The organism is Gardnerella bivia (genome assembly GCF_049262715.1).
Classification (GTDB): Bacteria; Actinomycetota; Actinomycetes; order Actinomycetales; family Bifidobacteriaceae; genus Bifidobacterium; species Bifidobacterium vaginale_A.
Window position 1 is genome coordinate 749,729 of the sequence record NZ_CP058399.1, and the last position, 57,671, is coordinate 807,399.

General features: G+C 39.1%; 37 protein-coding genes and 5 tRNA genes (2 of these 42 running past the window's edge). 31 read left to right on the forward strand and 11 right to left on the reverse strand.

Going from position 1 to position 57,671, the window contains the following annotated elements; translation table 11 throughout:
* On the forward strand, nt 1-364 hold the end of the coding sequence (locus HXT27_RS03060; protein WP_103043244.1) for a hypothetical protein. It extends 1,832 nt beyond the left edge of the window; only the last 364 of its 2,196 coding nucleotides appear in the window; its start codon lies beyond the left edge, outside the window; the stop codon is at nt 362-364.
* Nucleotides 365-507: 143 nt separating this feature from the next.
* Here the strand turns inward: HXT27_RS03060 and HXT27_RS03065 are convergent, their stop codons facing one another.
* Nucleotides 508-2,925 (reverse strand): GH25 family lysozyme, encoded by a 2,418-nt coding sequence (locus tag HXT27_RS03065; protein ID WP_233186083.1) that lies wholly within the window; start codon nt 2,923-2,925, stop codon nt 508-510.
* 174 nt (nt 2,926-3,099) lie between these two features.
* On the opposite strand from HXT27_RS03065, the gene HXT27_RS03070 reads away from it, so the two are divergent.
* Nucleotides 3,100-4,080 carry a glycosyltransferase family 2 protein gene (locus tag HXT27_RS03070; RefSeq protein WP_075523487.1) on the forward strand — a complete coding sequence of 327 codons (981 nt, stop codon included), beginning with the start codon at nt 3,100-3,102 and terminating at the stop codon, nt 4,078-4,080.
* Nucleotides 4,081-4,095: 15 nt separating this feature from the next.
* Nucleotides 4,096-5,805 (forward strand): glycosyltransferase family 39 protein, encoded by a 1,710-nt coding sequence (locus HXT27_RS03075; RefSeq protein WP_103042818.1) that lies wholly within the window; start codon nt 4,096-4,098, stop codon nt 5,803-5,805.
* On the opposite strand, the gene HXT27_RS03080 is transcribed toward HXT27_RS03075, so the two are convergent.
* Complete coding sequence (locus HXT27_RS03080; protein ID WP_103042819.1) at nt 5,740-6,702, reverse strand: DMT family transporter; 963 nt, start codon at nt 6,700-6,702, stop codon at nt 5,740-5,742. The two genes, HXT27_RS03075 and HXT27_RS03080, sit on opposite strands and share 66 nt — an antisense overlap.
* Before the next feature lie 169 nt (nt 6,703-6,871).
* Nucleotides 6,872-8,734, reverse strand: coding sequence for a phosphotransferase (locus tag HXT27_RS03085; RefSeq protein WP_103042820.1), 1,863 nt, complete (start codon nt 8,732-8,734; stop codon nt 6,872-6,874).
* A 276-nt stretch (nt 8,735-9,010) separates the two neighbouring features.
* Here HXT27_RS03085 and HXT27_RS03090 point away from each other — a divergent pair, with 276 nt between their 5' ends.
* A complete protein-coding gene (locus HXT27_RS03090) occupies nt 9,011-10,150 on the forward strand; it encodes a LicD family protein (RefSeq protein WP_103042821.1) in 1,140 nt (379 codons plus the stop codon).
* 119 nt (nt 10,151-10,269) lie between these two features.
* Here the strand turns inward: HXT27_RS03090 and HXT27_RS03095 are convergent, their stop codons facing one another.
* The gene (locus HXT27_RS03095; RefSeq protein ID WP_103042822.1) at nt 10,270-12,582 is read right to left on the reverse strand and encodes a glycosyltransferase family 2 protein; all 2,313 of its coding nucleotides are present in this window, start codon (nt 12,580-12,582) and stop codon (nt 10,270-10,272) included.
* A 174-nt stretch (nt 12,583-12,756) separates the two neighbouring features.
* On the opposite strand from HXT27_RS03095, the gene HXT27_RS03100 reads away from it, so the two are divergent.
* Both HXT27_RS03100 and HXT27_RS03105 read left to right on the forward strand, forming a co-directional pair.
* On the forward strand, nt 12,757-13,602 hold the full coding sequence (locus HXT27_RS03100; RefSeq protein WP_196489639.1) for an ABC transporter permease: 846 nt from the start codon (nt 12,757-12,759) through the stop codon (nt 13,600-13,602).
* A 71-nt stretch (nt 13,603-13,673) separates the two neighbouring features.
* A complete protein-coding gene (locus HXT27_RS03105; protein WP_075523514.1) occupies nt 13,674-14,948 on the forward strand; it encodes an ABC transporter ATP-binding protein in 1,275 nt (424 codons plus the stop codon).
* Between the two features lie 151 nt (nt 14,949-15,099).
* Here HXT27_RS03105 and HXT27_RS03110 read toward each other — a convergent pair whose 3' ends face one another.
* Nucleotides 15,100-17,244, reverse strand: coding sequence for a glycosyltransferase (locus tag HXT27_RS03110; protein WP_103042823.1), 2,145 nt, complete (start codon nt 17,242-17,244; stop codon nt 15,100-15,102).
* Between the two features lie 116 nt (nt 17,245-17,360).
* On the opposite strand from HXT27_RS03110, the gene glf reads away from it, so the two are divergent.
* Nucleotides 17,361-18,572: a UDP-galactopyranose mutase gene (gene glf, locus HXT27_RS03115; protein ID WP_103043247.1), complete on the forward strand. Its 1,212-nt coding sequence runs from the start codon at nt 17,361-17,363 to the stop codon at nt 18,570-18,572.
* A 21-nt stretch (nt 18,573-18,593) separates the two neighbouring features.
* Nucleotides 18,594-19,673 carry a dTDP-glucose 4,6-dehydratase gene (gene rfbB / locus HXT27_RS03120; protein ID WP_196489642.1) on the forward strand — a complete coding sequence of 360 codons (1,080 nt, stop codon included), beginning with the start codon at nt 18,594-18,596 and terminating at the stop codon, nt 19,671-19,673.
* A gap of 80 nt (nt 19,674-19,753) precedes the next feature.
* Here rfbB and HXT27_RS03125 read toward each other — a convergent pair.
* A tRNA-Ser gene (locus HXT27_RS03125) sits at nt 19,754-19,838 on the reverse strand.
* 253 nt (nt 19,839-20,091) lie between these two features.
* Between HXT27_RS03125 and HXT27_RS03130 the strand changes: the two genes are divergently transcribed.
* The 18 genes from HXT27_RS03130 to HXT27_RS03215 all read left to right on the forward strand — a co-directional run bounded on the left by HXT27_RS03130 (nt 20,092) and on the right by HXT27_RS03215 (nt 41,092).
* Nucleotides 20,092-22,464: an ATP-dependent DNA helicase RecG gene (locus HXT27_RS03130; protein ID WP_103042824.1), complete on the forward strand. Its 2,373-nt coding sequence runs from the start codon at nt 20,092-20,094 to the stop codon at nt 22,462-22,464.
* Between the two features lie 97 nt (nt 22,465-22,561).
* A complete protein-coding gene (locus HXT27_RS03135) occupies nt 22,562-23,707 on the forward strand; it encodes a PfkB family carbohydrate kinase (protein WP_075523496.1) in 1,146 nt (381 codons plus the stop codon).
* A 136-nt stretch (nt 23,708-23,843) separates the two neighbouring features.
* Entirely contained in the window at nt 23,844-25,295 is a 1,452-nt protein-coding gene (locus HXT27_RS03140; protein WP_233186111.1) for an MFS transporter, read from the forward strand.
* 27 nt (nt 25,296-25,322) lie between these two features.
* Nucleotides 25,323-25,859 carry a pantetheine-phosphate adenylyltransferase gene (coaD, locus tag HXT27_RS03145; protein WP_103042826.1) on the forward strand — a complete coding sequence of 179 codons (537 nt, stop codon included), beginning with the start codon at nt 25,323-25,325 and terminating at the stop codon, nt 25,857-25,859.
* A gap of 25 nt (nt 25,860-25,884) precedes the next feature.
* Complete coding sequence (locus tag HXT27_RS03150; protein ID WP_369803117.1) at nt 25,885-26,886, forward strand: hypothetical protein; 1,002 nt, start codon at nt 25,885-25,887, stop codon at nt 26,884-26,886.
* Nucleotides 26,886-27,545, forward strand: coding sequence for a YceD family protein (locus HXT27_RS03155; RefSeq protein WP_075523499.1), 660 nt, complete (start codon nt 26,886-26,888; stop codon nt 27,543-27,545). The genes HXT27_RS03150 and HXT27_RS03155 overlap by 1 nt, the downstream gene beginning before the upstream one ends.
* Before the next feature lie 271 nt (nt 27,546-27,816).
* Complete coding sequence (gene rpmF / locus HXT27_RS03160) at nt 27,817-28,011, forward strand: 50S ribosomal protein L32 (RefSeq protein WP_075523500.1); 195 nt, start codon at nt 27,817-27,819, stop codon at nt 28,009-28,011.
* 173 nt (nt 28,012-28,184) lie between these two features.
* Nucleotides 28,185-28,949 (forward strand): ribonuclease III, encoded by a 765-nt coding sequence (rnc, locus tag HXT27_RS03165; protein WP_233186084.1) that lies wholly within the window; start codon nt 28,185-28,187, stop codon nt 28,947-28,949.
* 172 nt (nt 28,950-29,121) lie between these two features.
* Nucleotides 29,122-29,203, forward strand: a tRNA-Tyr gene (locus HXT27_RS03170).
* Nucleotide 29,204: 1 nt separating this feature from the next.
* A tRNA-Thr gene (locus HXT27_RS03175) sits at nt 29,205-29,276 on the forward strand.
* Nucleotides 29,277-29,280: 4 nt separating this feature from the next.
* Nucleotides 29,281-29,354, forward strand: a tRNA-Met gene (locus HXT27_RS03180).
* Nucleotides 29,355-29,404: 50 nt separating this feature from the next.
* Nucleotides 29,405-29,575, forward strand: a complete 171-nt coding sequence (gene rpmG, locus HXT27_RS03185; RefSeq protein WP_004114322.1) for a 50S ribosomal protein L33 — start codon at nt 29,405-29,407, stop codon at nt 29,573-29,575.
* A gap of 205 nt (nt 29,576-29,780) precedes the next feature.
* Nucleotides 29,781-30,083 carry an ACT domain-containing protein gene (locus HXT27_RS03190; protein WP_075523502.1) on the forward strand — a complete coding sequence of 101 codons (303 nt, stop codon included), beginning with the start codon at nt 29,781-29,783 and terminating at the stop codon, nt 30,081-30,083.
* Between the two features lie 30 nt (nt 30,084-30,113).
* A complete protein-coding gene (locus tag HXT27_RS03195) occupies nt 30,114-31,478 on the forward strand; it encodes a PFL family protein (RefSeq protein ID WP_103042827.1) in 1,365 nt (454 codons plus the stop codon).
* Between the two features lie 106 nt (nt 31,479-31,584).
* Nucleotides 31,585-32,298 (forward strand): tRNA (cytidine(34)-2'-O)-methyltransferase, encoded by a 714-nt coding sequence (locus tag HXT27_RS03200; protein ID WP_230955905.1) that lies wholly within the window; start codon nt 31,585-31,587, stop codon nt 32,296-32,298.
* Between the two features lie 57 nt (nt 32,299-32,355).
* The gene (locus tag HXT27_RS03205; protein ID WP_146024445.1) at nt 32,356-33,138 is read left to right on the forward strand and encodes a peptide ABC transporter permease; all 783 of its coding nucleotides are present in this window, start codon (nt 32,356-32,358) and stop codon (nt 33,136-33,138) included.
* A gap of 232 nt (nt 33,139-33,370) precedes the next feature.
* Nucleotides 33,371-37,006: a DNA-directed RNA polymerase subunit beta gene (rpoB, locus tag HXT27_RS03210; RefSeq protein ID WP_103042829.1), complete on the forward strand. Its 3,636-nt coding sequence runs from the start codon at nt 33,371-33,373 to the stop codon at nt 37,004-37,006.
* Nucleotides 37,007-37,069: 63 nt separating this feature from the next.
* The gene (locus HXT27_RS03215; protein WP_103042830.1) at nt 37,070-41,092 is read left to right on the forward strand and encodes a DNA-directed RNA polymerase subunit beta'; all 4,023 of its coding nucleotides are present in this window, start codon (nt 37,070-37,072) and stop codon (nt 41,090-41,092) included.
* A gap of 338 nt (nt 41,093-41,430) precedes the next feature.
* Here HXT27_RS03215 and HXT27_RS03220 read toward each other — a convergent pair whose 3' ends face one another.
* The 3 genes from HXT27_RS03220 to HXT27_RS03230 form a co-directional block, all read right to left on the reverse strand.
* Nucleotides 41,431-43,056: an MDR family MFS transporter gene (locus tag HXT27_RS03220; RefSeq protein WP_233186112.1), complete on the reverse strand. Its 1,626-nt coding sequence runs from the start codon at nt 43,054-43,056 to the stop codon at nt 41,431-41,433.
* A 358-nt stretch (nt 43,057-43,414) separates the two neighbouring features.
* Nucleotides 43,415-44,401, reverse strand: a complete 987-nt coding sequence (locus HXT27_RS03225) for a G5 domain-containing protein (RefSeq protein WP_075523507.1) — start codon at nt 44,399-44,401, stop codon at nt 43,415-43,417.
* Between the two features lie 307 nt (nt 44,402-44,708).
* On the reverse strand, nt 44,709-45,122 hold the full coding sequence (locus HXT27_RS03230) for a thioredoxin family protein (protein WP_103042831.1): 414 nt from the start codon (nt 45,120-45,122) through the stop codon (nt 44,709-44,711).
* A gap of 198 nt (nt 45,123-45,320) precedes the next feature.
* Here HXT27_RS03230 and serS point away from each other — a divergent pair, with 198 nt between their 5' ends.
* From serS to HXT27_RS03250, 4 genes are all read left to right on the forward strand, one after another.
* A complete protein-coding gene (gene serS, locus HXT27_RS03235) occupies nt 45,321-46,607 on the forward strand; it encodes a serine--tRNA ligase (protein WP_075523509.1) in 1,287 nt (428 codons plus the stop codon).
* Nucleotides 46,608-46,738: 131 nt separating this feature from the next.
* A tRNA-Ser gene (locus HXT27_RS03240) sits at nt 46,739-46,823 on the forward strand.
* A 594-nt stretch (nt 46,824-47,417) separates the two neighbouring features.
* Nucleotides 47,418-53,069 carry a Rib/alpha-like domain-containing protein gene (locus tag HXT27_RS03245; protein ID WP_233186085.1) on the forward strand — a complete coding sequence of 1,884 codons (5,652 nt, stop codon included), beginning with the start codon at nt 47,418-47,420 and terminating at the stop codon, nt 53,067-53,069.
* Nucleotides 53,070-53,304: 235 nt separating this feature from the next.
* Entirely contained in the window at nt 53,305-55,047 is a 1,743-nt protein-coding gene (locus tag HXT27_RS03250; RefSeq protein WP_103042832.1) for a SpaH/EbpB family LPXTG-anchored major pilin, read from the forward strand.
* Nucleotides 55,048-55,498: 451 nt separating this feature from the next.
* On the opposite strand, the gene HXT27_RS03255 is transcribed toward HXT27_RS03250, so the two are convergent.
* Nucleotides 55,499-55,624 carry a hypothetical protein gene (locus HXT27_RS03255; protein WP_255408290.1) on the reverse strand — a complete coding sequence of 42 codons (126 nt, stop codon included), beginning with the start codon at nt 55,622-55,624 and terminating at the stop codon, nt 55,499-55,501.
* Between HXT27_RS03255 and HXT27_RS03260 the strand changes: the two genes are divergently transcribed.
* Nucleotides 55,590-56,585, forward strand: a complete 996-nt coding sequence (locus tag HXT27_RS03260; protein WP_233186113.1) for a class C sortase — start codon at nt 55,590-55,592, stop codon at nt 56,583-56,585. The two genes, HXT27_RS03255 and HXT27_RS03260, sit on opposite strands and share 35 nt — an antisense overlap.
* A 10-nt stretch (nt 56,586-56,595) precedes the next feature.
* Here HXT27_RS03260 and HXT27_RS03265 read toward each other — a convergent pair whose 3' ends face one another.
* A protein-coding gene (locus HXT27_RS03265; RefSeq protein ID WP_103042834.1) for a hydroxymethylglutaryl-CoA synthase crosses the window boundary here: on the reverse strand, nt 56,596-57,671 show its 3' portion. It continues 310 nt past the right edge of the window; the window shows 1,076 of its 1,386 coding nt (coding positions 311-1,386); its start codon lies off the right edge, out of view — the gene reads right to left on this strand; it ends in the stop codon at nt 56,596-56,598.

The following is a 57,671-nucleotide window of genomic DNA, read 5'->3' on the forward strand; positions in this document are numbered from 1 at the left end:
TATGACAGTTGTTGGATTAGTAGCATCATTCTTGCTGCTGTATCTTAACTACTGTTTGGGTGGTAATTTGTACCGCTATTATTGCGATTCAATTATTATATTCATTTTGATTGCAATAATGAGTATGCTTCATAGAGTTAAGCCTTATAGCAAAGATCTTGATGTTACTTGTGAAGAAGATTGCGCAATTGCTGAGCAATCGTCTTTGCGTTTGTATGTCCCAGCTGTGTTTTGTGCAGTGGTAACTATGATAATAGTTGGTTTATTAGTATTCAGTAATCATACTGAGCCATCTGCAGATATACAAAACATAAACCCTGATTTATTCCTTAAGTGGAGTGATTTATTTACGATTGGTCGCTGATTTGCTTATTGGCTGAAGTGTATTGATGCGTATTGCATATTGATTTGTTACATTTTACGCGCTAATTGTATATAAAAATGGTCAGCAAACTAGCAAATTAGCTTACTGACCATTAAATTATTTATGTTTTAGTTTACTTATGCTTACCTTGCTTTTAGAACATCATTCTCGCAACGCTGATGCCACCAGCCTCTGCCAACGTAACGCTCATCTTCAATAGGTCCGCCAACTTTATCAAATCCGCCGCGAGCATAATAATCTTTGCGAAGATTGAACATAATCACTAACTTCTTATCTCGGCCGTGAGTCCAAACATCACCATTCTGGCAACGTTGACGCCACCATCCGCCACCCATATCCTCTTCATCAGCAACAGGAGCACCAAGCCAACCAGCACCACGATGTCTGTTGTAAGAGTCACGTAACTCGTACTGAATTACGTACTTAGTGTCTTTTCCTTGCGTCCAAACATCGCCATGTTGGCAATGTTGGCGCCACCATCCGCCGCCCATATTCTCTTCTTCGGCAACGGGGGCGCCTAGACGACCGAATCCGCCGTGATTGTAGTAGGAGTCACGTAACTCAAACTGAATCACAAACTTCTTATCTCGGCCGTGAGTCCAAACATCACCATTCTCGCAACGCTGACGCCACCAATCGCCACCCATATCCTCTTCATCAGCAACAGGAGCACCAATGCGACCGAATCCGCCATGCTTGTAATATGAGTCACGTAACTCGTACTGAATTACGTACTTAGTGTCTTTTCCTTGCGTCCAAACATCGCCATGTTGGCAATGTTGGCGCCACCATCCGCCGCCCATATTCTCTTCTTCGGCAACGGGGGCGCCTAGACGACCGAATCCGCCGTGATTGTAGTAGGAGTCACGTAACTCAAACTGAATTACAAACTTCTTATCTCGGCCGTGAGTCCAAACATCACCATTCTCGCAACGCTGACGCCACCATCCGCCGCCCATATTCTCTTCTTCGGCAACGGGAGCTCCAAGGCGACCGAATCCACCATGCTTGTAATAACAATCGCGCAATTCATATTGCAAAGTAAATTTCTCACCGTATCTACTCCACTTTTCACGCCTACCGTATCTGCTTACGTTCCAGCCATTGTAATCTTGAGCAGGAGAATCATCAACCCTATCAAAATACATCAAAGGCCCACTCGTAATAGGACTTCCATCATCCAATCCGAACGCACTCAAATCAGCATTACCTTCTACACCGTCAACGTGGCCATGAGAAGTGTATTGCCATCCTCTAAGTCTTGTAGACATAGAGAATCCAACACGAGAACTATAACTTGCAACCCAACTTGTACGATCATGAATAAACTTAGAATTCAATTCATTAAGCAAATAGTTCCTATACGAGTAAACACCAAGATTATGGTATCCAGCGTCAATCAATTGATTCCACCATGAAGCCACAATATCTTGATACTCTGAAGGAGAAGTTGGACGAGAGTGACCAGACCAAGTCCAATTTTCCAAATCGTAATACACAGGATAAGTCAAATCATCTGGGCTTACACCCAAACTTCTCAATTTCCTTACTAAATCACGGCCTTCATTAGCTCCATCCTGAGCATCTTGTGCATAAGAATAAAGATAAACTCCGAATGGAATACCAAGACGTTTACAAGCGTCAATATTTCGCTGAGCTTCAGGGTCAACACCATTATCCCATCCATAACCTACTCGAATAATAGCTCCATCAACGCCAGAAGTATAAACTTTATCCCAATCGATAGTTTTTTGATACTTAGAAACATCAATTACAGCTGCAGCATTGCGAGCAAACACAGTTCCGTCAGCTTCCTTGAAAATTGCATTACCAGATGAATCCTTATCCCAATAAGCACCTTCAGAGTTACCGTAAATGTCAACATTATAAACATCGCTTATGTAACGAACTATGCCTGAAGGATTTGTATGAGTAGTATTGAAACCATTCTTTAGAACAGCATTACTAGCTAAAGTACTATTCGTATTTCTTCTAGACTTAAGCAAAGGAGAGCGCAACACAGAATTTTTTACAGAATTTTGCGCAAAATCACTTACAGAATCACGCGCAACATTATTGTTTTTAGAATTCTTAGACTTTTCAGACTTCGCAATAGTTTTACGAAGTTCAGAAACTTTCACAGGCTCAAAATGCTCTCCATTGGTTATATTCAACGGATCAGCAGGATGATCTTTAGTACCAATAATGCGCTTGTCTGTTATAGTCTTTCCAGTTGCTAAAGACTTTAATTTCCCATCTTTAGTAAATGCATATTTCGAAGAAATAACTTCAGCGTCTTCTGGAATAGAAGCGCTTATTTTCTTAGGAAGTTCTACATTATTACTTGTAATAGAAGATGAATTATGCTGATTTAAGTTGGATTCTAAACTAGAAATACCATCAGCATTGCCAACGTTATCAACAGATGTAGTATTAGAAATGCTTGAATTTATTGACTTGTTAGCTCCAATCATATTCATGCTAAAAACAGTAGAAATTGAAACTAAACCTACAAGCACACGTATAATAATCTGTTCCACGAGTCCTCCAGACTTATGCTTTACGTGTTTTTACGCTACTACAGTAGCAACAGCACCATAAAATTGGCGCAAAATCAACAGAAATGTTGTTTTTTATTTCTCTACGTGGCTTTAGATTCTTGTACTAGACTATACTGTTTACTTGTAAATACAGTTTCTGGAGATTGCTAGATTATGAATACTTCGTTAAACGGTGCGCGAGAAAGTATGCCAATTTTGTACATTGTTGTACCTTGTTTTAATGAACAAGAAGGTCTTAGTAAAACTGCAGAAGTTCTTAAAAATAAAATCAATAATCTTGTGTCTTGCGAGCTTATTAGTTCCTCAAGTCGCGTGATTTTTGTAGACGATGGTTCTAAAGATTCAACTTGGAATCTAATCGCCTCATTTAATAGCGAAAATCCTTCGCTTTTTGGCGGTGTTAAGTTAGCTCATAATCGTGGTCATCAAAATGCTTTATATGCAGGTCTTATGTATGCGCGCGAGCAGGGTTGTGATGCTGCTATTTCTATGGATTCAGATTTGCAAGATGATGTTAATGCTGTTGACGAAATGGTTAAGAAATTTGTGCAAGAAGGCTGTGAGATTGTTTATGGCGTTCGTTCTTCACGTAAAAAAGATACTTGGTTTAAGAGAAACACAGCTTTAGCTTTTTATAAGGTTTTTGCTTCAATGGGCGCAGAAGTTGTGCCTAATCATGCTGATTATCGTTTGATGAGTGCTGTTGCTTTAGATGCTCTTTCAGAATATAGCGAAGTGAATTTGTTCTTGCGTGGAATAGTTCCTATGATTGGTTTTAAAACTGGGAAAGTTTATTATGAGCGCGGTGAGCGAACTGCTGGAGTTTCGAAGTATCCTTTGAAAAAGATGATTTCTTTTGCTTTAGAAGGTATAACTTCATTCTCTGTTAAGCCTCTTAAGTTAGTAACTTATATGGGTTCTGTTTCTATTCTTATTGGCTTAGCAATGTTTGTTTATGTAATTGTGTCGCTGTTTTCTAATCATATTGCTGTAGGATGGTCGTCGTTAATGTGTTCAATATGGTTTATTGGCGGTTTTCTTATGATTTCTATGGGTATTCTTGGAAGTTATATTGGCAAAATTTATTTAGAATCTAAACATCGTCCGCGCTACTATATTGAGCAATCTTTATAAAAGGGGTTTAAAATTATGATTGAGCGTTTGCAACATATGAGCGTTATGCTCGGACGCTTTTTTAGTAATGCTGTTGTGTGGTGTTCTGCAATATTTTTCAGCGCTCTAGCTGTTACAAGCTTAATTCTTTCAGCTCATCTTATTCCAGGGCAGTATGAGTTGGAGTTTTGGTGGTTTCAATCTCCTTTTGTGCTAATTATAAGCGTTTTAATATTTGCTTTAATTTATTACGCTCGCCGCAAAAATATTGTTGAGAAGATAAATCTTCGAATTGTTGCAATAGTAGTTTTTGCGTATATGATTATTTCTGGATTTGTTTGGATTCTTATTACTAACGTATGGCCTGAATGGGATTCTGCTTTTTTGTTTACTGCAGCAAAGTATTATTTGGATCCTAATCAAACACCTGTAAATTGTGCTGTTGATACTTCTCAATTGGCTTTTATTATTTGCCCGGGGGGTTATCTAACTAGATTCCCGTTCCAAATGCCTCTTGCTTTTCTTATTAAATTGCTTATTGCAGCTTTTGGTTCTAACGCATATTTTATTTTTGAAGTTTTGAATATTGTGTGCTCTGCTGTTACAGGAGTTCTTATTGCATATTACGCAAATATATTGTTTAAAAATAAGTCTGTAACTTTACTGTCTTTATTGTTGTATGCGCTGTTTTTGCCAATGATTTTTTATACAACATTTGCGTATGGTAATACTCTTTGTTTGCCATTTGTATTTGGAGCACTTATATTACATGCAAAGAATATTCGCACTGGATTATGGTGGCAAGCTATAGCATCTATGCTATGCATGTTTTTTGCAATGCTTTTGAAGTCAACTATGGCTTATTGCCTTCTTGCAATGATAGTTGTTTGGATTATATCCGCTTTGAAATCTAAAAAATTTAAGCATGCTGTTTGCGTGCTGATCGCGCTTGCATGTTTCATGAGCAATAATATTGCTGTTAGTGCTATTTCTGGCTCTTTCAATCAAAACGCTAAAAATGGTCTTCCTTCTACTGTTTGGATTGCAATGGGAACGGATCCTGTAAGAAAGATCGGCCCTAATAATCCTGGTTGGTATAGTGGATATCCTGCTAGTTTTGATGTTAAAACGTATAACAAGGAAAATATTAAGAAGGATTCTACTACGCGATTAGCTAATAATATTAAGCATTTTGTAAATAATCCTTCTGATGCTTTGAGTTTCTTTACTAAAAAACTCGCAAGTGAGTGGTTAGAGCCTACTTATGAATCTTTGCTTGCAAGTAGCTGGAGGTGGAGGGGTACAAGTGGGCAAGCTTTATTGAGTCGCAAGATGAATCGTTATTTGCGTTCTATTTATGAAGGTAAGTTAGGTGTTGTTGTATTTACTTTCTTAGATGCTCTTCAATTTATGCTTGCAGCGTTTGTTGCTGTATTTTTGTGTGTTATGTTGCGTAAGCGTAAGATGCTTTCTAAAAAAGATATTTGTGGACTTGAGTTTGAAAAAGATTCTTCTAATGGTCTTCTTGGAAAGCTTAGTGATATTCCGTGTGAATACTTAACTTCATTCGTTATTGTATGCGGAATGTTAGTTTTGTATCTTATGTGGGAAGCTCAAGCGCAATATATTTTGCCTGCTTATTTGCTTATTATTCCTTATGCTGCTCGTGGATTCGACATGTTATTGTCTTGCTACGAAAATCGTAGTGCACATAATAGTAAAGCAGCATATCCAAGCAATAATTGATGGCATTGTTTGGTAAATTAGCGAAGCTGCGACCATTGCCCATACTGCATATGTGACGTTTGCTGCCATAGCACGAGATGCTCCTACTTGTGCAATTCCGCGATAATAGCTTAAGTATGAGCCTGTTCCTAATAATCCTATTGCGATTATTATAGGTAATGTAGTTAAGTTCAATGATTCGAATACTTTACTTATTTCAATGTGTGATGCAAAGCATAATATTGACGCTATTATTGTGTATGAAATAGCTGATGTTGTTTCTCGAATGTGCAAGATTGTTTCATCGTCTATGCTTTGTTTTCTAGTTGCCCAAGCGCATACAACAGCTTCGCTGCCCCAGCCTATTACGCTTAAAAATGCTCCAGATAAGCCTAATAATACGTTGAGGATATTTGTAGAACTTACAGTGTTTTGAGCATCGTTACAAGAGTAGTATCCAAGTATTCCTACTGCTATAAGAGCTAAGGAGAAAGCTATATATTTTTTTGCGCTTAATCGTTCTCGTAATACGACTGCTGAAAGAACAGCTCCAAAAGCAGGATATAGTGCGGATATTGCTGCAGCGTATCCTGCGCCTATAGTGTTTGATGCTAAAACGTATCCGCTCATTCCAAGAGGGCCGCCAAGTAAAGAACTTACGATAATTATTATGAAAATCTTTGGATTTTTTAATATTTCAAAAGTTTTATGCAATTTTTTTCGTGTGCTTATGTAAATCCACATGAAAATTGCGCATATAATATCGTGAAGTAATGCTCCAATAATTCCTGTTAATATCACAAGTGAAATACTATTTTCGTGTGCATTTGATCCTGCGAGCGTGAACAATGTAGTTAAAACAGCCAAAAGTACAGTGTCAATGCCCCATAAAAGTCCGCTGAGAAATGAATATTTCATAAAAACCTACTTGTGCTATTTGAATGTTTTGTTGATTTTGTTACTTGTTTAGGTTCTATTATTTTATGAGTTTGCTCTGGTTTCTGGTTTTTCTTTTTCTGGTCTTGTTTTCAACTTCTTGACTTATAACCACTCTTTTTATCTAGTTGCAAAGCTTTGATTTTACGCTTTAGTTATTCGTATAAAGTTGCAAAGCTTTAGTGACATATTGTTTTGCGTACTTGTAGTATGTGTACATACAAGTTCCTATATTTTCTCCTTCATCTTCTTTAAGTAACGACCACAAGTGCCAACACCATCCTGCTAATCCTATATAAGCTAGTAAGTGACGTTTTTCTTCCATGCTTGCAGTGTGTGATAAGTATAGTGGAATCGCTTTTTCGATCTCGTTTTCATTAAATGCTTCAGATACGCATAATGTAGCAAAGTCTTGAGCGTAATCAGACATTCCTGCATATTCCCAATCAATTAGATGATAGCGATTCTGCTTGTCTATTAAAATATTTGCCCCTAGTATGTCGTTGTGACAAATACAAATATTCGTATTTTCTTCATTTGTTAGATAATTATGAAGACTTTCTACAATAGTTTCTAAATCGATAATTTCTTGAGGTATCGATGCGTTTCTATCTTTAAGTTCTTTCATGTAACGCTTAGATTCTTCGTAAAAGTCAAATTTACGATTCAATATTTCTCCGCTTTTATGTAAAGCCTGTACTAATTTTAAACATTCTTGTAGTTGATTGTAATCGTGCATATCAGCTGTTTTGCAATCTGGTAAGAATCGTGAAATTTTCCATCCTTCATTTGCGTTTGCGTCAATAAACGTACCGTCTAAGCCGAGTTTTTGGGCTTTCTTCAAAGCTTCTGTTTCTGCTTTTCTGTTAATAAGTATGTCTGTGCCTATTCCAGGATGCCTGTAAACGTATTCATTATTCCCAACTGAAAAATGGCAAGATAAATTAGTAAGACCTTTTTTAAGCGGATAAACATTATGAATATCAGACTTTTTGCAGTTAAGTGTTTTAGTAATATTATCAAAAATTTTACTATCAATATTTTCTAAGAAAAGCGGATCGAATTCTCTTAATTCGTCAATAGAATCAAATTCGTGAATGATTGGAGGATCATATTTTCGTATTTGCATGTCTAATTCATCAATATGCTCAATAAAAATATCTTCCCAAAGTTTTCCTGCTGTTTGCACTAAATCGTATTCTTCATTAAGAATTTGCATGAAGCGCTTAGAAAACTCTTTGTCAAAATATACATGACCAATCATGTACCAAGAGTCGCTACCGCCAATAGTAACTTTCGTAATGCGATTGTGCGCTCCATAAGATATGCACCATTCTTTAGTGTGTCCTGTGTGATATTGAGCTGAATAATAAGCTTTCCAAACGTATTGTTCAAATGGGTTTTTGTCAAAATAATTATCTGATGAACAGATATAAGTGTTAGATAATTGATTTGAAACAGCTTTTATAGAGCTGTTGTTGTTACGCGTGCTATATTCGCTGTTAGTTTTAATTTTTACGTTAAAAGAATCTTCTAAGTAGAAAAATTGTTCTTGTTTATATCCAACTACAACTGTTATATTGTTGATTCCTGCTTCATGTAGTTGTTTGATTTGTCTTTCAATAAGTACTTCTCCGCGTACTTTAATAAGACCTTTAGGCTTTTCATAAGATATTGGTGAGAATCTTGATGAGAAACCTGCAGCCATAATAATCGCATTGTGTACTTTATATGGTTCAAGTGATTGCATTCCTTGTTTTGTGATGTGCAATCCGTTTTTTAGTGCAATAAGATTCTTATTTTTTGCACTTTTAATTGCGCTATTTATACTTCCTAGGGATAATTCAGCGTGTTCTGCAAGATTTCTTTGGCTTATAATTTCATTGTTTTGTGTTGTATTTTTTATGCTTAAAAGTGCTGTAAGCAATTTGAATTCATTATGATTAAGTTGTTCTTCTTGATTTAATTGTCGTGTTTGTTGAGTTTGTTTGGGTTGTTCTTCTTTAATTCGCATAATATCTTCCTCTTTCTAGCAATAAAATAATTATACAATGATTTGTTCAAAATTATCTAGTAAATTTTTTATTTGAACGAGTAGGCTTTTGCGCTCGCATTTGTTTTCGTTTCTTAATATTTACAAACGCATGCATTTTCATATTCAAAAGTCTTAGATCTTCTGCGTAATGCTACGTAATATAAATAAGCAAGTGTTAAGATGTGAAAACGTATTATAATTAGCTGATGTATGTCTTATTGCAAATAATGAGAATAAGGTGAAGGGTGTGAACTTATGGTATCTATATTTCGCAAAGCGATGCGTAAAATTATTGACCATTTACCTTCTTCTAAACGTTCAATAAGAGATTTGAGGCAGCAGGTTAATGATTTAAACTTGAGAGTCGAAAACTTGCAATCTTTGCTAGATGGTAAGTTGCAAAACATTCTTGAAAATCAACGCAATATGCGTATTGATACACTCACGAATCGAGAACATGAATCTTTACTTGCTTGGGCAAATTATCGCCGTGAAAATGAAAATGATTTCGATGCGCATAAGCGCTTCTATTATAATCTTCCTCAAGCAACAGGCTCAGTTAGACTTATACAACGCGGATGCGCTACATTGCTTAGTGAATTTGCGCATTTTTCTAAAGAACATAATTTGAAGTATTGGGCTGATTTCGGTACTTTACTAGGAACTATTCGTCATCGTGGATTTATTCCATGGGATGACGATACTGATTTAGGCATGATGAGAAGTGATGTTGACAAGCTCATAGAATTGCTTAAAACAGATAAGGAATTATCTAAACGTTATCGCGCTGTTCTTGTTTTCGATCCTTATGTTCTATGTAGACAGTTGCGATTGCGTTATGCGAATCCTGAAAATCCAAGTTTTATTGATATTTTCTTCTATGATTACATGCCTAAATATGACGAGCATAATAAACAGAGATTCATTGAAATGCGTAAAGCTTTACAAGATGATTTGCGCTCACAGACTTTTTACGCTAAATGGCTTGAACATGGATATTTAGAAGATGGCTGCGAATTTAGTAGTCAAATAGAAGACGTTTTTACTAAATATCAAAATTTAGCTAAAAGTGAAAATATTATTTCGCGAGAAAGCCCTAACGAAGATTGCAACATTATATATGGATTAGATAACGTTGATGCTGACAAAATATACACTGCGCGATATGACGATGTATTCCCATTGAAGCAATCAGAATTTGAAAAATCTAGTATTTCGATTCCGTGTAAAGCAGAAAAAATTCTGTTTAGTTATTATGGAGATATTTACCAACTTCCATCAGATATGGTTTCTCATTTGCAACACGTTAGCAGAGAACTACTCGAAAACAAGCGTATTGTTGATGCAATCGAGAAAGATATTGCAGCAAATCCTTATAAAAGTGAAGTAGCTTAAAAATCTTTAAGTTAAGCATGTAGGAATTTTAGTTTTAAGCGTACGTGAATATAGATGTAGCGCTTGATTTTCACCAAACGCTACATTTACATTTACATCTATCTATATGTTAAAAATTATTATTTGTTATCTCGCTTCATAAGGCGCATTTTTTTCTGTAATTTAGCAATAAGAGATGGGAAAGCTATCTTCTTTGCTGTTTTTACGATTTTTTCTCCGACTAAGTAACGTGCAGAAGTGCGTATATCGGCAATTTCATGTTTATAATTTTCGCTTGCGCGTTCAAAGTCAAACATGCGCTCTTTAAGCCATAAAATTCTAGAATCTTTATTCAATCGAATCTTCTGGAATTCGTTATATGCTTCTTCATTGTAGAAATATGTAGGTAAATTGTCTTTTTCGCAATTGCTTACAATATTTGCTACAACCTGTAATTTTTCTTCAATGAACTTTTCCAAAGATTCAGGCGTTTGACGCATATGACAATCGCGTATGAAACTTGTCATCAAAGCGTTTGCATAGCCTTGTTCGTATGTTTTGAGCAAACCTTTACTCTCTAGCCATTTACCTGTTTCAATAACGGAATCAACGTCAAGAGGGAATTCATCTATAGAAATATTTTTTTCAATTGAAAGCCAGAAATTTCGTGGAATTTGTTTATTGTGAAGATTCTCGAAACCTTCTGCTGCTCCTACGCTAAATCTTCCATATGCATTTTCATATGCTTTAGCTAAATCGCAATACATAATATTTTGTGCGTCTATTGCTGCTCTAGAGCTGAAAGTCATAAGTGTTGAAGGTTCATCGTTTATTCCAGCTTCTATGTGTGCATGCTTCAAAAATTCAGTTCTCCAAATTTTCTGCCAACCGTAGCTGTAGCAACTATTTATAACAAGATCTGCAATGTCTTTAGGATTATAAGGTCCATAAGACGTATCTTTTACAGTGTTTTCATTGTCGATTGGCTTAATGAAGTTTTCTCTAGAAAGCTCAATGTTTTTCTTAATATCTTGCTTGAATGTGCAATCAATCAAATAATCTGTGTGTAAATTCGTATTATTGAAGAACGCTAAATCTATTGGCTTATTGTTGTCACCCGAGCACTTTTCAATATTCTCTAAAGCTTGATTTAGAACGATTTCATTGATGATATAACTCGATGGCATGAAAATCGTATATTTTCCATTAGCGCGTTCAATTGCTTGCTTAAGAATATCATTTATATTTTCATTATCTTCATGTTGCTGAATAGTGAAACGTTTATTGTTTTCAGTGAATTTTTTAGCAATAGCGATTGTGCTGTCGTTTGAATTATTGTCAACAATAATAAATTCGCAAGGAATATCTTGTATTGATTCGCAAGCTTTTAGTGAGTCAACAATCCAAGAATGAGCGTTATGCGTAAATATTATTATAGAAAGTTGAGGTTTATCTTGTGCTTTTTGTTTCTTTACTTCATATGACGATCCTAAGAAATCCATGTAATAATCCATGAATTTTGGCTGTAAACGGAAAGCCATAAGGAATACTTCTTTTGAATCCATAGAGCTAAAAACTTCATGGATTAGATTACGAATTTCAGGATTTTTATCGTCAAAGCCAAATTCTGTAATAAGCGAGTTTACGTAATCAAATTCTCTAGAATAGAATGCTTGTAAAACTCCTCGTGAAAGTTTTTGTGTGTTAAGGAATTCTCGCATGTCCCGCAATCTGTCGAATGGCAGATGGAAATCTTTTAACAAGCTTGAAGCATTAGGATTAGTTTGCCTGTAGTAGTAGTACTTTCCAGGATTCCAACAAATCTTATTTGCTAGAACTAAAGTTTGAGCAAAGAAAGGATTGTCTGTCCAACCTGCTCCAGGAATTGGCTTAAAGCGTATTACTTTGTTGTCTTTATTATCTCCATTAAGAAAGTCTTTTCTATAAATTGCTGACCATATAGAAGGATGATGATAGAAAGGTTCAGCAAATTCATTCAGATTGAAGATTACTCTATTTTTAGGCATGAAATAGCACAAATTAGGCGTTTCTACAGCGTCTTTATATCCGTCTTTTCCATCGTAAAAAAGCCAATATCCGCCTTTAATAACGTCAATTTTTTCGTGTGAAAGTTGAGTGTTGCTTAATAATCTTTCATACATGTGTGGGTCAATAAAATCATCAGGCTCAATAATGCTAATCCATTCGCCTTTAGCTTTTTCTAAGCCTCTGTTACAAGTAGCTCCGTATCCTTCATTAGATTTTTCGATTACTACGAATCTGCTATCTTTTTGCGCAAAAGATTTCATTATATCTATAGATCCGTCTTTGCTCCCATCAGAGAACATAAGGCATTCCCAATCAGTGAAAGTTTGATTTTGAATAGACTCTAAGCATTGTTGTAAAAATGCTTCAACGTTATATATAGGAACAATAATTGATACTTTTGGCATACACATGATGTTAGCATATGTGCTTTATGTGTAAATTTGTAAATTTATATTTGAGTATTCACTTACAATGTAGTCGCAAGTATTCGTTTGCATTCTAGTTGCGAGTCTTCATTTACAATTGAGTATTCACTTACATTCTAGTTTCAAGCGTTCAATTACAATCTAGCTGATAATATGAGTATCGTGAAAAATCTAATAGATCATTGTCGTAAAAAATACTCTTACGCTAACATTGTTCTTCGCGGTTTAGTGAAAACTGATTTTAAGTTGCGCTATCAAGGATCTTTCTTAGGTGTAGCTTGGTCTGCTTTGAAACCGTTATTGATGTTTTGTGTAATGTATCTTATTTTTGGCAAGTTTTTGCGTATGACTGATGGCACTCCTACTTATCCGGTTGTGCTTCTTTTAGGTATTAGCGCATGGCAATTTGTTCAAGAATCTACGTCTATTGGATTGCGTTCTTTAGTTGATCGTGGTGACTTACTTCGTAAGATTCATTTTCCTAACTACATTGTAGTGGTTTCTGCAACTGTTGGATCTTTAATAAGTTTCTTAATTAACTTAGTAGTCGTACTTATTTTTGCCATATTTGGCGGTGTTCAATTCACATGGAGAGTAGTGTTATTGCCAATTAGTTTGGTTCAGCTTTATATGATTGCTATTGGCATTGCTCTTTTAATGTCTACTATGTATGTGTATTTCCGTGATGTTATGCATATTTGGGAAGTTGTACAGCAGCTACTGTTTTATGGTATGCCTATTATTTATCCGTTAAGCTATGTGATTAACAAAGGCGGTATTTTTGCTGTTCTTGCAAAGCTTGAATTACTAAATCCTATTGCGCAATGTATTCAAGATATGAGGCATAATCTTCTTGCTCCGCAAACGCAGCCTACTGTGTGGAATGAATTTGGCTTCTCCTGGATTTCTTTAATTCCTATTGTTCTAACAGTGCTTATTTTGTGGCTTGGTATTTATGTCTTTAAGAAAAATAGTCGCGCTTTCGTTGAAGTTATGTGATTTATTTAGTTTTAGAAAGTTTTGGAGAAACGCATATTATGAGTCAGTTGAGTGAAAATAATGAAGTTGTTATGAGTGAAAATAATGAAGTTATCACGAGTAAAAATAATGGTAATTCTGACGATGATATAGTTTTATCCGTTAATCATGTGGGTAAATATTTTAAGCTACCAACTGAGCAGGCGACTGGATTAAAACAAGCTTTTATAAATCTTACTAAAGGCATTAAAGGATATAGGATGCAGCACGTGCTTAAAGATATATCTTTTGATGTTCATCGTGGTGAGTTTTTCGGTATTGTTGGTAGAAATGGTGGCGGAAAATCAACGCTATTGAAAATTATTTCGCAAATTTACTATCCAAATACTGGAAGTGTTGAAGTAAAAGGTAAGCTTGTGCCATTTATTGAGCTTGGTGTTGGTTTTAATCCGGAGCTTACTGGACGCGAAAACGTGTATCTTAATGGAGCTTTATTAGGTTTTACTCGCGCGCAAATCGATGAAATGTATGACGATATCGTTGAATTTGCTGAGCTTGAAGATTTTATGGATCAAAAGCTAAAGAATTATTCTTCTGGAATGCAAGTTCGTTTAGCGTTTTCTGTTGCTATTAAAGCGCAAGGAGATATTCTTGTGCTTGATGAAGTTCTAGCAGTAGGGGATGAAGCATTTCAGCGTAAATGCGATGCGTTCTTTAGTGATATTCGAAAAGATCCTACTAAAACAGTTATTTTAGTTACTCATGATATGAATGCTGTTAAGAGATATTGTACTCGAGCGATGATGATTAGCGATGGTGAAGTTTGCGCAATTGGAAATACTGAAACCGTAGCAGATAAATATACTTTAGCAAATATTGAAGCTGAGAGAAAAAAGCAGGAAAAATATAATGAGAAAGCTGCTCATGGGCAGTATCCGCAAGGTTTGAATGAAAAGTGTCCATTATTAAGAACGTATGCTTTAGAAGACAAGATTTATAGAAGCGATGAGGTTTTCCGCTTTGCAGTTGAATATCAATATGATGAGCCTGGAGATTTTTATTTGGCTATTGCTCTACACGATATTCGCAGAGGTGGAATCACTTATGATACTGGTTCGAAAGTTTTGAAGATGGAAAAGCGTGGGCATCAAATTTTGCATTTTGAGATGCCTTTAAACTTGTTTAACAATGGTGAATTTACGTTATTTACATCCTTAAGAACTCCAAGTAAAACTGATGATTCAAGCACAGATTTACTAGCTGTTGCAGTTGACGCAAACGCTTGCACATTTGTGATTCGAGATAGTCGTAATCGTGATTATGCGCTTTTAAGTGACAGAGCTATGACGATTAAGCAAATTTCGTGAGTGTAATATCGCTTGTTTTTAGCTTTTTCGCGCTCGCGTGGTCTTTTGCTTTTGCGTGCATAATATACGCGCATAATATGCGAGAATATGAACGCATAATATGCGAGAATAATATACGATTAAGCTACTCGTTTTTTATAAAAGTAGAGTTTCACTTGTTAGTGTTTCTAAAGATTTTCTCCCATGTATTTACGCTAGCCATATCATAAGAGCGGTACGCTTTAGATAGTTTTTTCCATCGTCTAATCATTTTTAGAGATAAAAATACGTCTTTACGCAACATTTTACGAAATAGCTTGCTATCTCTTTGGAAAAGATTAACTGTATTTCCATCTGGTGATGTAACAATCGCATTATTAACGCCTATGAATGAAGGCCAAGAAACGTCTTGAGCTGGAATTGCTACTTCTGGAATAAAATCTTTACTTTGTTTTTCTTTACTTCGTTTTTCATTAGAGAATAATGCTTGTTTTATCGCTTTAATTTGTAGCTTTCGTAAAGCTTTAGCATTATGTGCAGTGAAAGGTGTTACGTGCTCTCTTAAAACATTATTTCTCAAATTTACATCACTTATTGGCTGAGTGTCTGTAAAGTTTTGTCTTGCTTTTCTTACTTCGTTGAGCTTTGTTGGCATTGTTTCTATTATGTATTGTGGCCCCATGAGAATATCTTGTAATCCCATGTGATGCAAGTGCATAGCTGAATACACGAGTTTCATTCCGCAAGCTAAGTCGCTTCTAAGCATTTCAATCGCAAAACGTAAGCTTGGGCGAGTGCAATGTAAAAGTCCGCAAATCCAACGATTGCGTTGGAAGAAGTATTCTTCCCAAGTTCGCGAAGGATCTTTATCGTGCCAAGCTTGATGCCAAACGGCAACTCCTGGCAAACAAATCGTATGGTATCCGTGTTCAAGTGCTCTAATCGAGTATTCTGTATCGTCAAACTTAATGAAAACTGGAAGTGAAAGTCCGATTTCTTTCATAATTTTAGTCGGAATAAGACTCATCCACCATCCGTTGTAATCAGTGTCAATTCTTTGATGTCTCTCCGGGCAATCTTGCAAAGTGATAGCAGCGAAATCATGATTGTAATCTAAGTTATGGGATGATTTCATCCACACATTATCTCGCGTAAAACGTTCACCTTGAGTGTAAAGTACAGTTCGATTGTCAAGATGAAGCATTCCTCCGCCAATAATTGCAGGTTTTAGCGTATAATCTGCAAATTGCAGCGCGCGAAGAATGCATTCAGTTTCACTAATCGCGTCATCATCAAGTAGCATTGTGTAGCTACTTTTTCCAGCTTTAAGTGTTTCAAACATTCCTCGAGAGAATCCGCCTGATCCTCCTAAATTAGCTTGTTGTATGTATGTGAGTTGATCTTTTAGCTCTTCACGAGTTTTTTCAAAATCAGGTTGATTTTTAACTAAATCAGTGCCTTGATCTGTGCAATAAATTGTGTCAAGACGTTCTCGTAATGCTTTATTTGATGCAATCGCTTTTAATTGATTATGGCAATAAGAAGGGCGATTGAAAGTTGTTATAGCAATAGAGAAAGTGCTGTTTTGCCTGTTTTCGCAGTTTTGTTTGTTTGTGCTGCTTTCATTGTTGCCTTTGTTCCCTTTATTTTGTTTGTTTTCTTTAGGAACGCTCCATGTTGCATTGCTTATATTTAAAGAAGTTGAGTCGTTTGCTTTAGCTTCAAACCAAAAATAGCCTCCATCTGAAACGCCTTGCATAGGTATTTCATAACTAATTTCGGTTTCATTATTAGATTTCAAAGAAAATTCTTTTATAGGATACGTAAGACCTCTGCCAGTAGATTTAATTAAAAGAAGTGAACCTTGACCTTTAACTTTTGCATTAAATTTTACTGTTTTTACATCTGTCCAATGTTGCCAATAACTTGCAGGGAAAGCATTGAAGAAAGTGCATAAAGATACGTGTTTTCCAGCTTTAACACTGAGCGTTTTGCGATCTATAATGTCACAAACATCGTGTGTTTCAACATTAGGTAAATGACTGCTTGTATCTGCTAATAATTTTTTAAGTTCAGATATATTTAATTTAGATAAATTTAGAGATTGCAAATTTATTCTTGGATCAAGCACATTACGTTGTAAATATGAACGATGCCAAGGTATTACGTACAGTGGCATCGTGATTTCTGCGTCTTTTATTGGATAAACTACTCGATTTACTACTTCCCAAAAAGTATTCTCATCTTGCTCATTTTGTTCTTTATTTTCGTATTCTTTTTTATTATCTTTCATATCTGCACGTTCTGCACTAGTCATAGTGACTATTATATATACGCTTAAGCCTATTCTTAAAATGTATTGTGCTTGAATGAATTGAGTTGGATTCATGATTTTGAGTGCCGCTAAGAACTGTACGCATGAAAGGTAATATTATGATGGAATCAGCAGCTTACCCAGATTTAGTTGTTGTTGGAGCAGGTTTATTTGGTTTAACTGTAGCTCAGCAGGCGGCGGAAAAAGCAGGCGCTCGCGTTGAAATTATTGACGTGCGCAATCATATTGGCGGAAACGCTTACTCTTATTTTGATGAGCGTACAGGAATTGAAATTCATAAATATGGAGCGCACCTTTTCCATACAAGTAATAAGCGTGTGTGGGATTATGTGAATCGTTTCACAAGTTTTACTAATTATGTGCATCGCGTGTATGCAACTCACGATGGGGAAGTTTACCCATTGCCAATCAACTTAGGTACAATCAATCAATTCTTCCATGCGCATTACACGCCTGAAGAAGCAAAAGCTTTGATTGAAAGTCAAGCAGGAGAGCTTGCTGGAAAAGATCCTCAGAATTTAAACGATAAAGGCATTAGCTTAATTGGCCGTCCACTTTATGAAGCGTTTATTAAAAATTACACAGCAAAGCAATGGCAGACTGATCCTTCTGAGTTGCCTGCTGGAATTATTAAGCGTTTGCCTGTGCGTTTTAATTATAATAATCGTTATTTTAAGGATACTTGGGAGGGTTTGCCTAAGGACGGTTATACTGCTTGGATGCAACGTATGATTGACAATCCTCTTATTCACGTTTCTCTTGGAGTTGACTTCTTTGATGAATCTCAACCGTTCAATAAGCGTTCTTTGGCTCAAGCTGGAATTCCTGTTGTTTACACAGGTCCAGTGGATCGTTACTTTGACTACAAGCTTGGCGAGTTGAAGTGGCGTACTGTTGATTTTAAGGAAGTTAGGTATAGTGAGGGTGATCATTTTGGTTGCCCTGTTATGAATTATTCAGATTCTGACGTTCCTTTTACTCGCGCGATTGAGTTTAAGAACTTTAATCCTGAGCGTCAAGAAGTTGATGATTCTGCAAGTTTTGTGCCAGGTAAAACTGTTAAGGCTTGTGAAACTGTTGTGTGGCAAGAATATTCTCGTTCTGCAACTCGCGATGATGAGCCATATTACCCTGTGAATACTGATGCAGATAAAGCTTTGTATGCTCGTTATGCTGAGCTTGCTTCTCAAGAGCCTAGAACTGTTTTTGGCGGACGTTTAGGTACTTACAGTTATTACGATATGCACAATGTGATTGATATGGCTTTGCGTGCGTATGAATCTCAAGTTTCACCTCTTTTAGGGAAGTGATTAGTTTTGAGCGCAAGTTTCATGCAAAATGATTCTGTTGATATGCCATTACATTTACTTGTTACTGGCGGTGCTGGTTTTATAGGGTCAAATTTTGTACACTATGTTGCTGAACATTACCCTAGTGTTGCTATTACAGTTTTAGATTCGCTAACTTATGCAGGTAATATTGCGAATTTGTATGAATTGCCTACTGAATTTTTTAATAATAAGTATTCATTCATAAAAGGTGATGTGCGTGATTCTGATTTAGTTGATTCGATTCTAAATCCTTTTGCTCAACATAAAACTGCAACTGGCTTAACTTTGCCAGCAATTGATGCAATTGTTCATTTCGCTTCTGAATCTCATAACGATAACGCAATCGAATGTGCTGATCCGTTTATTACTACGAATGTTTATGGTACGTACGTGTTACTTAATGCTGCTAGGAAATATAACATTCGTTTTCATCACATAAGCACTGATGAGGTATATGGCGGATTGCCAATAGGTAGTGAAATGCGTTTTAATGAGGAAAGCCCATATAATCCGTCTAGTCCGTATGCTGCTTCTAAAGCATCGAGTGATCATTTGGTTCGCGCTTGGTATAAGACTTATGGAGTTAGAGCAACTATATCTAATTGCGGTAATAATTATGGCCCTCGTCAGCATATTGAGAAGTTTATTCCTAGGCAGATTACGAATATTATGAGTGGAATTCCAGCTAAGTTATATGGCAAAGGTGATTCTGTACGTGAGTGGATACATGTTGAAGATCATTGCGATGCGATATGGCGTGTGCTGACTCGTGGAACAATTGGTGAAACATATGTTGTTGGAACTCAATGCGAGCTAAGTAATATTGATATGCTTAAGATTATTTTACGTATTATGGGAGTTCCAGAATCAAATATAGAGTACGTGAATCCGCGGTTAGGTGAAGATAAACGTTATGCTCTTGACTCTAGTAAGATTCGCAGTCAACTTGAATGGGAGCCTAAGCATTCGAGTATAAACATTGGAATACAAGATACAATCAACTGGTATGCTTCACATTTTGATATGTGGAATAGCTATAAAAATATAGTTGAAAATCATTATGCTAAATCTGGGCACTGATTTTAGATGAGTGCTGGGATGTTTCAAGGGTTTTTGGCATGAAAAAAGGGCTTCTAGCGATTGGCTAGAAACCCTAGGCGCGGAGAATACGAGATTCGAACTCGTGAGGCTGTTACACCAACACGCTTTCCAAGCGTGCGCCATAGACCACTAGGCGAATTCTCCAAGTCGAATGCCAATCGAAGTCCGTTCGGCAAACAACTTAAACAGAGTAACACATAGCAAAGATAAAGTAAATACGGTGTGCCGCATTTACTTTTGTTTTAAATAGTTGTGAAAAGTTGCTAAATAGTAGCTAAATAGTCGCGAAATAGTGAATTAAGATTATCGAGTTTTTGTTTTTAGGTTGGTTTGTTTAGCTAGAATCTAATTAGTTATAAGAATACTAAATTAGTTAATTGCGGAAGGCGTAAGTCATATGTCTATAACGCTTGAAACTTCGCTCGCTTCTATTGTGAGCAATAAGCGTCGTATTTCAGCTTTGAAATCATTAGGTGTATTAAATATAAAAGATGCACTTACGTATTACCCTTTTCGCGTTTGCAAACCTATGAAAGTTATGCAGCTTAAAGACATACGCTCTGGAGATTCGTCTGTTTTCGTATGTGTTGTTGATTCTGTTTGCGTTGTGCCGATGAACTCGCGTCATGGATTTCGTTTGGAAGTTAATGTTTGTGAGCCTTTGCAAAATGTTGTGAATGATTTTCAAGATTCCTCAAGCGTATCCTGTGCTTCTCTTATCTATTTTTCGCAAAAGAAACCTTATATTGATTGGATGCTTTCTAAATTCCACAAAGGTGAGAAAATCGTTGTTTGCGGAGTTGCAAGTGAATTTAACAGTAGATTGCAATTCACTCATCCAAATATCATGAACGTTTGTGATGAAAAAGATTGCAATAATAATGATAATAATGATTTGAATAATTCTAATAGCGTGGAATATTGTCTTAAAAAGCTAAGTTCTCCTATGCCTATGTATCACGCTAATTCTCGAATATCTAGTGAGCATATTCACGATGTTATTTTGTTAGCTATGGATTCTATTGAAGAAAATATTCCAGATATAATTCCAGAATCTATGCGAAAAGCACATAATTTATTGCATAGAAAAGATGCTTTTTTTCAAATTCACAATCCACAATCTATTGATGATTTTAAGAAAGCTTTAGAAACTTTAAGATATGAGGAAGCGCTTGTATCTCAAATTGCAATATTATCTTCAAGAAATAGCTCTTATTCTGCTGTAGCTCAAAAATGTGCTTGTAATGATATGCGCAATTCTTTTATAAATTCTCTTCCTTTTGAACTTACAAAAGGTCAGAATGAAGTTATTGGTGAAATACTTAAAGATATGTGTAGCAATAAGCCTATGAGAAGGCTTTTGCAAGGAGAAGTTGGAAGTGGCAAAACAGTAGTTGCTATGAGTGCTATGCTACAGGCGATTGGTTCTTGTAAACAAGCTGTTTTAGTTGCTCCTACTCATGTTTTAGCTTTACAACATGCTGATAATTTGCGGAATATGATTCATAAAGCTGGGCTTCCTGTTAAGTTAATTGTTGTTACAGGAGGCATGAAACTTAGTGAGCGTCGTAAAGCTTTGGCAAGTGTTGCTAGTGGTGAGCCGGCAATTATAGTTGCAACTCACGCTGCTTTTTCTTCTAGTTTTAATCCAACTAATTTAGCTTTGGTTGTTATTGATGAGCAACATAGATTTGGAGTTGAACAACGTAATTCGCTTATGCGGTCTTTTGGTAGTGAATCTACTGTTCCTCCTACTGTTCCTCATCTGTTAGTTATGACTGCTACTCCTATTCCTAGATCTGCTGCTATGACATGGTTTGGAGATTTAGATGCATCGTATCTTACGCAATTGCCTGCAGAGCGCAAACCTATTCGAACTATTATCGTGAAAGAAAGCGATTCTCATACTATGGCTGCTATGTTCAAGCACATTCGATCTAGGATTGATTGTGGTGAGCGAGCGTATATAGTATGTCCTCATATTGAAGATTCGGAGATTGATTCTGAGATTGATTCTAAGATTGGCTCTAAGTTTAGCTTGGAGATTGGCTCTGAGATTGATTCTAAATCTAAATCTATAAGTAATCTTGCTGACGATAACAAAGCTTTTGATAATGAGTCTTTTATAGAAGAGGACGAGAATATTGAGTCTAAACAAGTAAGAAAGCTGCATACTGTTACAAATATTCTTAAAAGATTATCGTCTATTGAGCAATTTAATAACATTCGTTTGATTGCGCTTACTGGTAGAAATAGTGATGAAGAAAAGCAAGAAATAATGCGTAAATTTATTTCAGGTGTTGCTCCAATATTGGTTTCTACTACTGTAATTGAAGTTGGTGTTGATGTGAAGAATGCTACTTGCATGGTGATTTTTGACGCGGATCGTTTTGGTCTAGCTCAGCTTCATCAATTGCGTGGAAGAATTGGACGTAGTAATTTGCAATCATGGGCTTTTCTTGTATCTTGCGCTGAAGATGGTAGTTTAGCTAGTAAGCGTTTGCAGGTAGTTGAAAATTCGTGCGATGGAGCAGTTATAGCGCAAGAAGATTTGCGATTGCGAAATGTTGGCGATGTGCTGGGAGATAGGCAATCTGGAGGAAAATCTAGTCTTAAATTATTGCGTGTTATACAAGACGCATCGATTATTGAATCCGCTAGAAAAGACGCTAGTGAGCTGATTGCAAATGAGTCTGAGCTTAATGAAATGCAATATTTGCGTGGTGCTGTATTGGACTTTACTCGAATTGGATCGATTATTAGTAATTGATTTTTAGATTTAATTATTGTGTGATTTGACTATTGTGAATATCCTAGAAAGTAGTGGTTATTAGTTCTAGTTGTAGTCGTATAGAGACGAGGCAATGATGACTGAGAGAGAACAACAAATATTGGCTTGGATTCAACAAAATCCAATGATTAGTCAGCAAGAACTTGCTAATCTTGCAGGAATTACGCGCTCCGGTGTTGCAGCGCATATTTCTAATTTAATACGTAAAGGTTATCTTCGTGGTAAAGGATACATTGTTACTCCTCCTAGTTACGTGACAGTAATTGGCGGAATTAGCATGGATGTTTTGGGTGTTGCTCGCGGAGATTTAATGGATTACACCTCTAACGAAGCTCGTGTGCGTTATATGTTAGGCGGAGTCGGAAGAAATATAGCAGTTGCGCTTGAAAGATTGAATGTGCGAACTAGCATGGTTTCTGTTTATGGTGGAGATCATAATGGTGAGCTTTTTAAGATAGATGCTTCTGCTAACGGTTTAGATATTGGATATTCAAAGCAATTGTCTGATTTAATGACAGCATCTTATATGTATGTGGGAGATGCTTCTGGTCAACGTTTGCTTGCTCTTGACGATATGAGTATTTATAATCACATGACTCCGGACTTTTTGCGCGAGAGATTCTCGATTATTGAGAATGCAGATATGGTTATTATGGATACGAATATTCCGCAAAAATCTTTGGAATGGGTATGTGATCATTATAATCGCCCTATTATTGTCAGAGCTATAACAGATGCAAAAGCTCCGCGTGTGCTTTCTAGGCTTAATCGTATAGATACCTTAGTGCTTGATACAGCTGAATCTCAGGCTCTTACAGGAATTAGTGCAATTGATGAGCGTTCTGCTGTGCGCTGTGCAACAGTGTTGTTGAAGCGAGGAGTCAAGCATGTGTTCGTTAATGTTGGGCGTGAAGGTGTTGCTTACGGTAATTGCGAAGATGTTGTTTTCTATCCTGTTTCAGTTAAGCGCGTTCAGCGAATGATGCTTACGCATGATGGTGGACGTGGTGGAGTAAAAGCAGTTGGAAACGATAACGGATCTAGCGATACTGCTACTGCTGCTTTAATTTACGCACGTTATGCTGGTTTTGACGATAAGAAAGCTAGTAGATTTGCTGTTGCTGCTGCTGTGCTGAATACTGAATCTATGGAAGCTGTTCACGAATCCTTAGATGCTGATTTAGTGTTGTCTTATATGGAAAAGATTCATGAGCGCGCGTGATGCAGAAAATGGCGTAAAGCGTGATTCTAAGCGTGATGCAGAAAATGGTGTAAACCATAATTTTGCGAGAGCTGTAAAAGAAAGTAATTCAGAACATCCTGTAAAAGAAAGTAAGAATTATTCTATTATTGCTTTAATGATTGCATTATTTGTGTCAATCTTTTCTTTTCAGCTTAATATTTCTATGCTTTCTCCAGCTCTTGCTTCTATGGAATACGAATTACATATTTCACAAGTGCAAGTTGGATTGATACAAACTGTATTTTTCACGTCAGCTGCATTATTTTCGTTATTTTTGCCGCGACTTGCAGATCATATTGGTCGTAAAAAAGTATTGCTTGGTATTCTTACAGCAACAGTTATAGGAAGTTTTATATCTGCTATTACTTCGAATATTGTGATTCTTTCTATTGGACGCATTATGCAAGGTTCTTCTGGACCTATGATGCCATTGTGTTTAATTATGCTTCGAGAGCGTGTTAAAGATGGTAAGCGTTATGCGCGTTTGATGGCTATTCTCACTTCTGTAAATGGTGGTATTGCTGGAATAGATGCTTTAGTTGGCGGGTGGATGTCAAGCGCGTGTGGATTTAGATCGATTTTTTGGATTATGGCGCTTATTGCAGTTTTCGCTGTGTTTTTAGTTATATGTACAACAGAAGAATCTAAGGCTGTCAATAATGCGAAAATGGATTGGTTTGGCGTTATTACATTATCAATTGCATTTTTATCAATGTATATTGCGATTGACGAATCACAAAAACTTCTAAATGCGCGCTTTTGGATTATATCTTTGCTTGTATGTGTTTCAATAGTATTTTTCATAATTTTTTGGCAAATCGAAAAACATATTAGTAATCCTATGGTTTCAACGAATTATATGAAACATAGGCGTACTTGGGGATTGTTAAGCACTACGTTATTGACGATGACTGGTGTTTTTGCAATTATGAATGGCGTTGTTCTTAAGTTTGCTCAAGATAAAATATCTGGAATAGGACTTTCAGAAGCTTTAGTTCCATTTGTGACTCTTACTCCGTATGCGATTGTTGGATTTTTATGCGGTCCTATTTCTGGTTTTTTGGCATCTAAATATGGTTATAGACGTGTTTTGCGCTCTGGTATTTTAGTAAGCATAATAGGATTATTATGTGGAATATTTGTTATGAAAAATCCTAGTATTCCAGGGTTGGTGGCTTTGTCTGTGTTACTTGGAATAAGTTATGCAGGAGTAGCCAATATTATGCTGAATGGGTTGGGAATTGTGTTATCTCCTAAGGATAATCCTGGGTATTTGCCTGGCATGAATGCTGGAGCTTTTAATCTTGGAGCAGGTTTAAGTTTCGCAATTATTTATGCGATTATGGGAATGTTTAACGTTAATATAACGCAATTGTCTATTCAATCTTCATCTTCTATTTCTGCAAGTGCGTCATCTAATGCTGCTTCAAATGCAGTGCAAAATGTAATAACTGTTGTAAAATCAGTTCCGTCATGTTCAAGTTATGTGTCTTCTATGATTGTTGGCGCTGTATTACTTGTTGGAGCAATATTGTGTTCGTTGTGGATTCCAAAATCTGAAGATTAGTGACATGGTCGGTGATAATCTAAACATATGACTATAGCAGTGTGCCCCGGTTCTTATGACCCAGTTACAGCTGGACATTTAGATGTGATACAACGTTGTACCAAGCTTTTTGATGAAGTTCATGTGCTTGTTGCTGTTAATTCGGCAAAAACTCCTATGTTTACGGAGAGTGAACGAGTTCAGATTATTTGCGATGCTGTAAAGAATATTACTAAGAATAATGAGGATTGTAGGGATAATATTCAGAATCGTAAAAGTAGTGTTGGGAATTTAGTTGTTGCATCAACTGACGGTCTTGTTACGGATTATTGTAAGAAAGTTGGTGCTACAGTAATTGTTAAAGGTTTGCGTCAGAATGGCGATTATGAGGCAGAGCTTGGAATGGCGCTTGTTAATCGAAAACTTGCTGGCATAGAAACTATGTTTCTTCCTGCGGATCCGGTTTTAGAGCATGTTTCTAGTTCTGTTGTTAAAGATGTTGCGCGTCATGGAGGCGATGTTACAGGCATGGTTCCAGATAACGTAATACCTTTATTGCAGAAGTTGTTTGCAGAGAAAATTTGAGAAGAACAGACAGGAGTTTGAAATTATGAGTGAAGATGATAATACTGAAGCGCAAACAGTTGTAACTGGTGAAAATAGCGAAATTCAGGACGATACTATGGAGCGCAAGGTTTCTGGTAATCTTGAGCAAAATCTTCCTAATCTTGAGCAAAATCTTCCTTTGAATCCTGCAATAAACCCAGATGATTCTTTGACAGATTCTATTTCAGCTGTTTCTAAAGATAATTCTGATTCCGCTAATGATGCAAATAATACTGAATCTAGTGAGGATTCTGAAGCCTCTTCATCTGCTGAGGATTCTTATGAAAAATCATCTGTAAAGCCTTTATTCCCTATGCCTGATTTGCGTGAGCGTGATGATTATAGCGCTGCAGATTTTGACAGTGAAGAAGATGGGAATTCAGATCATATTGATGTAAAAATAAGTGATGAAGCTCGTTCAAAAAGTCGTGCTGAATTTACTACTGTTTACGACATTATAGATGTGATGGAAGATACTCTTTCTGAATCAAAAGGTGTTCTATTTTCTCCTGGAATGGTGAAGATTAGTCGTGAAGATTTTGAGGATCATCTTTCTCGTTTGAAGGATATGCTACCTGTACAGTTAGAGCGTGCTTCTGCGCTAATGCGTGAAGCAGAACGCCGTTTGCGCACTGCTCAGGCTCAAGCTAATTCGATTGTTGCAACTGCACAATCTCAGTCTGCACAGCTTATTTCAGATGCTGAAGAACGTGCTCAATACCTAGCTGGTCAAGAAAATGTGACTGCTATAGCTCGCCGTAAAGCTGCTAATATTTTGGAAGTTGCTCAAGCTAAGTCAGATAAGCTTACTCATGGAGCAGATCAATATTGTGCAACTGTTATGGAAGGCTTGAAACAACAATTAGATAAGCTTGAGCAAGATGTTCAAGCAGGACAGCGAGTTTTAGAGGAGCGCTGTCGTGGTGCTGCTCATCTTCAAGATGAAATTAGCGCTCAAGCTCGTCTTGATGATTCTGGCGATGATTATGATGAAAGGAATAACTAATGACATCGCATCCCTCTCAATCCTTGTGGGCTATACCTGTTGCACAAATGGGTGCTCGTGCTGGTCATAGTATGCATATTGATCGCGCATTTCCTGCTCCAGAGGGTATAGGCGATTGTGTTATTGGTGTAAAGCCTGGAAGTGATGTTCAAGTTACAGGAGATTTTGATTCTGTTGTAGATGGGCTTATGTTCCAGGGTAGTATTACTGCGACTGTTCATGCAGAATGTACGCGTTGCTTAATGCCTTTAAAGCGCGATTGGAAAGTTGATGTTTGCGTGTTCTTTCCATATAAAGATATTACAGAAGTTCAATCTTCTAAGCTAAATTCTACGAGAAAAAATGGTGTTAAGGATTCTAAGAGTTCCAATAAGAATAGCATTGAAGATGATTCACAAATATGGGAAGATAACGATGATTCTGGATGCTCGTATCCATTGGTTGCTGGCGGAGATTTTGCAGATATTGAGGCATTGATTCGAGATACTATGGTAAGCGAATTGCCTTTGCAACCTTTGTGTGAGCCTGATTGCTTAGGATTATGTTCTCAATGTGGTGAAAATTTGAATGAACATCCAGAGCATCATCATGATGTTAGTGATATTCGTTTTGCTGCTTTAGAAGGATTGAAAGAGCAATTAGAAAATAAGGATAAGTAAGCAGAAAGCACGCGAAAGCGAGAAAATGAGAATAGCTTAAGTAAGGGAATGTCTTAAGTGTGGGAATAGCTTAAGTGATTTTCTAGGCAATTCTCTAAGTGACTTTCTGTTCTGCAATCTGTGCTGTTTTCTAAGTAATCTTAAGATTAAAATCCAGTAAGATATGTGTAAAAGTATTGTTTTAAAGCTGTATTTTAATTAAATGTATGGCGCATGCTGTAATATACAGAACGCTTAAGCTCAATCGGTTGAACGAAATAGAGGAAAAATTATGGCACTGCCAAAATACAAGACCTCGCGCGCTAACACGCATTCGCGTCGCGCTAATTGGAAAGCGTCTGCCGTGCAGACTGTAACTTGCTCGAATTGCGGTTCGCAGGCATTGTCTCACATGGCTTGCCCGAATTGCGGTAACTTCCGTGGTCGCGTGTATCGCGAAGCTATCCGCTCGGCACATACCAAGTAGGTTGTATTTATGAAACCCTGCCATCGACGGGTGGTAGGGTTTTTCTTTATTGTGAGTGCTTGAGTGAGTGCTTGAGCGAGTAATTATTTTTTAGTGTTTTAGTTAGTTTTTTTAGTTAGTGTTTTACTAGTGTTTTAGTTAGTATTTTCCATAAGCGGGATAGTGAAAGTATTATGAGCCATAAAAATAAAAAAAATAGCGGTGTAATGCATTATGACGGTGAACCTCATGATGGCGATCCATCTAAGGCTCTTTTAGATGCTTTAGGGACTAGTATTTCTCCAGATCTGTTAGTAGAAGCTTTAACTCATCGTTCGTTTTCTCATGAGCATCCTGGAACTAGAAATTATGAGCGTTTGGAATTTTTAGGCGATGCAGTTTTGGAATTAGTTTCTACTGAAACGCTTTTTTCTAAGCATCCAGATATGAGCGAAGGGCAATTAGCAAAGTTACGTGCTAAAGCTGTTTCTGAGTGGGCTCTTTCTGCTGTTGCTCGTGAAAAATTGCATGTTGGTCCTTATATTTTGCTTGGTCGCGGTGAGATGGAGCAGGGTGGTAGTAATAAAGACTCGATTTTATGCGATATTGTTGAGGCTTTGATTGGCGCTACTTTCGTTGAACACGGTATTGATGAAGCTAGAGTAGTTGTACACCGTTTGATTGACGACACTTTAGCTGAAGTTCTTACTGAAGGACCTGCTTTAGATTGGAAAACATCGCTTACTGTTAAGGCTCACGATATGGGATTGCCGGATCCTGAGTATCGTATGGCTGTTTCTGGTCCGGATTTTGCTCCAGTTTTCGAAGCTCGCGCTGTATTGCCTTATTCTGATGGAGATGAATTGCTTTCAGAGGGCACTGGATCAAGTAAACGTAAAGCGCAATTGGCTGCAGCTGAAAAAGCGTGGCATGCACTTGATGAGCGTAAAACTAAATAATTTTAAACAAAGTAATACGTTTTTTATTCTGTGTTTTGGTTTATTTTGGCAAAATTTGGCGTATCTTATAGAACGTTTTTGAGTGTTATCGGCGTGTCTTAACTTGCATTAGTCTCGCTCTCGTGGCACAATAACAAAGTTGCCGTTTGGAGTTATTCCTTACGATAACGTTGGCGGGTTACCAGAGCGGCCAAATGGGACTGACTGTAAATCAGTTGCTTCGTGCTTCAGTGGTTCAAATCCACTACCCGCCACGCCTCGATAGCTCAGTGGTAGAGCACTTCCTTGGTAAGGAAGAGGTCGTGAGTCCGATTCTCACTCGAGGCTCTCTGGCGGGGTAGCTCAGCTGGCTAGAGCGTACGACTCATAATCGTAAGGTCAAGAGTTCGAGTCTCTTCCTCGCTACAATGGCCAGCAGGAGTTGGTCAACATACAATATTCTAGAGGTGAACGAAATGGCAAGTAAGAGCGCAGACATCCGTCCAGGCATTACGCTTGCATGCACGGAGTGCAAGGAGCGTAATTACATCACGACGAAGAATCGTCGTAATACGCCTGATCGTCTTGAGTTGAGCAAGTTCTGCCCACGTTGTGGTAAGCACACACTTCATCGCGAAACTCGCTAAGCTTTTAAGTTTTTAGTTGATCGCGTTTTAAGCGTGTCTAGCTTTGAAAGATTTTACCTCGCTTTTTGCGGGGTTTTCTTTTATCTAAAATCTGAAGTTTAGTTTGTAATTATCTATTTTTACGTGAGTATTACACATTCGTGCATATTATTGTATAGAATCATTGACGGACCTGCTATGCAACCTTAAAAGAGAGGAATCGCCCGTGAATACCCAATTAGATACCCCTATTAGTGAAAACAAAGCTGTTATAACTGTTGTTGGCAAAGACGCAGTTGGCATTATTGCAGGGGTTACAACTCATTTAGCTGACCGTAAAGTGAATGTTTTAACAATATCTCAAACAATAGTAGACGGCTTTTTCAATATGATGATGATTGTTGATATTTCGAATATGAGCGTTGAATTTGGTGATCTTGTTTCTAGTTTGGCTTCTCTTGGTGAAAATCTTGGAGTGCGTATACGCTGCCAGCGTACAGAAATCTTTACAAGCATGCATCGCGTGTGATAGGAACATCTTTATTAAAGGGGAATTGCCATGTTAAATATGATGGAAGTTCGCGAAACTAACACCATGATTGAGCAGGAAAAGTTAGATGTTCGCACTATCACTATGGGAATCAATCTTCTTGATTGTGCTTCGTCTGATTTGAATGAAGTTTGCGAGAATGTATATAAAAAAATCACAACTTTAGCTAAAGATCTTGTTTCTACTGGTAAAGCTATAGAACGCGATTATGGTATACCGATTGTAAATAAGAGAATTACTGTAACTCCTATATCTTTGGTTGGATCTTCTGCGTGCAAAACTCCTGAAGATTTTGTTAAAATTGCGCATGCATTAGATAAAGCTGCTAAAGAAGTTGGTGTTGATTTAATAGGCGGATATTCTGCTTTACCTGCAAAATCAATGACGAATGCAGATCGCATGTTAATTGAATCATTGCCTCAAGCGCTTTGTGAAACGGATATTGTTTGTTCTTCTGCTAACGTTGGCTCTACTCGCACAGGCATTGATATGAATTGTGTTAATTTGCTTGGGCGAGTGATTCGAGATATTGCAATAGCTACAAAAGACAATGATTCTTATGGATGCGTTAAGTTTGTTGCGTTTTGTAATGCTCCAGACGATAATCCGTTTATGGCTGGTGGCTTCCATGGAGTTACCGAAGGCGATGCTGTTATTAACGTTGGCGTTTCAGGACCGGGAGTTGTTTCTAGAGCTTTAGATGAAGCGCGTGGCAAAGATTTTGCATTTTTGTGTGAAACTATTAAGCGTACAGCTTTTAAGATTACTAGAGTTGGGCAGTTAGTTGCTCAAGAAGCTTCGCGCCGTCTTAATGTGCCTTTTGGAATTATTGATTTATCGCTTGCTCCAACTCCTGCAGTTGGTGATTCTGTTGGTGAAGTTCTAGAAAAAATTGGTTTATCTCAGGTTGGTGCTCCTGGAACTACAGCTGCTCTAGCTCTTCTTAACGATCAAGTTAAGAAAGGCGGAATTATGGCGAGTAGTTATGTTGGAGGTCTTTCTGGAGCTTTTATACCAGTTTCTGAAGATGCGAATATGATTTCTGCTGCAAAGTCTGGATGCTTAACTATCGAAAAGCTTGAAGCTATGACGTGTGTATGCTCTGTTGGGCTTGATATGATTGCGATTCCTGGAGAAACTAGCGCGTCTACAATTTCCGGAATGATTGCAGACGAATCTGCTATTGGTATGATAAATCAGAAAACTACAGCAGTTCGTATTATTCCAGTGATTGGTAAAACTGTGGGAGATATTGCGAATTTTGGCGGTTTGATGGGGTATGCGCCTATTATGCCTGTTAATAACGCTTCTTGCGAAGAGTTTGTTAATCGTGGCGGACGTATTCCTGCTCCTGTTCATAGTTTTAAGAATTAGTTTTGGCTTTAATACTTAGGTTTGTGGATTTGGCTTAATACTTAGGTTTGTGGATTTGCAAAGCTACAGAATTAAATAAACTTAGAATAATCAATAAGAGGTAATAATGACGCGTGAAACATCTGAAAATCAGCATGTAGATGAGAATAATGATTGCAATATTTGTAATTCATCTTCTGAGCAGTTGAAAAATCAAGATAGTGTATCTCGCGTACAACAAATGTATGAATATGGGTATAGAAAATCGGATTATGGCCCAGATGAGTTAGTTACAGATGCGCATGGTAATCCTATTAGTGTTGTTGACGCTATGCTTAGTGCTGATGATGCTGCGCGTAAAGAAACGCATACTCCTCATTTGTGTTTTTACTCTCCTAGGATTCCTGGAAATACTGGTTCAGCGATTCGTTTATGTGCTGTAACTGGCACTATTTTGCACTTGGTTGAGCCTTTAGGGTTTAATCTGCACGATACTAAATTGCGCCGCGCTGGATTAGATTATCACGATATGGCTCATGTTGTGATTCATCCAGATTTCAATAATCTTGTGGAATCTATGCCAAATTCGCGCATAATCGCGTTTACTGCAAATGCTACTAAGCTTTATACGGATATTGAATATAAGCCTAATGATATTTTGCTTTTTGGTCCTGAGCCTGGAGATATTCCTGATCCTATGGATATTATGGCAGGTCCTCATGTTGCGCAGCAAGTTCGTTTGCCTATGCGACCCGCTTTGAGGAGCTTGAATTTAGCTAATTGCGCATCTATTGCTGTTTATGAAGCATGGCGTCAGCTAAATTTTGCTGGTGGGAAGTAAGCTTTATAAGATATTTATATTTCAATTCATGCGTTACAATGCACTAGAATGGACATTATGACCAAACAATCGCAGCGATTTACTAGAGATACTAGACGAACTAAGAAACGCGTTATGAGCGAATCTGAAAAGCATGCTATGTATGTTCGCCGTAGAATTTTTGTTGGCGTGATTGCGTCGTTTGTTCTAGTTATTGCGTGTTTTTGTGTCTTTAGCATCGCTAAGGGCATTTCAGATTTAAGTGGTGGGCTTTTTTCATTTCATGAAGTAAATATTTCGCGTAAAAGCGTGCCTGATCCTCGGCCTGCAAGTTTAACACGTGATTGCACATCTCAAGATTTGCGTTTAGAGCTTTCTTCTAAGAATCAAAATGTTTCTATGGGTGGAAGTCTTGATTTTACTGCTCGAATTATTTTCGTAGGTAAAGGTTCTTGCTTAGTTGATGCGTCTAATAATAGTCTTGTTATGGCTATTAGCGATACGAATTCGTCTGATACTTCAAAAGACAAATCTGAAGATAATTCTGACAAAGGGACGACTGAAAATTCCGATAAAAATTCTGAAGATTTATCTAAAAATTCTGATAAAAATTCTGACGAAGAAAATAAAAATGATATATGGCGTTCAGATGTTTGTGTTGCGCCTAGTAAGCCGTTGCTTATGACTCAAGGCGATCATTTTGACGAAAAGTTTACATGGGATACGAATTCAACTCGAGGTGTTGGCTGCACTGAAAAGGATAATATGCCAAAGGTTGATCGTGGATCTTATCTTGTTAGACTTTATCATAAAAATATTTCTGGATTACATAGCGATTCTTTAGTCGTAAATGTTAAATAGCATGCCGACACGCCGCTAAAAATACTGGAAAATAGTCTTAATGTATCTATAAAATAGAAGGTCTGTATACGGTGTGTCATATAGCGGGCATACTGAATGAGTCGATGAAGCGCCCGCAGTTGCACATCAATTCTATGGCGTGTTTTTGCGCTTTTGCTTCTTGGCTTTTCAGAGTTCACGCATGCACTTACATGTGTATGCATAGGTAATAGCGAACGATAAGGAACGTCCATTGGCTGCTGAACAAGCTACGACGAGCACCACTAAAGTCATCGCGCGTGCTGACGAACACGACATTAAGTTGCATAAAGCGTCAGATCGTGTGAATTTTGGCTCAATTTGTGAGCCTATCGATGTGCCATACCTTCTTGGTGTGCAAACCGACAGCTTTGATTGGTTGATCGGTTCAGATCGCTGGAAGAAGCGCGTTGAAGAAGACGAAGCAAATGGTACTCACACAGTGCCTCATATTTCTGGTTTAGATGAAGTATTCCAGGAAATTTCCCCTATTGAGAACTTCGCTCAAACTATGAGCTTAACGTTCTCAGATCCATATTTTGAAGAACCACGTCATACAGTGTTAGAGTGCAAAGAGAAGGATTACACTTATTCTGCTCCTTTGTATGTGAATGCTGAATTTGAAAACGGTGAAACTGGCGAAATTAAAAGTCAGACTGTTTTCATGGGTGATTTTCCATTGCAAACTCCACACGGTACTTTCATTATTGGTGGTACTGAGCGTGTGATTGTTTCGCAATTGGTCCGTTCACCAGGCGTGTATTTCGATTGCACTCAAGATCGCGCTTCCGATAAAGATGTTTACGGTGCGAAGATTATTCCAAGCCGTGGTGCATGGTTGGAATTTGAGATAGATAAGCGTGATTTCCTTGGAGTTAGAGTAGATCGCAAACGTAAGCAGTCTGCAATCGTATTCTTAATGGCAATCGGCATGACTAAGCCTGAAATCGCTGAAGCTTTCAAGGGATATCCTTTGGTGCTTGATGCGCTTGATAAGGAAGTTATTGAAACTCAGGATGAAGCATTAACTGATTTGTATCGTAAGATTCGTCCTGCAGATACAGCAACTCCAGAAGCTGGTCATACTTTGCTTGACTCCTTCTATTTCAATACTAAGCGTTACGATTTGGCTCGCGTTGGCCGTTATAAGATTAACCGTAAGCTTGGTTTGGAAGCTGATTACAATGACCGTAGCTTGAATCGCGAAGACATCATTGCAACTATTAAGTACTTAGTTACTTTGCACGCTAATGCTACTGCTAAGAGTGCTGCTTTGAAAGCCACTAACCCTGCAGATAAAGCTGCTGCTTTGGCTCAAAGTGAGCAGACATTCCCAGGAAAGCGCAATGGCGAAGACGTGCAATTGCGTGTGGAAGTTGACGATATTGATCACTTCGGTAATCGCCGTATTCGTCAAGTTGGCGAGTTGGTACAAAATCAGCTTCGTACTGGTTTAAGCCGTATGGAACGCGTTGTGCGAGAACGTATGACTACTCAAGATGCTGAGGCTATTACTCCACAGTCGTTGATTAACATTCGTCCAGTAAACGCGACTATTAAAGAATTCTTCGGAACTTCCAAGTTAAGTCAGTTTATGGATCAAAACAATCCATTAGCAGGCGTTACTAATAAGCGCCGTCTTTCAGCGCTTGGTCCTGGTGGTCTTTCTCCAGATCGTGCTTCTATGGAAGTTAGAGATGTTCACCCATCTCACTTTGGACGTATGTGCCCAATTGAATCTCCTGAAGGTCCAAACATTGGTCTTATTGGTTCTTTGGCAACATTTGGTCGCATCAATCCGTTCGGTTTCATTGAAACTCCGTACCGTAAGGTTGTGAACGGTCACGTTACTGATGAAGTCGAATATATGACTGCAGATCGTGAAGCGGATCACGTTATTGCACAAGCTAATCAGGAACTTGATGAAAACGGTAACTTCGTAGGCACTCAGGCACTTGCTCGAGTGGACGAAGAAGAAGCAGTCGATGTTCCTGTAAGCACTGTTGACTACATGGATGTTTCTCCACGTCAGATGGTTTCCTTGGGTGCTTCTTTGATTCCATTCTTGGAGCATGATGAAGGTCACCGTGCTTTGATGGGTACTAACATGCAGCGTCAGGCTGTTCCGCTTATTAAGTCTGAGCGACCACTTGTAGGTACAGGTTCTGAATGGCGTGCAGCTGTGGATTCTGGTGACGTAATCTTGGCAGAAAAGCCGGGTGTTGTTACATATGTTTCTGCAGATATTATTCGCGTTATGAACGATGACGGAACTCAATCAAGCTACAAGCTTTCTAAGTTCCAGCGTTCTAATCAAACTACTTGCTACAATCAAGTTCCACTTATTAAAGATGGCGAACGCGTTGAAGTAGGAACAGTTTTGGCTGATGGTCCTGCAACAGATAAGGGTGAGCTTGCTCTGGGTAAGAATTTGCTTGTTGCATTCATGCCTTGGAACGGTTACAACTACGAGGATGCTGTTATTATTTCGCAGCGTTTAGTGCAAGACGATACGCTTTCATCAATTCATATTGAAGAATATGAGATTGATGCTCGCGAAACAAAGCTTGGCTCTGAAGAGATTACACGCGATTTGCCGAATGTTGGCGAAGATGCTATTGCAAATCTCGATGAGCGCGGTATTATTCGCATCGGTGCTGAAGTTGAAGCCGGCGATATTTTGGTTGGTAAGGTAACTCCTAAGGGTGAAACTGAGCTTACTCCAGAAGAGCGTTTGCTTCGTGCAATCTTCGGCGAAAAGAGCCGTGAAGTTCGTGATACTTCTTTGCGTGTGCCACACGGTGAAACTGGTACTGTTATTGCAGTTAAAGAAATCACTCGTGAAGATGCTGAAGATGATGGCGATGAGCTTCCAAATGGCGTAAATCAAATGATTCGCGTTTATATTGCGCAGCATCGTAAGATTACGCAGGGAGATAAGCTTTCAGGTCGTCACGGCAACAAGGGTGTTATTTCTCGAATCTTGCCAGAAGAAGATATGCCATTCTTGGCTGATGGTACTCCAATTGACATCATGTTAAATCCGTTGGGCGTTCCTTCTCGAATGAACTTGGGTCAGGTACTTGAGCTTCACTTAGGTTGGATTGCTCACGCTGGTTGGGATATCAATTTGGATCCAGATCTAGAAGCAGCTTGGAAGAAGTATGTTCCGCAAGGAGCAGAGCATGGCGATCCTGGAACTCCAGTTGCAACACCAGTGTTTGATGGCGTTCGTCCAGATACTTTGAAGGGATTGCTTAGCACAACTTTGAAGGATGCTGATGGAAATAAGCTTGTTGGTTCAGATGGTAAAGCAGTGCTTTACGATGGACGTACTGGTGAGCCTTTCACTAAGCCAATTTCTGTTGGTTACATGTATATCTTAAAGTTGCATCATTTGGTTGATGATAAGATTCACGCTCGTTCTACTGGTCCTTACTCTATGATTACTCAGCAGCCGTTGGGCGGTAAAGCTCAGTTCGGTGGCCAGCGCTTCGGAGAAATGGAAGTTTGGGCGCTTGAGGCTTATGGTGCTTCGTACACATTGCACGAAATGATGACTACTAAGTCTGATGATGTTTCGGGTCGTGTGCGCGTGTATGGTGCAATCGTGAAGGGTCAGAATTTGCCTCCTGCAGGTATTCCTGAATCCTTCAAGGTGCTTCTTAAGGAAATGCAGTCGCTCTCCTTGAATGTTGAAGTGTTAAACGCTGATGGCGTTGCAATTGACATGAAGGATGAAGAAGACGATCCTGTTTCGTCCTCGGATGATTTGGGCTTTAATATTGGCGCAAGACCAGATTCTTCTGCCAAGGAAGATCAAATCATTTCTGAGCCGGAATATCAGTGATCGGCTATAGCCGCACTTATGTGATAGTAAAACGTTAAAAATTTCACAGACAGGACAATAAGAGTGCTGGACGTCAACACATTTGACAAATTAAGGATTGGACTGGCTACCGCTGACGACATTCGCGGATGGAGCCACGGTGAAGTAAAGAAGCCAGAAACCATTAACTACCGTACCTTGAAGCCGGAGAAAGATGGTCTGTTCGGTGAGCAGATTTTCGGACCGACTCGAGATTGGGAATGCGCATGCGGTAAATATAAGCGCGTGCGTTTTAAGGGAATTGTTTGCGAACGATGCGGTGTAGAGGTTACTCGTAGCCGCGTTCGCCGTGAGCGCATGGGTCACATTGAGCTTGCAGCTCCTGTGACACATATTTGGTTCTTCAAAGGCGTGCCAAGCCGTTTAGGTTACTTACTTGGTATTGCTCCGAAGAATTTGGAGAAAGTTATCTACTTTGCAGCTTATATGGTTACAAGCGTAGATGTTGAGCAGCGTCATCAGGATATGCCTGACTTGCAAGACGAATTTGACACTGAGATCTCAAATCTTGAAAAGCGCCGCGATAATGAGATTGAATTGCGCGCTAAAAAGGTTGAAGAGGACTTGCGTGAGCTTGAGGAATCAGGCGACACCAAGAGCGGTACCAAAGCTAAATTGCGTGCAAGTGCAGAGCGCGAAATGTCTACAATTCGCCAGCGTTATGACGAACAAATTAAGCGTTTGGATGCAGTATTCAGCCGCTTTAAGGAAATTCGTCCAGGAGATATGGAAGGCGATGTGGACTTGTGGCGTGAAATGGAAGATCGTTACGGCGATTATTTCCAAGGCTGCATGGGCGCTGAAGCTATTAAGAAGCGTTTGCAAGACTTTGATTTACAGGCTGCTGCAGACGAACTTCGTGAAGAAATTGATAGTGGTTCTGGACAGCGTAAAGCTCGCGCTTTGAAGCGTTTGAAAGTTGTGAACGCATTCTTAACTACTGGTAATAAGCCAGAAGCTATGGTATTGGATGTTATTCCAGTAATTCCACCAGACTTGCGACCAATGGTTCAGCTTGATGGTGGTCGTTTCGCAACTTCTGATTTGAACGATTTGTATCGCCGTGTAATCAACCGTAACAATCGTTTGAAGAGGCTGATTGAACTTGGTGCCCCTGAAATCATGCTTAATAACGAAAAGCGCATGCTTCAGGAAGCTGTTGATTCTCTGTTCGACAATGGTCGCCGTGGACGCCCAGTAACTGGCGCATCTAATCGTCCATTAAAGTCACTTTCAGATATGCTTAAAGGTAAGCAAGGCCGATTCCGCCAAAACTTGCTTGGTAAGCGCGTAGATTACTCTGGTCGTTCTGTAATTGTTGTTGGCCCAAGTCTTCGCATGCATCAATGCGGTTTGCCTAAGCCAATGGCTTTGGAACTCTTTAAGCCATTCGTTATTAAGCGTTTGGTGGATCAGGGATTTGCTCAGAATATGAAGAGCGCTAAGCGATTAGTAGATCGCGGTGATTCTGAAGTTTGGAGCGTTCTGGAAGAAGTTATTTCCGAGCATCCAGTACTTCTTAACCGTGCTCCTACTCTTCACCGCTTGGGTATTCAAGCATTTGAGCCAATTTTGGTTGAAGGTAAAGCAATCCACTTGCCACCACTTGCTTGTGCAGCATTTAACGCTGACTTCGATGGTGATCAGATGGCAGTGCATCTACCTCTTTCTGCTGAAGCTCAAGCTGAAGCTCGTACTTTGATGATGGCATCAGATAATATCTTGAAGCCGGCAGATGGTCACACTGTGACTATGCCTTCTCAGGATATGATTTTGGGTCTTTACTACTTGTCTACAGTAATCGAAGGAGCTAAGGGTCAAGGTCGCATATTCTCTTCTCTTGCTGAAGCTCAAATGGCTCTTGATAAGCATGAGATTGATATGCAAGCTAAAGTCTTGATTCGCATGCCTGAAGATTTTGTTCTTCCTGAAAATTGGGAGCCTAGCGATTTGAAGGTTGTTGAGCCTGAAGCTGGTAGCCCAGATGTTGTTCATGAAGAGCGTTTCAAGGATGGAACTGTTTTGTTTGCAACGTCTTATGGACGTGTGCTTTTCAACGAAACTTTGCCAGTTGATTACCCATTCGTCAATGAGCAAGTTCCTAAGGGTGTTCTTTCTAAGATTGTTGACGATATTGCTACTCGCTATCCAACTGCACAAGTTGCTGCTACTTTGGACGCTTTGAAGGATCTTGGCTTCACTCGCGCTCCATGGTCTGGAGTAACTATGGCGTTCTCGGATATTGTGCTCCCACCAAATCGCGAGGAAATTGCTCAATATTATGAGAATCAGGCAGCTAAGATCAACATGCGTTACGAAACAATCGGTGATTTAACTGATGAGGAACGCCGTCAAGAATTGATTAACTTGTGGACTGAGTGCACAGATAAAGTTGCTGAAGCAATGCGTGAAAACTTCCATGACGATAACAACGTTAACATCATGGTTCAGTCTGGAGCGCGTGGTAACTGGATGCAGATTCGTCAGATTGCGGGTATGCGTGGTTTGGTGGCTAATCCTAAGGGTGAGATTATTCCTCGTCCTGTGAAGTCTAACTACCGCGATGGCCTTTCAGTCTTGGAGTACTTCATCTCTCAGCACGGTGCTCGTAAGGGCTTGGCAGATACCGCTTTGCGTACTGCAGAATCTGGTTACTTAACTCGTAAGCTTGTTGATGTTTCACAGGAAGTTATTGTTCGTGAAGAAGATTGCGGAACTAAGCGTGGTCTTAACATGAAGATTGCAGATCGTGATGCTGATGGCAATTTGACGCTTGTTAAAGCTGCTGATGGTGGACCATATTCTCGTTTGCTTGCTGCGGATGTGATAGATCCTGTAGATGGCGAAACTGTTTTAGCTAAGCGTGGAGATGCGCTTTCTATGCAGGTTCTGCGCGATTTGGTTGCTCATGGCGTAGAAGAAGTTAAAGCTCGTTCTGTGCTTACTTGCGAATCTAAGCGTGGAGTTTGTGCAAAATGCTATGGATGGTCTTTGGCTACGAGCCGACTAGTAGATGTTGGTGAAGCTGTTGGTATTGTTGCAGCACAGTCAATTGGTGAGCCTGGTACTCAGCTTACTCTTCGTTCCTTCCACTCTGGTGGTGTTGCTTCTGCTTCCGATATTACTCAGGGTCTTCCTCGTGTTACGGAGCTTTTTGAAGCTCGTACTCCTAAGGGTGAAGCTCCAATTGCAGAGTTCTCTGGAACTGTTGAGATTCAAGATACTCCAGGTCAAGGCCGAGTAGTCAGGTTGATTCCTGATGATTCTACTGTTGAGCCAATTGAGTATCCTGTAACTCGCCGCGCTCCAATGTTGGTAAGAGATCATGAGCATGTTGAGGTTGGTACGCAATTTATTGAAGGTTCTGTTGATCCTAAGAAGATTTTGCGAATCCTTGGTACTCGTGCTGCACAAGTCAACATTGTTGAGGAAGTTCACAATGTGTATCGTTCTCAGGGTGTAGATATTCACGATAAGCATATTGAGGTTATTGTTCATCAAATGCTTCGCCGTATTACTGTGATTGATTCAGGAGATACTAATTTGCTCCCAGGCGAGCTTATTGATCAGACGAAGTTCCGTGAGATTAACCTTGAAACCGTGAAGAATGGTGGCAAGCCTGCTGCTGGTCGTCCAGAGCTTATGGGTATCACTAAGGCTTCTTTGGCTACTGATTCTTGGCTTTCTGCTGCATCGTTCCAGGAAACTACTCGAGTTCTTACTGAAGCTGCTTTGAGCCAGAAGGAAGATGATCTTAAGGGCTTGAAGGAGAACGTGATTATAGGTAAGCTCATTCCTGCTGGTACAGGTTTGTCGCGTTACCGTAATTCTAATGTTGACGCAACTCGTGAAGCTCGTGAGAAGATGTATCCAAACTTCGGTTTGAATAATCAAGACAGCACTCCGTCTAACTTTGGTGAAACAGATATGGCGGATGTTGATTTCGCGAATATTGATTTCGGAGACATGAGTCTTAACGATGATTTCAACCCTGATGATTTCCTTGACGATCAAGGTGGTCAGAGTGATTACAACGATGAGTTGTAAACATTAGTTGAAGATTGAAATTTAAGCTCAGCTAAGTGGATTGTTAATGCGATTCACTTAACTGAGCTTTTTGTTTTGATTTTGTTTTGATTTTGTTTTGATTTTGTTTTGATTTTGTTTTGATTTTGTTTTGATTTTAGTTAAATTTTGGGGAATAACCTTAAATTTTAGTTTGATTTTAGTTTGATTTAGAACGTTGATATTTTAGAGCTTTAGTAATATAACTTTGCACTTAGCACTTTAGCAACAGAACCATAGAACTCTAGAACTCTAGAAATATGGAACCATGGAACCATGGAACCATAGTAATAGCACGTTAGAGCTTTAGTAATAGAACTCTAGTATTGAGCGTGAGTGTGATCGTGCATCACGTCTTTATTTTCAGACGCATGCGGAATATGCAATACTTTCATTCTTGCAATCGCTCTTCTCGCTAGAGCGTGAGCAGATCCTGCACCTTCGCCTTTAATTCCAAAAATCACGATTGCTGCCATAATCGCTGTAATAATAGCGCTAATTCTAAGAGTCCACTGTACTCCAAAAATACTCGCAGCTACGTCTGCAGCATGCCCTGAGCCTACATAAGCATGTTTCCAGGTAGTTAGTGCTGTCATTGTCACAACTAGCACAGGAGCGCCAATTGCTCCCCAAAGTTGGCGCATTGTATTAGTTACAGCAGATCCATCTCCCAGTTCTTCGTGCTGTAAGCAATTTAGCGACCATGTTGTTATAGGCATGAGCAAGAATCCCATGCCAATCTGCCTAGTGAATTGCCAAATAGAAATCCACCAAATCCATGTGTGCATATCTATAAGACTCATCATAACCGTGCCGAAAAGTAATATAAGAGATCCTGCCATTGCAACAGGTCTAACGCCGAGTCTGTCAAGCATACGACCTCCTGCGAATTGTGAAATTGCCATTCCAAATGCGCCCGGAAGTAATATAAGACCACTCATAGTTGCGCTAAATCCGCGATCGTCTTGGATATAAAGCGGTATAAGTACCATAATCGAGCTGAAAGCGAAGAATGTTAAGCAAGCACAAATAGTTCCGATTGTGAAGTATTTATTTTTCAATACACTTAAGCCAAGGAGGGGGAGTTTTCCACGTTTTTGTTCGAGTAATTGCCTTGTTACGAACCATATGATTCCGATTGATCCGATTATCATAGGAGCAAACGCCATTGGGTGAGTGATTCCGTATGCTTCAATATTTGTGAATCCAAACATAACTCCGCCAAACCCGATAATTGAAAGGCTTACGGAGAAGAAGTCTGCTTTAGCTGTTTTATCTTGTTCGCCGAAATTATGTAATAGGAATGTAGAAAGAATTATAGAAATAATACCTATGATTGTTAAGGAGAAGAATATTGAACGCCAACCGTTAAAATCTGTTTGTAAACCTCCGATAGTTGGTCCAATTGCAGGCGCAATACTCATTGCCATTCCAACGCTTCCCATTGCCATTCCTCTTCTAGTTAGTGGGAAAACGGAGAATACTGTGATTTGTAACACTGGCCACATAACGCCTGTTCCAATTGCTTCTAGAGTGCGTCCGATTAGCGCCATAATGAAGTCGTTGCTGAGCCAAGCGAATATAGATCCTATTGTGAATAAACACATAGATGTTATTACTATTTGTCTAGTTGAAAATCTTCTTGTTAAGAATGCTGTTAGTGGTACCATAATTGCCATAATCAGCTGGAAGATTGATGTAAGCCATTGTCCGGTTGTGACGTTTATGTTGAATTCTCGAACAATAGTCGGTAGTGCTGCTGTTAGCTGTAATTGAGCGAAGTTGCCTATAAACGTTATGAAAGTGAGTATTGCTAAAGAGATTAAAGCAGGACGAGTTAAGTGATTGTTGTTGTATGCTTCTTCACCTGTTAAAGCGTGGCTTAGTTTATTTTTATTATGCTTATTTCTAGTTGATTTTTTACTGTTAGGCGAAATGTTTGCAATAGAAATATTGCTAGATTTATTACTAGAAGATTCAGCATGGCTTGATTCAGCATGGCTCGATTCAGTATTGTGCAAAGATTTTTTATTTAGCCATGTTTTATTTAGCCATGATGATAACGTCACGTTTTAATCCTTTCATAAGATAGACAGTCTTTTAAAAGCCTTCTGTTTTACTTCTAAGAGAAGACTTATAACGAAGTATAAAAGCAAAGCGAAAACTTAAGCGAAAACTTTTTATATCAAAGACAAGTAAAGACTTAAGTGAATCCGATTTAAGTGAATCCAACTCAAGTAGATTTTGCTTGAATCTAAATCTTACTCAAGCTAAATCTTGCTCAAGTAAATTCTAACGCGCTAATCAGTAGTTGTGGTGTTTCATCCAATAGCTATAAGCGCCTTGAATTGAGCCGTATCTTCCATTGCAATAATTCCAGAACCATCTAAGCTGAGTTTGATAGTTGGTTGCCCAATCAGCGCCTGCTGAAGACATTTTCCTACCGGGAAGAGCTTGTGGTAAACCGTATGCTCCAGAAGGATTCATAGCATTAACGCGCCAGCCGGATTCATGTGTAATAATAAATACTGTAGCTGTAAAATCTGCTTCACTGTATCCATTTGAAATAAGCCAATTATGCGCCCATTCTTGCATTTCTCCTGCCGGAACAGTTGTGCCAATGCTAAATTCTTCTGCAGAATCCGCTCTAGAGCCACCAGTTCCCACAAGTACTACTTTATCTGTTGGAGCTTTTTTAACGTAAGATGCAAAGATATTAGACGAAACAACTTTATTTCCAGCATGTCTAACTATTTTCGTTGTTTCCATAACACCGTTAGCACCCTCTTGTTGTACTTTCTCAGTACCTTTTGGAAGGGAAGTGGTTTCCTTCTTAACAGTGTTAAATGCAATAGGCTCATCTGACGTTTCGAGTTTAGCGCCAGTTCGTTGAATGTTAATAACAGTGGATTCACTAACTTTTGTATCTAGCGAAGGAGTTACTACATCATGAGGTTCGAGAGTGATATCTCCGGCTTTTAACACGGAACGCACGTCAGTGAATTTAGTTCCTAAAACAGTGCGATTATGCCCGTTTATAACAACAGTAACGTATGAAGTGTTGCTGTTAAGCACATCACGAGTAGCTCCACGGGAAACAGTATTAAAGTCTTCTGTTGCTGAATAAGAAGTTACGGCAGTTGTATGGGAGGTTGTTGACTCGTAAAAATTTCGAGAAACAACGCAAAGTACCACTAGAGCTACTACGCTTGTGATTGCTGAAATCACCATAATCCATTGGCGAATACTAAGCGATGTAAGCGTGACTGTATGCTTGCGGTGACTTGCCATATCCCTCCCACTCTTGAATGAACTTTAGCTAGTTTTGTGATTAGTTTTCAATCAATAGCTGAAAATACAAACTGTTTATATTCTAATATCACGTAAAGAGAAGGGCAGTATTTCAAGGATTGATTGATTTTTATTTTAATCACTGTTTAATATTGTTAGTTTGCTGTTAGATTTGTTTTTTGCTTTAACGTTTTTACTTTCCGTTATTTGTTTTTTACTTTTTGTTTAACGTTTTTGTTTACCTGTTTAACGTTTTTACTTTTCGCTTTTTGCTTTCGTTTTCTCTTCTTTGTTGTTGCTTTTGCTGTTAGTTTTCGTTAGTGTTACCTGCATTAGCTGCGTTATCGTCATCTTCTGCGTTATTTTCAGCTTCTGCGTTATTTTCGGCTTCTTCTTTCACAACGACTTTCTTAGCTTCGTTTACAACCATTTCTAAATCATTTTCGCTTATAGATCCTTTGTGATCCCATATTTCTAAGCGATTTTTTATGACTTTAATAGTCGGAATTGAACGGATCCCAGCTTCTTGAGCTATTTGTTGATTTTCGTCAATATCTATTTTAATAAAAGTTATTTCTGGATGATTATCACTAACCTTCTCGTAAATCGGTCCAAAAGCTCGGCATGGAGCGCACCACTTCGCCCAAAAATCCACGAAAACAATTTCGTTAGAGTTGATAATCGAATTAAAATCTTCTTGTTTTGCGTGTATAACTGCCATTTTTACTCCTTAATATTAGTTTGTATGAAATTTTGTTTGCAATTTTGTTTGCAATTTTGTTTAATCTTCAAAATCGTATTAAGTTTTAGTTTTTCAACATTGAATCTAACTTAACACATTTTAATTCAATCAATAAAAGCAAGTATACACTATCTCTTATTCAATCATCTGTCTTCTTACGGCATTACTCTAGGAAACATGCTTGATATCCAATTTATTCGTGAACATGCCGACATTGTAAAGGAATCGCAGCGTAAACGTGGCGAGTCTGTTGAATTAGTCGATGAAGTATTGCGCGCCGATGATTTGCGCCGCACGTCATTAAAAGCGTTTGAAGAAGCTCGCTCGCAGCAGAAGGCGATTGGTAAAAAGGTTGCATCTGCAAATGAATCTGAAAAAGCTGCTCTTATTGCAGAAACTAAAGAATTAGCTCAGAAAGTAGCTGAATTTAAAGCCGAGTCCGAAAAAGCTACTGCAGACTACACAACAGCTATGTGGAAGCTTTCAAACATTGTTGAAGATGAAGCTCCAGAAGGCGGAGAAGACGACTACGTTGTAGTTAAGAAGGTTGGTACACCTCGCGATTTTGCAGCTGAAGGTTTTGAGCCTAAAGATCATTTAACTCTTGGTACAGGCGTTGCAGGAATTGATATGCGCAGAGGTGTAAAAGTTGCAGGCTCTCGTTTCTACTTCTTGCGTGGTTCTGTTGCTCGTTTGCAAATCGCAATGCTTACAATGGCTGTAGATCAAGCTGAAGAGCATGGTTTTACTCTTGCGATTACGCCAACTCTTGTTCGTCCAGAAGTTATGCGCGGAACTGGTTTCTTAAATTCTCATGCAGATGAAATTTATCGCCTTCGTGAACCAGACGATCAGTATTTGGTAGGTACTTCTGAGGTTGCTTTGGCTGGCATGCATGAAGATGAAATCCTAGACTTAAGTAACGGTGCTTTGCGTTACTGTGGATGGTCTAGCTGCTATCGCCGTGAAGCTGGCGCTGCTGGTAAAGATACATCTGGAATTATTCGCGTGCATCAATTCGATAAAGTTGAAATGTTCGTATATTGCAAGCAGGAAGATTCTCGCGCTGAGCATCAAAAGCTACTTGGAATGGAACAAGAAATGCTTGCTAAAGTGGAAGTTCCTTACAGGATTATTGATACAGCTGCAGGAGATCTTGGTTCTTCTGCTGCTCGTAAGTTTGATTGCGAAGCATGGGTTCCAACTCAGGGACGCTACCGCGAGTTGACTTCTACGTCTAATTGCACTGAGTATCAAGCTCGCCGTTTGAATGTGCGTGAGCGCATGGAAGATGGTGGCACTCGACCAGTGAGCACTTTGAATGGTACTTTAGCTACTACGCGCTGGCTTGTGGCTATTCTTGAGAATCATCAACACGAAGATGGCTCGATTGATATTCCTAAAGCTATGCAGCCTTATATGGGTGGCAAAGAGGTGATTGAGCCAACTAAGTGGGAAGCGTGAGTGTAACGTTTCGCGCGTTGTGAGTGTTTGGAGTGTTTCATTCTAACGTTGTGAGTGTTTCGTTCCATGCATGATGATATGCTTTCCACTTGTGCGTTGTGAGCAGATTTATTTGTGCTCTATGCGCCAATGGATGGGTGTCCGAGCGGTCTAAGGAGACGGTCTTGAAAACCGTTGTAGGGAAACCTACCGCGAGTTCGAATCTCGCCTCATCCGCGAATAGGGTTTCTAGCCAATCGCTAGAAGCCCTTTTTTCATGCTGAAAACCCTTGAAATATCAACGTTTTTGGCTTGTTTTTAGTGTTTTCTTGTTGTTGTGAGGTGGGGGAATTACTTACCTCACAGGAGCTTCAACTTTTTACGCGTGCTCAAATGTTATTGCTTGTAGTAATAAGATTTAGATTTTAGCTTACTTTAGTTTTATAAAAAGTTTGGATTAGGTGTAACTTCTTCAAATACAGTTTCGCTTTTTATTGTTCGTTAAGTAATTTCCACGCCTCACTAGTACATAATGAGCGTGAAATTACATTGTCAACAAACTATTATTTTGATTACAAACGGGGTGTTTAATGGGGTGCTTCGTAATGTGTTTAACTTGCGTTTAAGTGCATATTTTGAGCATATTTGATGGGTGATTTTTCTCGTAAATTCGTTATGTGTTAAGTGTTGTAGTTTTCCTACTTAAAAAATATATTTTCTATATCTAAATACTTTAAAATTTGCATCAACACACTGTGTAAGTAAAAATATTTACAAAGTTTTTTCGTTTGCTTGAGTTTTTCCGGGGGGGGGGTATAAAGGCTAAGGCATATGGATAGTTGCGTTGGGCGTATGTCTTCAAATTTGCATTTTAAAAGATTTCGTCCTATAGCACAGGATTTTATAAAGAAAGATGAGCTGATTATGTTGCCAGCAAAGTTCCGTGGATTCGCATCACGCGTGGGTCGTCTTGCGTTGCGCGCTTTTGCTTGGCATAAGACTAGTGAGTGCGATGGCGCAGCTCGCACTTCCAGCACTCTTCATCGAGCAATACTAGCTTTTTTCGTTGCTGTAATCACTGTATTAACCATGCTCATCATTCCGCCTGCACAACATGCAATGGGTTGGGCAGATGGTAAAGCACCGATTCATGCTTGGTGGAATAGTTTTGGTACAGGCTTTGTGTCTGGTTCTGGCTTTGGAATAGGGGATGCTCCTAGTCAAATTGCTTCTAACGTTGAAGTTGTTCGCAATGTTTATGACTCTTCTACTGGTAGAAATAGAACTCAGATTAAATGGGAAGTGTTCTTCAATACTTACTCTCAAATGTACGAGAGCATTGTAACAGGTGAACCTTATAGCGGTAGGAAAGAAGATAAAGCGTTTGGTGGTAAAAGACCTCTTCTTATGGCTTGGCTTCCAAAAGGGATTGATAGAAAAAGTATAAGAATTAGTAGAAGGAAGTCTGGTAATAGAGCTGGTTACCGTAACTATGGCTGCTGGCCTGAAACAGACAGCTGGTATAAAGCGTTTCCAAAAGATAAACAGTTTGATAAAACTGATAACGGTCGTGGATGTAGAGCAATTCAGTATCAAGAGCCTATTGTTACAATTAATAAAACATTAGATGAGTTTGTTGACAGTAGTTCTAGATGGGCTCATTCGTTCGATGGTAATTTGTATGAAGGTAAAGCTGGTAAAGAGGGTGCTGGTAAAGATCAACAGCTATTTAACTCTTATTGGGATAATGCTTTAGGTACTTCCAGACTTACATCGTATTGCGATTCGAACGACAAGCATGACATGTGCGAAATTAGAAACTGGAAGAATGATTTCTCTACGGTTCTTGCTGACTGGGAAGTTTCAGGTAATACGGCTTTTCAGTGGAATATCACTGCGTTTGTTGATGAAAGTATGGAAAATCGCTCAGATTTAGTATTGAAGAATCTTCCGTTCTCAGCTGGATGGAACTCCGGTAAAGGTACATATTCCGAAAGCGATTTTGGAGATTTAGAAACGAAGAAAAATGGTGCTGTAGAAGTTAGAAGTAAGTGGACTTTTATTGGACCTTTCGATAGTGATGGCGATGGTATTCCAGATTCTATGGAAGGCTATGACCATAAGAATCCTGACGCTTTGCCTGATTTTAGTAATAGTGATCAGCCGCATACTGTTTTGAATAATATTACTGATCCAAATGGTAAGACTGAAATAAAATATCCTCAATATTCGTCTAGCATGATGAATGATTATGTAAAGAAGTTAAATAATCAGAATTTAAGCTCGGACACTACTTATGGTGGCGTAGAGAATGTGCCTGTTACTACGTATGGTACGCCTGTAACAATTAAGCCGTACGTTAATACTGGTTCTTGGCAGGGATGGGATTTAGGCGAATGGGACGGTCAATATTCTCTACAAAACCATTATGGCGGTCACTATGTTGCAGGAAAAGATACGGATACTACTACTAATATTCCATCAGATTTTCCTAACGGCTCTAGTATGAAGTACGAGCTTACTTCTATTCCACAAGGTGTTAAGCAATCTAGTAGTTGTAGTACTGGTAAGAATAATTCTGACAAAGGTTGCGTGAGCATAGATAGTAAAACTGGTTATATCACTTATAATCCAGGAAAGTTGGATCGTAAAACCGAAGGTATTACTTTTAAGGTGAAGATTACGCACCCAACTCCTAGCACTTACCAATACAACTGTAAGTATAAGACACCGATGGTTCAGGAAAATGTTCCTATAAAAATCAAGGTTGTTTCTAATGCCATGTTGTACAACCCGCAGTACAAGGAAACTACTGTTGACTACAATAAATCTACGAATAAGTTTAATTCTACTACCAGCGAAGAGCCTAAAAGCGTACGAGCTAACAAAAAGCCGTGGGTTAGGGTAGGTAGTCTGCCTAACGGTTCTACTTTTAAGCTAGAGCAGTACACTAAATACAGTCTTCCAGTGCTTGATTGGTCTAAGATTGATCAAAATAATTCAGGAAACGGCAAGGTGACGTTTACTCCGTCTAATGCTGAAGCTGGTGCAAACACTAAGACTCCTGTTGTTGTAACGTACCCGGATGGTTCTACGTCTAAAGATAATGACTCTGGTAATAGTGGTAATCCTGTGTACGCTCCTGTTACAGTGGGTGATTTGCCGATTTCAGGTAGTGACTTGAATCTTGGTTTATACAATGGCAAGAAAATAGATAATAACGCGTTTGGCGGTTTTTCCTTTGGACATAAAAGTAATCCGCACGAGATTGATAAGGGCAAGAAAATAGGTGCGAAAGATAAAGATAACCCTAGCCCTAATAATGGTATTGTATTCGATTCTTGGGCGAACCATGGTAAAGGTCCTATTACTTTCCGCGTGATATGCCATAGGACGGATGTTGATAATTCTCCGTTCGCGTTGCTTAAGCCTGCAGAGGGTGGCGCGAAAGCTAGCGGCGAGATTAACGGCTTGCATTTTGAGGATTTCCGCCAGTGGATTCGAGATAACGACAGTAGTTGCAAAGGTAAGGATTGCAGTAACCCTAACAAATTCCTTCATTCTAGCGAATACAACAGAGACACTATGGAGCGTTCGCGCGCGCTGATTGGTGGCACGCCTAAGGAAGGCGGATCGTATGAGTGTAAAGTGTTCGCTTTCCACCAAAAGCCTGGTGATAAAGACAGTAAAGATTATAGTGCATCGCTTACAGCATTTGAAAATGCGTCATCAGGTGGTTCTATTGCGCTTCAATCACTTTTTACTAACTATGAGACTGCTAAAAAAGACGCAAAAGGCTCAGAGTGGGTTGCTGGCAGCTTCTACTTTAAAATCAAGCTTAAAGACAACCAAAAGTACAACCCGACTTATGTAAAGATGCCAACAATTCAGGCTGGTAAGTCAATTAAGGATGGTAGGTATAGCAGTCCAACAAAAGACAATATCAGCACTGATCAGCCAAAGAGCACTAAAGATGGAAATGGTGTTGTTCGGCCAGCTGATCAAGCTAGCATTCTTGTTGGTGATCTTCCTGATGGCACGTGGTTTGAGATTAAGCGCTTTGTTAAGGCTGGCGATGTTAGTAACTCGAAGGCAATCAGTTTACCTTGGGCTAACTTTGAAGACGGCGAAGATAACGTTACGCGCGATGAAAAAGGCAAGCCTGTTATAGATAAGAAGAGTGGCAAAGTAGTTACTTTAGATCAGTCTAGTCGCGAATACGGTTCTGTAACTTTCCACCCAGATAAGTGGCAGTCTGCTGGTCAGTATTGGGCTGAAGTTAGAGTTCACTACCCAGACGGCTCTGTATCAGACGGCGAAGGCTCCGTGAACAAGGATCACCCTGTGTATGCGAAGGTGAATGTTACTGCTAAGCCTGGCAATAATACATTTGGTCTTAATTTGTTTAGGTATACAACGGATTCTCAATACAGAACTATCAGCGTTGAAAATGGCATAAACCTTCATCCAGGAGATTTACTTTCTGGCAACGATCGCCCTATGTTTGATTCTTACTTAACAAACGCGATTGGCAATCTTCACCAGCATATGATTTGCTCAAAGCAAAGCAAGGATGGTAAGAAGCAAACCGAGTACACGTATGGCATGCTTCCTGGTCATGTTAATAATGAGAAGTCGCAGAATGAGAACGAAAAAGACGGTTTGCGTCTTTTAGAACCACAGACGATTTGGAAGCATTCATCGCTTAAGAATCAGCTTGAGTGCAATGCAAATAACAAAAATTGCAAGTCTGATACTTACTTATATGATGACTGGGTTGATAGTGATAAAAGCTTTAACACTTTTGAGCGCACGCATGGATCTTTTGGCGGTGTAGCTCAGAAGACTGGCGACTATGTGTGCAAAGTCTACGTTATAAAAGGCGATGCTGAGTCTAATAAGTTTGAGAGTGCTGTTAAGGCTAATATCGAGAAGAATAATAAGGCTAAGAAAGACGTTGACCCAGTTGACGGAGTGCTGAACGCTAAGGATAATCCTTACGGCACAGAAGGTGTGGGGTATAAGACTGGCGCATTCTCTGTGCATATTCATAAAGACAATCAGCTGTATAACCCGACTTACACGAAGATTCCAGAAATTCAGGCTGGTAGTACTTTTGACAAGAATCTTAAGAAAGGCAACAAGGCAGCTATAAGCTCTGACGCTCCGCAAAGCAAGAAGACTGTTAAAGGCAGCAATAATAAGGACGTTAATGCTAACGGTGTTCCAAAAGAAGATTTGGTGAACGTTAAGGAAGGCGCTTTGCCTGCTGGCACTTGGTACGAGATTAAGCGCTTTGTTAAAGCTAGCGATATTACAAATTCGAAAGCAAGCAGTTTGCCTTGGGCTAACTTTGAAGACGGCGAAGATAACAAAGCTGACGGTAAGCAGGAAGCAAAAGATAGTAACGCTACTGGCAAAGGCTCCGTCACCTTCCGCCCAGATAAGTGGCAGTCTGCTGACGAGTATTGGGCTGAGATTAGTGTTCACTACCCGGACGGATCTGTTTCTGACGGTGATGACTCTATTAACAAAGATCACCCTATCTACGCAAAGGTGAAGGTTACTAGACCAGTAATTAACAACCCTGATTTGCATCTTAACGTTTACAAGCAGTATGAAAATGGCAAGTTTACTGGGTATGTAGATAACGTGAATGGCATTACTGTTATGAAAGGCGTTGGCTTGCTGAAGGATATGGGCATTGACTCGTGGTCCACAGCCAAGCCTGAAGGTATTACGCTTAGAGCTTTGTGTAGAGATGACAGTGATGAAGCTAGAAAGAGTACAACTCATACCTGGAGTGAGAATCTCGATAATCTGTTCTTCAAGCTTAATTGGCAGCAAGCGTGGAAATATCCAAGTTTTGCTCGTCAGGAAACTTGCCGTAAGGGTAGCAATAATGGTGATGGCTGCAATGCTACAGATGAGCATTTCCTGTTCGATAGCACTGGCGGAACGATGGAGCGTGCGCGCGGAACTATCACCAGCGACAAAGCTCCTACGAAGTCTGGCAAATACTATTGCGTTGTGCTTGCGATGAAGCTTACGGATTTGGGTAAGTATAAGAAAGCTATTAAGAACAGCAAGATTAGCGTTACTGATAATAACTTTGCTAAGGCTATGGGCTTTACAGATACTGAGGGCATTGACTACGCTGCAAAGTTCTTCCCAGTGCACGTGGTGGAGCAGTTTAAGCTGCCAAAGACCGGCGGCGAGGGGATTAGCATGGCGTGGATTGTGCTGGCGATGATTGGCATGTGCGTTATGTGCGGCGCGTTCTTCGTTGATCAGACGAAGTGGGGTCACGCAATGCTTGCTGGCTGGCTTGCTTGCATGATGTGCGGTTTGCGCTCTGCTACGCAAAATAGCAACAGTAAAATTTCCAAAATTTGGCGCGGTTTAGTCAAAAAAGTAAAGATTAAGCGATTTGACGATTATTGCGCGCATCTAAAAGATTTTGTCTGCAAAGCTACCAAATGATGTTTCAACGTAATGTTGCGCATCGGAAGGTGGATTACCGAAAGGTGGCGATGCTGATGAAAAATTTTCTGCAGCTTAAAAACTGCAGTAGGTTCGCCGCTCAATAACGGCTTTGATTGTTCGCGCACATATTGCAATGCAATTTGTGGGAACGTAAAAAACAAAACTTAAAACGAGAAAATAACATATCTTCCTAAACCATGCACGAAAGTGCGCTGAAATAAAGGAGAAGAAAGTGAATAAATTCACTAAACAATGCGTGGCTGCATTCGCCTCGCTCGCAATGGCTGGTACGCTGTGCGTTGCCGGCGCTGTTGCTGTAAACAGCTCTGCTTGGGCTGAAGATGCATGCAATAATGGTGCGCCTTGGTCTGATGCTTGCAAAGCTCAGACTGGTTCCATCAAGATCACCAAGTACAAGGATGAAGACAAGAATGGCAAACAAACTAAGTCTACTCCTGTTAAAGGTGCAAAGTTTAAGGTTACTCCAGTAGCAACACTTGGCAAAGAATCTATTGATTTAAAGAAGTATGATGATTGGCAAAAAGTTGCAGCTAAGATAACAACTCTTAATCAAACACCTAACACTACTAATACTGATGTAATCACTCTTGGCACTGCAATACAAAACGCAGCATCTCAAGAAACTGATAAGTCCCTGTTTGTAACAGGTCAAGACGGTGTTGCAACGATAAGTCAACTTCCTATCGGCTTGTATAAGGTTGAAGAAGTTAGCGCTCCAGATGGATACGAGAAGCTTCCTAACCCATTCTTCATGACTATTCCAGAAATCACTCGTGATGATAGCAAGAAGGACAACACTTACACTTATAACGTAACAGTTGACCCTAAGAACGTTTACAATGCAGACGCTATTCAGAAGAAAGCTATTACAACTGGTATGGTTGGCGCTGGCGATGAATTGCCATACACGCTTACTGCTGCTGTGCGCACAACAAGCTACACGGATGTTGATAAGCTCACAAAAGATGATCTTATTGATTACGCTGTGTGGGATGACGCGTTAGAGTCTGCTTACAATGTAACTACTGGTGCTATTCAAAGCGTTAAGATTGGTGATACTACACTTACTGCAACAGATTATAATGCTTCGCTAGTTGAATATAATGCTAATGATAAAGCAAACACTCCTGAACAAGGTCGTAAGCGTATTCTTATTAAGTTTACTGAAGACGGTCTTACTAAGATTGCTAAAGCTTTGAGCGACAATGCTAAAAGCAAAGTTAATCCTCATCCTGCTGTTCCAAAGATCATAGTTGAATTCAAGTTTACTCTTAAAGCTGACGCACCTGTTGATGGATTCCAGAACAAGTACGGCTTCCAAACTGGTCACTCGAAGGATCAGCCTAAGCCAAATCCAACGAACCCTAATCCGGGCGAGACTTCTAAAGTAACTCTCGTTAAGTTCGCAGTTAAGAAGGTTGATGGAACTAATACAGCTACCTTACTCGGTGGCGCAAAGTTCGCTGTGTTTGCGGATAAAGACAAAGCAAAAGCTTGTGCAGCTGATGCAGCTCGCTCCGCTGATAAGTGCAAGGATGTTGCCACTAAAGGTCTTGTTAAAAAAGATAATAATGATGTTCTCGCTGACGGTCTTGAAGGTGCAACAAACGGTACTAATAAAGATTCTGGTTTGACTGGTGCTTTTGAAGTTAAAGTTGGACAAGATTTCTACGTTGTAGAAACTCAAGCTCCAAGCGGATATGCTTTATCTCCAGCTGTTGAAACTGTTAATATTCCTACAACTTATAAGACTGATACGACTCACTATGTGAATAATGTGTTCCAATATGAGTTCAAGGATCTTCCAACTAAGGGAAATATTTTGAACTGGTTCAAGCTTCCAAAGACCGGTGCTGCAGGTGTTGCAATCTTCGCATTGGCTGGTATGTGCTTAGTGGCTGCTGGCATCTTCGTTTTCATGCGCAATCGCAAGAAGGAAGAGCAAGAAGCCTGATTGCATAGTTTGCAATCATTCCAAAATAATAGTTTCTTAGTGTAAGATGAGCGATTGTGGCTATGGCACTAAGAGAAACTATTGTTTTGCAATATAAAGCTCAACAGATTTAATTGCGTTGCTGTGCATATCGTGTCGCACACAATTTGCGTTATGCACGTCCCTCTTTTTCGCGATTAAGTCTGTTGTTTAAGTGTGGAGTCGGGAGGAATACTTCCGACTCCATGTTATCTATTTATATGTGTAAATTCGTGTAAAGTTACGCATAGTTTAAGATTTTTAGCAATACGTTTTTTCAAATAAATCGCTTTCGCTTTAGTTGTATTTAATTGCGATTTAAATAATTAGAGTTCGTTTACAATTTCGCATAAAAATTACTATGATTTTGAATTGAGGATTGAGGGAGTATGAAGTTAAATGACGTTGCCCTGCGATTTAGCTCCTTCGTGCATCAAATCTTCAAAGCTAAAGATTCTTCATACACTTCAACATCCGCAACTTCAACATCTTCTTCTACTACTAAAGATTCTTCCTTATCTTCCATCGCTTCCTCCACTTCTTCAACCCCCACTTCCACTTCTCACGTTTCGCTACCAATTTTTAAAAAGCCATTTTTTAAATCAAATAAAATCAATCGCAAAAATAATTCAAATCAAAAATCCAAGCTACGCAAAATATTTGAGCCAATTGCATTCGTTTTAGCTGGACTTTTATGTTTCAGTTACCCGCTGTGTTCTACTCTTTGGAACAATAGAGTTACAAAGGAAATTTCCACAGCATACGACAAATTCAATCACAATCAGGCTGGCGATGTTAGAAGAGCACATATACGAGCTGCGAAACTTTATAATAAAAATCGTAAAAACATGCTCACTCAAGACCCTTATGGTGGCGATGGTCAGCAAGACATAACTAATAAGCCTGAATATAAAGAATATCTTAAAGTTCTTGACGAGCCGATGGGAATTATGGGAATCGTAAAAATTCCTAAGATTGGCGTGAAATTGCCAATTTATCACGGCACGACTCAGCAAACTCTTGCTCATGGTGCAGGTCACTTGTTTGGCACTGATTTACCGGTTGGCGGAAAGAATAGGCATACTGTTATAACAGCTCACACAGGTTTAGCGGATTCAACTATGTTTGATGGGCTTGTTGATTTAAAAAAGGGTGACTATTTTTATTTGGACGTGCAAGGTGAAACATTGCGATACAAAGTGTTTCGCATTAGCGTTGTAGATCCGCACGATATAAGCTTGCTTCAACGCGAGAGCGGGCGTGATTTAGCGACTTTGCTTACTTGTACTCCGTATGGCGTTAATTCGCATAGGCTTTTAGTTACAGGGTATCGCGTGTTGCCAGATCCTGTGAAAGTGCCGATGGATCACGTTCAATGGCCACTTTGGATGACGCTTTTCTTGTTTGCTATGATTCTTTCTTGCGCTGTGCTTTCAATTATGATTATTGCAGCGATTTCAAAGAAACGTAAAAATAAGGAAGTTTGCGGTAAGCATATTAAGGATGTCATAAGAAAATAAGCGTTATTTTTTAGATGTAGTTTCGCTCTTGCGAGCTAATAGAGTTCAAGAAGAATTGCGTGCGTTCGCGATGTGAGCTGTCGCTTACAAAGTCTTCTGGGCAGTATTTAGCTACGCTGTTAAACATTTTTTCGTATTCGCTAACTGTTAATTTCACGCGCGAATTAAGCATTTCAATATGTTCGCTTGCAAATAGAGCTTGCTTAAATCCTTTCATAAGAGTTCCTGTGAAGAATTCGCCAATCGCGCCTGAGCCGTAGGAGAATAATCCGATTTTGTCGCCTTCTTTAAGCGAGCTGAATTTTTGATTCTCGCATGACGAGTTTGTTTGAATTGTGCTTGTTTGAATTTCGTTTGTTTGAATTGAAGTTGCTGCTGGATTTGCTGCTCCCGGATTGACTATTTCTGGATTGGCTATTTCTGTATTTCCGTCTAATTCTAGAAGCGATAACAATCCTAGGTACAAAGAGCCTGTGTAAATGTTTCCTATTCTCCTGCTGTATTTTGTGCTAGTTTCATACTTTTCAAGTAATCGAACTCGTGAAGTTTCAGAAAGATTTTCGCTAGAATCCATAGCTGCTCTCAAAGCTTTCAACCCCATTTTTGTATACGGCAAATGGAAGCAAAGCGCGGCAAAATCGTTTAAATCGCAAGAGTTTTGTTCTGAATATTTTTGCCATACATCTAAGAAAAATTCAATATATTTTTCACTAGAGAATTTTCCTCGCGCTAAAGCAGTATCTTGATAAACTGGTCTCCAAAAGTCTTGTATATCGCATGATTTCACCACACTATCATCGTTAATTTTGAGCACGTGAGGATTCGCGCTTATTAGCATTGCAACTGCTCCAGCACCTTGAGTAACTTCTCCAGGAGTGTTAAGCCCGTATCTAGCAATATCTGCAGCTATAACAAGAACTTGCGAGTCTTTGTGAACGCGAACGTAATCGCATGCTGTCATAAGTGCTGCAGTTCCGCCGTAGCATGCTTCTTTTATTTCAATGCAGCGTGCGCATGAGTTAAGTTTTAGAAGATTGTGAATGTATAACGCGCTGGATTTGCTTGCATCTACGCCACTTTCTGTTC

What these genes read in the sequence shown, in the direction of transcription:
- HXT27_RS03070 (WP_075523487.1), top strand. Translation starts at nt 3,100, where the DNA reads ATGAATACTTCGTTAAACGGTGCGCGAGAAAGTATGCCAATTTTGTAC.
- HXT27_RS03075 (WP_103042818.1), top strand. Translation starts at nt 4,096, where the DNA reads ATGATTGAGCGTTTGCAACATATGAGCGTTATGCTCGGACGCTTTTTT.
- HXT27_RS03080 (WP_103042819.1), bottom strand. Translation starts at nt 6,702, where the DNA reads ATGAAATATTCATTTCTCAGCGGACTTTTATGGGGCATTGACACTGTA.
- HXT27_RS03085 (WP_103042820.1), bottom strand. Translation starts at nt 8,734, where the DNA reads ATGCGAATTAAAGAAGAACAACCCAAACAAACTCAACAAACACGACAA.
- HXT27_RS03090 (WP_103042821.1), top strand. Translation starts at nt 9,011, where the DNA reads ATGGTATCTATATTTCGCAAAGCGATGCGTAAAATTATTGACCATTTA.
- HXT27_RS03095 (WP_103042822.1), bottom strand. Translation starts at nt 12,582, where the DNA reads ATGCCAAAAGTATCAATTATTGTTCCTATATATAACGTTGAAGCATTT.
- HXT27_RS03100 (WP_196489639.1), top strand. Translation starts at nt 12,757, where the DNA reads ATGAGTATCGTGAAAAATCTAATAGATCATTGTCGTAAAAAATACTCT.
- HXT27_RS03105 (WP_075523514.1), top strand. Translation starts at nt 13,674, where the DNA reads ATGAGTGAAAATAATGAAGTTATCACGAGTAAAAATAATGGTAATTCT.
- HXT27_RS03110 (WP_103042823.1), bottom strand. Translation starts at nt 17,244, where the DNA reads ATGACTAGTGCAGAACGTGCAGATATGAAAGATAATAAAAAAGAATAC.
- glf (WP_103043247.1), top strand. Translation starts at nt 17,361, where the DNA reads ATGATGGAATCAGCAGCTTACCCAGATTTAGTTGTTGTTGGAGCAGGT.
- rfbB (WP_196489642.1), top strand. Translation starts at nt 18,594, where the DNA reads ATGCAAAATGATTCTGTTGATATGCCATTACATTTACTTGTTACTGGC.
- HXT27_RS03130 (WP_103042824.1), top strand. Translation starts at nt 20,092, where the DNA reads ATGTCTATAACGCTTGAAACTTCGCTCGCTTCTATTGTGAGCAATAAG.
- HXT27_RS03135 (WP_075523496.1), top strand. Translation starts at nt 22,562, where the DNA reads ATGACTGAGAGAGAACAACAAATATTGGCTTGGATTCAACAAAATCCA.
- HXT27_RS03140 (WP_233186111.1), top strand. Translation starts at nt 23,844, where the DNA reads ATGATTGCATTATTTGTGTCAATCTTTTCTTTTCAGCTTAATATTTCT.
- coaD (WP_103042826.1), top strand. Translation starts at nt 25,323, where the DNA reads ATGACTATAGCAGTGTGCCCCGGTTCTTATGACCCAGTTACAGCTGGA.
- HXT27_RS03150 (WP_369803117.1), top strand. Translation starts at nt 25,885, where the DNA reads ATGAGTGAAGATGATAATACTGAAGCGCAAACAGTTGTAACTGGTGAA.
- HXT27_RS03155 (WP_075523499.1), top strand. Translation starts at nt 26,886, where the DNA reads ATGACATCGCATCCCTCTCAATCCTTGTGGGCTATACCTGTTGCACAA.
- rpmF (WP_075523500.1), top strand. Translation starts at nt 27,817, where the DNA reads ATGGCACTGCCAAAATACAAGACCTCGCGCGCTAACACGCATTCGCGT.
- rnc (WP_233186084.1), top strand. Translation starts at nt 28,185, where the DNA reads ATGAGCCATAAAAATAAAAAAAATAGCGGTGTAATGCATTATGACGGT.
- rpmG (WP_004114322.1), top strand. Translation starts at nt 29,405, where the DNA reads ATGGCAAGTAAGAGCGCAGACATCCGTCCAGGCATTACGCTTGCATGC.
- HXT27_RS03195 (WP_103042827.1), top strand. Translation starts at nt 30,114, where the DNA reads ATGTTAAATATGATGGAAGTTCGCGAAACTAACACCATGATTGAGCAG.
- HXT27_RS03200 (WP_230955905.1), top strand. Translation starts at nt 31,585, where the DNA reads ATGACGCGTGAAACATCTGAAAATCAGCATGTAGATGAGAATAATGAT.
- HXT27_RS03205 (WP_146024445.1), top strand. Translation starts at nt 32,356, where the DNA reads ATGACCAAACAATCGCAGCGATTTACTAGAGATACTAGACGAACTAAG.
- HXT27_RS03225 (WP_075523507.1), bottom strand. Translation starts at nt 44,401, where the DNA reads ATGGCAAGTCACCGCAAGCATACAGTCACGCTTACATCGCTTAGTATT.
- HXT27_RS03230 (WP_103042831.1), bottom strand. Translation starts at nt 45,122, where the DNA reads ATGGCAGTTATACACGCAAAACAAGAAGATTTTAATTCGATTATCAAC.
- serS (WP_075523509.1), top strand. Translation starts at nt 45,321, where the DNA reads ATGCTTGATATCCAATTTATTCGTGAACATGCCGACATTGTAAAGGAA.
- HXT27_RS03245 (WP_233186085.1), top strand. Translation starts at nt 47,418, where the DNA reads ATGGATAGTTGCGTTGGGCGTATGTCTTCAAATTTGCATTTTAAAAGA.